At 35.7% G+C, this 57,671-nt stretch carries 61 protein-coding genes (2 of these 61 cut by a window edge); 45 read left to right on the top strand and 16 right to left on the bottom strand.

Features of this window, described 5'->3' with window-relative positions; translation table 11 throughout:
• Positions 1-104, top strand: partial view of a T9SS type B sorting domain-containing protein gene (locus BHE19_RS15770; RefSeq protein ID WP_083342564.1) — the final stretch only. Its footprint begins 3,385 nt before the window's first position; only the last 104 of its 3,489 coding nucleotides appear in the window; its start codon lies off the left edge, out of view; it ends in the stop codon at positions 102-104.
• 35 nt (positions 105-139) lie between these two features.
• Here the strand turns inward: BHE19_RS15770 and BHE19_RS15765 are convergent, their stop codons facing one another.
• The 5 genes from BHE19_RS15765 to BHE19_RS15745 all read right to left on the bottom strand — a co-directional run bounded on the left by BHE19_RS15765 (position 140) and on the right by BHE19_RS15745 (position 5,476).
• On the bottom strand, positions 140-799 hold the full coding sequence (locus BHE19_RS15765; protein ID WP_070907911.1) for a SanA/YdcF family protein: 660 nt from the start codon (positions 797-799) through the stop codon (positions 140-142).
• Positions 800-944: 145 nt separating this feature from the next.
• A complete protein-coding gene (locus BHE19_RS15760) occupies positions 945-2,972 on the bottom strand; it encodes a M3 family metallopeptidase (RefSeq protein ID WP_070907910.1) in 2,028 nt (675 codons plus the stop codon).
• Positions 2,973-3,088: 116 nt separating this feature from the next.
• Positions 3,089-3,574, bottom strand: a complete 486-nt coding sequence (gene purE, locus BHE19_RS15755) for a 5-(carboxyamino)imidazole ribonucleotide mutase (RefSeq protein WP_012022518.1) — start codon at positions 3,572-3,574, stop codon at positions 3,089-3,091.
• 66 nt (positions 3,575-3,640) lie between these two features.
• Positions 3,641-4,789 (bottom strand): 5-(carboxyamino)imidazole ribonucleotide synthase, encoded by a 1,149-nt coding sequence (locus BHE19_RS15750; RefSeq protein ID WP_070907909.1) that lies wholly within the window; start codon positions 4,787-4,789, stop codon positions 3,641-3,643.
• A 132-nt stretch (positions 4,790-4,921) separates the two neighbouring features.
• Positions 4,922-5,476: a hypothetical protein gene (locus BHE19_RS15745; protein WP_070907908.1), complete on the bottom strand. Its 555-nt coding sequence runs from the start codon at positions 5,474-5,476 to the stop codon at positions 4,922-4,924.
• 213 nt (positions 5,477-5,689) lie between these two features.
• Between BHE19_RS15745 and BHE19_RS15740 the strand changes: the two genes are divergently transcribed.
• The 6 genes from BHE19_RS15740 (at position 5,690) to BHE19_RS15710 (ending at position 13,445) form a co-directional block, all read left to right on the top strand.
• Positions 5,690-6,220, top strand: coding sequence for a phosphoribosyltransferase (locus BHE19_RS15740; protein ID WP_070907907.1), 531 nt, complete (start codon positions 5,690-5,692; stop codon positions 6,218-6,220).
• A 74-nt stretch (positions 6,221-6,294) separates the two neighbouring features.
• Positions 6,295-6,867, top strand: a complete 573-nt coding sequence (locus BHE19_RS15735) for an adenylate kinase (protein ID WP_017495043.1) — start codon at positions 6,295-6,297, stop codon at positions 6,865-6,867.
• Positions 6,868-7,078: 211 nt separating this feature from the next.
• Positions 7,079-8,353 (top strand): hemolysin family protein, encoded by a 1,275-nt coding sequence (locus BHE19_RS15730; RefSeq protein ID WP_081603501.1) that lies wholly within the window; start codon positions 7,079-7,081, stop codon positions 8,351-8,353.
• A 101-nt stretch (positions 8,354-8,454) separates the two neighbouring features.
• Positions 8,455-9,456 carry a GTPase ObgE gene (gene obgE / locus BHE19_RS15725; protein ID WP_070907906.1) on the top strand — a complete coding sequence of 334 codons (1,002 nt, stop codon included), beginning with the start codon at positions 8,455-8,457 and terminating at the stop codon, positions 9,454-9,456.
• A gap of 230 nt (positions 9,457-9,686) precedes the next feature.
• On the top strand, positions 9,687-11,831 hold the full coding sequence (locus BHE19_RS15715; RefSeq protein ID WP_070907904.1) for a S46 family peptidase: 2,145 nt from the start codon (positions 9,687-9,689) through the stop codon (positions 11,829-11,831).
• 258 nt (positions 11,832-12,089) lie between these two features.
• On the top strand, positions 12,090-13,445 hold the full coding sequence (locus BHE19_RS15710; RefSeq protein WP_070907903.1) for a UDP-N-acetylmuramate--L-alanine ligase: 1,356 nt from the start codon (positions 12,090-12,092) through the stop codon (positions 13,443-13,445).
• 74 nt (positions 13,446-13,519) lie between these two features.
• Here the strand turns inward: BHE19_RS15710 and BHE19_RS15705 are convergent, their stop codons facing one another.
• A complete protein-coding gene (locus BHE19_RS15705; RefSeq protein ID WP_070907902.1) occupies positions 13,520-14,167 on the bottom strand; it encodes a DUF1287 domain-containing protein in 648 nt (215 codons plus the stop codon).
• Between the two features lie 107 nt (positions 14,168-14,274).
• On the opposite strand from BHE19_RS15705, the gene radC reads away from it, so the two are divergent.
• Genes radC through BHE19_RS15690 form a run of 3 tightly spaced genes read left to right on the top strand, consistent with a single transcriptional unit; the run spans position 14,275 to position 16,451 of the window.
• Complete coding sequence (gene radC, locus BHE19_RS15700) at positions 14,275-15,012, top strand: RadC family protein (protein ID WP_070907901.1); 738 nt, start codon at positions 14,275-14,277, stop codon at positions 15,010-15,012.
• Positions 15,013-15,015: 3 nt separating this feature from the next.
• Positions 15,016-15,702: a YjjG family noncanonical pyrimidine nucleotidase gene (locus tag BHE19_RS15695; RefSeq protein ID WP_070907900.1), complete on the top strand. Its 687-nt coding sequence runs from the start codon at positions 15,016-15,018 to the stop codon at positions 15,700-15,702.
• Positions 15,703-15,704: 2 nt separating this feature from the next.
• Entirely contained in the window at positions 15,705-16,451 is a 747-nt protein-coding gene (locus tag BHE19_RS15690) for a hypothetical protein (protein WP_070907899.1), read from the top strand.
• Between the two features lie 15 nt (positions 16,452-16,466).
• Here BHE19_RS15690 and BHE19_RS15685 read toward each other — a convergent pair whose 3' ends face one another.
• Entirely contained in the window at positions 16,467-17,744 is a 1,278-nt protein-coding gene (locus BHE19_RS15685) for a replication-associated recombination protein A (protein WP_070907898.1), read from the bottom strand.
• A 219-nt stretch (positions 17,745-17,963) separates the two neighbouring features.
• Here BHE19_RS15685 and BHE19_RS15680 point away from each other — a divergent pair, with 219 nt between their 5' ends.
• Positions 17,964-18,728 (top strand): rhomboid family intramembrane serine protease, encoded by a 765-nt coding sequence (locus BHE19_RS15680; RefSeq protein WP_070907897.1) that lies wholly within the window; start codon positions 17,964-17,966, stop codon positions 18,726-18,728.
• Positions 18,729-18,874: 146 nt separating this feature from the next.
• Here the strand turns inward: BHE19_RS15680 and rlmB are convergent, their stop codons facing one another.
• The 9 genes from rlmB to BHE19_RS15635 form a co-directional block, all read right to left on the bottom strand.
• Entirely contained in the window at positions 18,875-19,609 is a 735-nt protein-coding gene (rlmB, locus tag BHE19_RS15675; RefSeq protein ID WP_017495032.1) for a 23S rRNA (guanosine(2251)-2'-O)-methyltransferase RlmB, read from the bottom strand.
• 82 nt (positions 19,610-19,691) lie between these two features.
• Positions 19,692-20,573 carry a hypothetical protein gene (locus tag BHE19_RS15670; RefSeq protein WP_070907896.1) on the bottom strand — a complete coding sequence of 294 codons (882 nt, stop codon included), beginning with the start codon at positions 20,571-20,573 and terminating at the stop codon, positions 19,692-19,694.
• Between the two features lie 19 nt (positions 20,574-20,592).
• Positions 20,593-22,308 carry a SusD/RagB family nutrient-binding outer membrane lipoprotein gene (locus BHE19_RS15665; protein ID WP_070907895.1) on the bottom strand — a complete coding sequence of 572 codons (1,716 nt, stop codon included), beginning with the start codon at positions 22,306-22,308 and terminating at the stop codon, positions 20,593-20,595.
• Positions 22,309-22,319: 11 nt separating this feature from the next.
• The gene (locus tag BHE19_RS15660; RefSeq protein ID WP_070907894.1) at positions 22,320-25,475 is read right to left on the bottom strand and encodes a SusC/RagA family TonB-linked outer membrane protein; all 3,156 of its coding nucleotides are present in this window, start codon (positions 25,473-25,475) and stop codon (positions 22,320-22,322) included.
• 567 nt (positions 25,476-26,042) lie between these two features.
• Positions 26,043-27,476, bottom strand: coding sequence for a SusD/RagB family nutrient-binding outer membrane lipoprotein (locus BHE19_RS15655; RefSeq protein ID WP_070907893.1), 1,434 nt, complete (start codon positions 27,474-27,476; stop codon positions 26,043-26,045).
• A gap of 14 nt (positions 27,477-27,490) precedes the next feature.
• The gene (locus tag BHE19_RS15650; protein WP_070907892.1) at positions 27,491-30,679 is read right to left on the bottom strand and encodes a SusC/RagA family TonB-linked outer membrane protein; all 3,189 of its coding nucleotides are present in this window, start codon (positions 30,677-30,679) and stop codon (positions 27,491-27,493) included.
• A 314-nt stretch (positions 30,680-30,993) separates the two neighbouring features.
• Positions 30,994-32,496: a SusD/RagB family nutrient-binding outer membrane lipoprotein gene (locus BHE19_RS15645; RefSeq protein WP_070907891.1), complete on the bottom strand. Its 1,503-nt coding sequence runs from the start codon at positions 32,494-32,496 to the stop codon at positions 30,994-30,996.
• An 11-nt stretch (positions 32,497-32,507) separates the two neighbouring features.
• Complete coding sequence (locus tag BHE19_RS15640; protein WP_070907890.1) at positions 32,508-35,720, bottom strand: SusC/RagA family TonB-linked outer membrane protein; 3,213 nt, start codon at positions 35,718-35,720, stop codon at positions 32,508-32,510.
• 275 nt (positions 35,721-35,995) lie between these two features.
• Positions 35,996-37,711: a BamA/TamA family outer membrane protein gene (locus BHE19_RS15635; protein WP_070907889.1), complete on the bottom strand. Its 1,716-nt coding sequence runs from the start codon at positions 37,709-37,711 to the stop codon at positions 35,996-35,998.
• 169 nt (positions 37,712-37,880) lie between these two features.
• Between BHE19_RS15635 and rpsL the strand changes: the two genes are divergently transcribed.
• The 34 genes from rpsL to eno form a co-directional block, all read left to right on the top strand.
• Positions 37,881-38,264, top strand: coding sequence for a 30S ribosomal protein S12 (rpsL, locus tag BHE19_RS15630; RefSeq protein WP_007136570.1), 384 nt, complete (start codon positions 37,881-37,883; stop codon positions 38,262-38,264).
• Positions 38,265-38,383: 119 nt separating this feature from the next.
• Positions 38,384-38,860 carry a 30S ribosomal protein S7 gene (gene rpsG / locus BHE19_RS15625; RefSeq protein ID WP_017495022.1) on the top strand — a complete coding sequence of 159 codons (477 nt, stop codon included), beginning with the start codon at positions 38,384-38,386 and terminating at the stop codon, positions 38,858-38,860.
• Between the two features lie 11 nt (positions 38,861-38,871).
• Complete coding sequence (gene fusA / locus BHE19_RS15620; protein WP_017495021.1) at positions 38,872-41,028, top strand: elongation factor G; 2,157 nt, start codon at positions 38,872-38,874, stop codon at positions 41,026-41,028.
• An 11-nt stretch (positions 41,029-41,039) separates the two neighbouring features.
• A complete protein-coding gene (rpsJ, locus tag BHE19_RS15615) occupies positions 41,040-41,345 on the top strand; it encodes a 30S ribosomal protein S10 (RefSeq protein ID WP_007803605.1) in 306 nt (101 codons plus the stop codon).
• Positions 41,346-41,750: 405 nt separating this feature from the next.
• Positions 41,751-42,368 carry a 50S ribosomal protein L3 gene (gene rplC / locus BHE19_RS15610; RefSeq protein WP_017495020.1) on the top strand — a complete coding sequence of 206 codons (618 nt, stop codon included), beginning with the start codon at positions 41,751-41,753 and terminating at the stop codon, positions 42,366-42,368.
• A complete protein-coding gene (gene rplD / locus BHE19_RS15605) occupies positions 42,368-42,997 on the top strand; it encodes a 50S ribosomal protein L4 (RefSeq protein ID WP_017495019.1) in 630 nt (209 codons plus the stop codon). Before rplC ends, rplD begins: the two co-directional genes overlap by 1 nt.
• A gap of 7 nt (positions 42,998-43,004) precedes the next feature.
• Positions 43,005-43,295: a 50S ribosomal protein L23 gene (rplW, locus tag BHE19_RS15600; RefSeq protein ID WP_017495018.1), complete on the top strand. Its 291-nt coding sequence runs from the start codon at positions 43,005-43,007 to the stop codon at positions 43,293-43,295.
• 9 nt (positions 43,296-43,304) lie between these two features.
• Positions 43,305-44,129: a 50S ribosomal protein L2 gene (rplB, locus tag BHE19_RS15595; protein WP_017495017.1), complete on the top strand. Its 825-nt coding sequence runs from the start codon at positions 43,305-43,307 to the stop codon at positions 44,127-44,129.
• 6 nt (positions 44,130-44,135) lie between these two features.
• Complete coding sequence (gene rpsS, locus BHE19_RS15590) at positions 44,136-44,414, top strand: 30S ribosomal protein S19 (protein WP_008464288.1); 279 nt, start codon at positions 44,136-44,138, stop codon at positions 44,412-44,414.
• Between the two features lie 8 nt (positions 44,415-44,422).
• Entirely contained in the window at positions 44,423-44,836 is a 414-nt protein-coding gene (rplV, locus tag BHE19_RS15585) for a 50S ribosomal protein L22 (protein ID WP_007803631.1), read from the top strand.
• 5 nt (positions 44,837-44,841) lie between these two features.
• Complete coding sequence (gene rpsC, locus BHE19_RS15580; RefSeq protein ID WP_007803635.1) at positions 44,842-45,603, top strand: 30S ribosomal protein S3; 762 nt, start codon at positions 44,842-44,844, stop codon at positions 45,601-45,603.
• 19 nt (positions 45,604-45,622) lie between these two features.
• Positions 45,623-46,048: a 50S ribosomal protein L16 gene (gene rplP / locus BHE19_RS15575; RefSeq protein WP_017495016.1), complete on the top strand. Its 426-nt coding sequence runs from the start codon at positions 45,623-45,625 to the stop codon at positions 46,046-46,048.
• Between the two features lie 13 nt (positions 46,049-46,061).
• Positions 46,062-46,253 (top strand): 50S ribosomal protein L29, encoded by a 192-nt coding sequence (gene rpmC / locus BHE19_RS15570; protein WP_007803639.1) that lies wholly within the window; start codon positions 46,062-46,064, stop codon positions 46,251-46,253.
• Positions 46,254-46,270: 17 nt separating this feature from the next.
• Positions 46,271-46,531, top strand: coding sequence for a 30S ribosomal protein S17 (rpsQ, locus tag BHE19_RS15565; protein WP_007803646.1), 261 nt, complete (start codon positions 46,271-46,273; stop codon positions 46,529-46,531).
• A 2-nt stretch (positions 46,532-46,533) separates the two neighbouring features.
• Complete coding sequence (rplN, locus tag BHE19_RS15560) at positions 46,534-46,902, top strand: 50S ribosomal protein L14 (RefSeq protein WP_007803649.1); 369 nt, start codon at positions 46,534-46,536, stop codon at positions 46,900-46,902.
• Positions 46,903-46,913: 11 nt separating this feature from the next.
• On the top strand, positions 46,914-47,228 hold the full coding sequence (gene rplX, locus BHE19_RS15555) for a 50S ribosomal protein L24 (RefSeq protein ID WP_007803650.1): 315 nt from the start codon (positions 46,914-46,916) through the stop codon (positions 47,226-47,228).
• A gap of 2 nt (positions 47,229-47,230) precedes the next feature.
• On the top strand, positions 47,231-47,782 hold the full coding sequence (gene rplE, locus BHE19_RS15550) for a 50S ribosomal protein L5 (RefSeq protein WP_017495015.1): 552 nt from the start codon (positions 47,231-47,233) through the stop codon (positions 47,780-47,782).
• 3 nt (positions 47,783-47,785) lie between these two features.
• Entirely contained in the window at positions 47,786-48,055 is a 270-nt protein-coding gene (gene rpsN / locus BHE19_RS15545; RefSeq protein ID WP_008464305.1) for a 30S ribosomal protein S14, read from the top strand.
• Positions 48,056-48,159: 104 nt separating this feature from the next.
• A complete protein-coding gene (rpsH, locus tag BHE19_RS15540) occupies positions 48,160-48,558 on the top strand; it encodes a 30S ribosomal protein S8 (RefSeq protein WP_017495014.1) in 399 nt (132 codons plus the stop codon).
• 18 nt (positions 48,559-48,576) lie between these two features.
• Positions 48,577-49,119 (top strand): 50S ribosomal protein L6, encoded by a 543-nt coding sequence (gene rplF / locus BHE19_RS15535; RefSeq protein WP_017495013.1) that lies wholly within the window; start codon positions 48,577-48,579, stop codon positions 49,117-49,119.
• Positions 49,120-49,130: 11 nt separating this feature from the next.
• The gene (rplR, locus tag BHE19_RS15530) at positions 49,131-49,481 is read left to right on the top strand and encodes a 50S ribosomal protein L18 (RefSeq protein ID WP_017495012.1); all 351 of its coding nucleotides are present in this window, start codon (positions 49,131-49,133) and stop codon (positions 49,479-49,481) included.
• Between the two features lie 3 nt (positions 49,482-49,484).
• Positions 49,485-50,009 carry a 30S ribosomal protein S5 gene (rpsE, locus tag BHE19_RS15525; RefSeq protein WP_085950926.1) on the top strand — a complete coding sequence of 175 codons (525 nt, stop codon included), beginning with the start codon at positions 49,485-49,487 and terminating at the stop codon, positions 50,007-50,009.
• A gap of 12 nt (positions 50,010-50,021) precedes the next feature.
• A complete protein-coding gene (gene rpmD / locus BHE19_RS15520; protein WP_017495010.1) occupies positions 50,022-50,204 on the top strand; it encodes a 50S ribosomal protein L30 in 183 nt (60 codons plus the stop codon).
• Positions 50,205-50,215: 11 nt separating this feature from the next.
• Positions 50,216-50,668, top strand: coding sequence for a 50S ribosomal protein L15 (gene rplO, locus BHE19_RS15515; RefSeq protein ID WP_017495009.1), 453 nt, complete (start codon positions 50,216-50,218; stop codon positions 50,666-50,668).
• 13 nt (positions 50,669-50,681) lie between these two features.
• Positions 50,682-52,028 carry a preprotein translocase subunit SecY gene (secY, locus tag BHE19_RS15510; protein ID WP_017495008.1) on the top strand — a complete coding sequence of 449 codons (1,347 nt, stop codon included), beginning with the start codon at positions 50,682-50,684 and terminating at the stop codon, positions 52,026-52,028.
• Positions 52,029-52,035: 7 nt separating this feature from the next.
• A complete protein-coding gene (gene infA / locus BHE19_RS15505) occupies positions 52,036-52,251 on the top strand; it encodes a translation initiation factor IF-1 (RefSeq protein ID WP_007136545.1) in 216 nt (71 codons plus the stop codon).
• A 12-nt stretch (positions 52,252-52,263) separates the two neighbouring features.
• On the top strand, positions 52,264-52,380 hold the full coding sequence (gene ykgO, locus BHE19_RS22340) for a type B 50S ribosomal protein L36 (RefSeq protein WP_002987490.1): 117 nt from the start codon (positions 52,264-52,266) through the stop codon (positions 52,378-52,380).
• A 2-nt stretch (positions 52,381-52,382) separates the two neighbouring features.
• Positions 52,383-52,757, top strand: a complete 375-nt coding sequence (gene rpsM / locus BHE19_RS15500) for a 30S ribosomal protein S13 (protein WP_012022478.1) — start codon at positions 52,383-52,385, stop codon at positions 52,755-52,757.
• 8 nt (positions 52,758-52,765) lie between these two features.
• Positions 52,766-53,149: a 30S ribosomal protein S11 gene (rpsK, locus tag BHE19_RS15495; protein WP_007803677.1), complete on the top strand. Its 384-nt coding sequence runs from the start codon at positions 52,766-52,768 to the stop codon at positions 53,147-53,149.
• Positions 53,150-53,240: 91 nt separating this feature from the next.
• Positions 53,241-53,846 (top strand): 30S ribosomal protein S4, encoded by a 606-nt coding sequence (gene rpsD / locus BHE19_RS15490; protein WP_008464326.1) that lies wholly within the window; start codon positions 53,241-53,243, stop codon positions 53,844-53,846.
• Between the two features lie 21 nt (positions 53,847-53,867).
• Positions 53,868-54,860 carry a DNA-directed RNA polymerase subunit alpha gene (locus BHE19_RS15485; RefSeq protein WP_026109818.1) on the top strand — a complete coding sequence of 331 codons (993 nt, stop codon included), beginning with the start codon at positions 53,868-53,870 and terminating at the stop codon, positions 54,858-54,860.
• A 36-nt stretch (positions 54,861-54,896) separates the two neighbouring features.
• Positions 54,897-55,385 (top strand): 50S ribosomal protein L17, encoded by a 489-nt coding sequence (gene rplQ / locus BHE19_RS15480; RefSeq protein WP_017495007.1) that lies wholly within the window; start codon positions 54,897-54,899, stop codon positions 55,383-55,385.
• 249 nt (positions 55,386-55,634) lie between these two features.
• On the top strand, positions 55,635-56,753 hold the full coding sequence (gene carA, locus BHE19_RS15475; protein ID WP_070907888.1) for a glutamine-hydrolyzing carbamoyl-phosphate synthase small subunit: 1,119 nt from the start codon (positions 55,635-55,637) through the stop codon (positions 56,751-56,753).
• Positions 56,754-56,855: 102 nt separating this feature from the next.
• Positions 56,856-57,671: the 5' portion of a phosphopyruvate hydratase gene (gene eno, locus BHE19_RS15470; RefSeq protein WP_017495005.1), read on the top strand. 477 nt of this gene lie beyond the right edge of the window; only the first 816 of its 1,293 coding nucleotides appear in the window; its start codon is at positions 56,856-56,858; its stop codon lies off the right edge, out of view.

Here is a 57,671-nt window from a genome sequence, read left to right as displayed (position 1 = left end):
GTCCTGTTTTTGCTTCAGATTATTGGTTTGTTCTAACGTATGAAGAGATAAATAACCCGGGGATTACAAAACAAATAAGAAGTCATTTTTCTCTAAAAAGATAGTCCGGAAACTTTTGGGAAGTAAAAAAAGACCTTTATTATCGTTTATCCTCTTTCGAATAATTGGAAACACCATTTATATTAATTTCATTTCCTAAAAAGCGGGGTTCCCGATTTCTTAAAACATCAAAAAAAGACTTAAAAATAGAACCGTATTCTCTAAAAGTTACATATTGATATCCCAGATATTCTCCTTTGTTGGCAGAAAATCCAATTGATTTTACCCCAAGTTTTTGTCCAATGTAAATGGCCCTGTTTAAGTGATATTCCTGAGAAATTAAAGTTGCTTTTTTAATTTTAAAAATATGTGAGGCCCTGTACATAGTGGAGTAGGTGTCAAAGCCGGCGTAATCAATAAATATTTTAGTAGTGTCAACTCCGTGATTGAAACAATATGTTTTCATAACGGTAAGTTCATCATATTCATCTCGGCCATTGTCGCCTGAAAGCAGAATTTTATCTATTTTATGTGTTTTATACAATAGGATTCCGGCATCCAGTCTGTCTTTTAAATATTTACTGGGCTGATCACCGTTGATTCCGGCTCCAAAAATAACTCCCACTTCATTTTTTGGAAGATTATTTACAGTGTGATAAATCAAATCACGAGTTGAGGATTTGACATACCAATTAACAGAAATGATTGCAATAACCCCAATGATGAAAAGGTAAATTAGTTTTTTGAGAAGTTTTTTCAATTTGAGTTTCGAAGATAAAGGTTAAAAAGAATGGTGAAGATAAGTAAAATTATTTATGATATTTGTAGTGAGGTCGAATCAAAAAAACCGAAGTATTTCTACCTCGGTTTTAAATATATCTCATACGCTAAGAAGTCTAAAAATCTTAAAGTAATCCTGCTCTTTTCAATAGAGCTTCCGGTTTTGGTTCCTGACCTCTGAAACGTTTGTATAAAGTCATAGGATGTTCAGTTCCTCCTTTTGAGAGAACATTGTCTCTGAATTTTGCAGCGACTTCGTAATTGAAGATGCCGTTTTCCTGAAAATATTCAAAAGCATCAGCATCCAGTACTTCTGCCCATTTGTAACTGTAATATCCTGAAGAATAACCGCCCTGGAAAATATGAGAAAAGGCAGTACTCATTGCATTCTCTTTTACGTCAGGGTATAATTGAGTGTTCGCAAATTGCTCTGTTTCAAAAGTTTTTAGATCCGTAATACCTGTCGGATCCTGTCCGTGCCAGGCCATATCCAAAAGTCCAAAACTCAATTGACGCAAAGTGGCAAGACCTTCTTGAAAACTGGCACTTTCTTTAATTTTTTGAACATATTCGATCGGAATAATTTCATTCGTTTCGTAGTGATTGGCAAATAAAGCCAAAGCTTCAGGCTCGTAACACCAGTTTTCCATAATTTGACTTGGTAGTTCTACAAAATCCCAAAATACAGAAGTTCCGGACAAGCTAGGGTAGGTGGTGTTGGCAAGCATCCCGTGTAAACCGTGACCAAATTCGTGAAACAAAGTAGTAACTTCATTAAACGTTAATAACGAAGGTTTGGTTTCTGTTGGTTTTGTAAAGTTGCAAACGTTCGAAATATGAGGTCTTTCGTTTGTCCCATCTTTTATATATTGTGATTTGAAAGAGGTCATCCAGGCTCCGTTTCGTTTTCCTCTTCTAGGGAAAAAATCCGCGTAGAAAATAGCAACTAAATTGTTCTCTGCATCTTTTACCTCGTATGTCATCACTTCTTCGTGATATTTATCGATATCAAAAACTTCCGTAAAAGTTAATCCGTAAAGTTTTTTGGCAACTGTAAAAGCTCCGTCTAAAACTTTTTCCAATTGAAAATAAGGTTTTAGTTTTTCATCGTCTAAGTTGAAAAGCTGCTGTTTTAATTTTTCAGAATAGTAAGCACCATCCCATTTTTCCAATTGTTCAATTCCGTCCAAATCTTTGGCAAAAGCGGTTAATTCAGCAAACTCTTTTTGGGCTGCAGGTTTTGCTTTGGCCAGCAAATCATTAAGGAAAGAAAAAACTTTTTCCGGACTCTCGGCCATTCTTTCCTCTAAAACAAAATGAGAATGAGTTTTGTACCCTAATAAATTGGCTCTTTTAAAACGTAATTTGGCAATTGCAAGTACGTTCTCCTGATTGTCAAATTCGTTATTTTGAAAAGCTTTTGCGCCAAAGGCAATTGCCATTTTTTTGCGTAATTCACGATTATCGGCGTACGTTACAAACGGAATATAACTTGGATAATCCAAAGTGAAAATCCAGCCCTCTTTTTCCTGACTTTTAGCTAATAATCTCGCAGCTTCGATAGTGCCTTCCGGTAAACCTGCTAAATCTTTTTCGTCAGTTAAATGCAGCTCAAAAGCATTGGTTTCGGCCAAAACATTTTCGCCAAACTGCAGGCTTAATTTCGACAATTCTTTATCGATTTCACGTAAGTCTTCTTTTTTATCCTCAGGTAAATTGGCTCCGTTTCTAGAGAAGCTTTTGTATTTTTTATCCAAAAGCGTAGTTTGCTCCGGATTTAAATTCAGCTTTTCCTTTTGTTCGTAAACGGCTTTGATCTTGGCAAATAATGCTGCATTTAAGGTAATGTCATTTCCGAACTCCGAAAGTAAAGGAGAAACTTCCTGTGCAATTTTTTGCATCTCATCAGTGGTTTCTGCTGAATTCAGATTGAAGAAAATACTGGAAAGACGATCCAGAACATCCCCTGTAAAATCCATTGCTACAACCGTATTTTCAAAAGTGGGTTCGTCCGGATTGTTTACGATGGCATCAATTTCGGCTTTAGCCAAAGCAATTGCTTCATTGAAAGCAGGAACATAATCTTCGATTTTAATTTGCGAAAAAGGTGCTGTATTGTGTTTGGTATTGAAATGTTGTGTTAAGATGCTCATAGTATTTTTGTGTTACGCAAAGTTTCGCTAAGAAAACATAGAGCTTCGCAAAGTTTTTTAAATTATTCTTTGCGAAGCTTTGTGTTTGTTTTTGTGAATCTCTGTGGAATTAATTTTTACTTCTTTAATCCTTCAGCCGCTTTATTAACTGCCGCTTTTAATTCTTCTTTATACGAAATAATAGTATCAAGTACTTTTTTATCGTGACTTCCAATGATTTGTGCGGCTAAGATTCCGGCATTTTTAGCACCGTTTAGCGCTACTGTTGCAACAGGAACTCCGCCTGGCATTTGAAGGATCGATAGTACCGAATCCCAACCATCAATAGAATTGCTTGATTTTACCGGAACTCCAATTACCGGAAGTGGCGACATTGAGGCAACCATTCCTGGCAAGTGTGCAGCTCCTCCGGCTCCGGCAATAATTACCGAAATTCCGCGAGTGTGTGCATTTTTACTGAAATCGAATAGTTTTTCCGGCGTTCGGTGTGCCGAAACGATGTCTACTTCAACTTCAACATTGAATTGTTTTAATATGTCGATAGCATCCTGCATGACCGGCATGTCAGAGATACTTCCCATGATGATGGCTACTTTACTCATGTTTTTTTTTGTTTCAGGTTTTTCTGTTTCAGGTTTCACACTGTTGTCTATGAATGAAAACTGTTACTATTCACTAATCACTCTAATCGTATTCTTAACGTCTTCGGCAATTCTTCTCGCCTCAGACATGTCTTCATTTACGATGGTAACATGCCCCATTTTTCTAAAAGGGCGTGTTTGTTTTTTACCGTAAATATGTGGGGTAACACCGTTCCATCCCATAATGGTTTCGATATTTTCATAAACAACATCTCCCGAAAATCCTTCGGCACCTACTAAATTAACCATAATACCGGCAACTTTACTGTCGGTATTTCCCAAAGGAAGATCCAAAATCGCACGCAAATGATTTTCGAATTGCGAAGTATAGCTGGCTTCAATCGAGTAATGTCCTGAATTGTGCGGACGCGGAGCTACTTCATTTACTAAAATATCATCGTCATTAGTCTGAAACATTTCAACGGCCAAAAGACCAACATGATTAAATTTTTCTGAAACATTTAAGGCAATCGCTCTCGCTTTTTCGGCTACTTTCTCATCAATTCTGGCAGGACAGATTACATATTCTACCTGGTTGGCTTCCGGATGAAATTCCATTTCAACAACCGGATACGTTTTTATTTCTCCTGATGGATTTCTACAGACAATAACAGCCAATTCGTTTTTAAACGGAATCATAGTTTCTGCAATGCATTCTACATTTGGTAAACTGTCCAGATCTGAAACCTGACGAATTACTTTTACGCCGTTTCCGTCGTAACCAAACTCAGTGCATTTCCAGACAAATGGTAGTTTTATATCTTGAATTTTAGCTTTTAGACCTTCTAAATTTTCAAAGCGCTCAAATGGTGCTGTCGGGATATGGTGATCTGCGTAAAATTGTTTTTGAATTCCTTTGTTTTGAATTCCTTTTAAGGTTTTAGGCGAAGGATAGATTTTCAAGCCTTCATTCTCTAATTGTGTCAGGGCTTCAAGGTTAACCAGTTCGATTTCAAAAGTCAGAATATCTACTTGTTTTCCAAAATTATAAACCGTTTCATAATCCATTAAATCCCCCTGAAAGAATTTATTGCAGGCAAATTTACTTGGAGCTTCGTCGCTTGGGTCTAGAACATAAGTTTGGATGTCAAATTTTCGGGTGTCAAACAAAAGCATTTTACCTAATTGTCCGCCACCTAATATTCCTAATTTAAAATCAGAAGAAAAATAATTCATTGTAGTTGTGTTTTTGCAAAGATACTTTTTAATCTTTTTTTAGCCAAAAAATCGTTTTGCACTATTTTTTTCGCCACGAATTCACGAATTTTTACTTTTTCTGACTTGGAAATATAATTCGAGGCAAGAATACTACTTCTCTATTTTCTTTAAAACCTCTTTGGCAACGGCTTTGTAAGCAGCAGAATGATCGCCATAATCCTTATTCAGAATAACTTGCAGTTCAGGGTGTATCCAGTCATAATGGTTGCCTAATAGGTATAAAGTTCTGATTGAATAGGCCTTGGTCGCTACTTTTACATCATTGATAAGCCAGTCAAATGAAGCTTCAATACAATCCTGCAGATTAGTTTCGGAAAGAGAAATGCCGTTTTCGATTTTGCTATAGTGAGCTTTTACGAGTAACTGAACAACTTTTGCGATAGGACGGATGGCACTTTCGTCTTTTAAAACTTTCAAATTCGAACAGAAAAAATCAAGATACGGTTGCAGCCAGATCAATTCTTCGTATGAAACAAATTCCATAATCCAGCAGGCTTTGTGATTGTTTTTGTCTGATGGAGAAAAACAAATTGAAACAAGTTCTTTAAATAAGGATGGGTTTTCTAAAACTTCGTTTGCAACATTAAGACGGTTTTCCCGATAAGCTTTTACGTAGTCTAATTTCGTTTGTAATTCAGAAGACATTTTGATGAGTTTAGGACAGGTCTAAAATAGGTAATTTAACGTTATGGTTTTAAAATCTGCTGATTTAATAAAATCAGACCTGTTTTTAAGAAAAGATTTCTAAATAGTAAGTGATATTTAACATTCTTAAAAAAATAGGTATGCAGTTTGTTTTGATACCCGCAGTTTATTTCTAATTCTGTATCTTTGCGCATTATTTTAAATGTAAAAATAATGATACAACTTCACGATAAACAATTTGTTCCGTTTATTTCGGCTAAAGAAATTGATTTCGCTTTAAGTAAAATAGTAGCACAGGTAGAAGATGATTTTGGAGACGATACCCCAATTTTTATTGGTGTATTAAATGGGGCTTTCATGGTAGTTGCCGATTTTTTGAAGAGATACAAAGGCCTTTGTGAGGTTTCATTTATCAAAATGGCTTCTTATGAAGGAATTGAAAGTACCAATACGGTAAAAGAGTTAATAGGAATCAATCAGGATTTATCAGGAAGAACGGTTATTCTTATTGAAGATATTATTGATACGGGAAATACAATTGAAGAGTTGAAAAAACTGTTTAAAGCGCAAAATGTAAAGCATTTTAAAATTGCTACATTGTTTTTTAAGCCGGAAGCTTATAAAAAAGACATCAAAATAGATTATATCGGAATCAGAATTCCGAATAAATTTATTGTAGGTTATGGACTGGATTATGATGGTTTGGGAAGAAATTTGCCCGAAGTTTATAAATTGGCAGAATAAATTTAAACACGCACACAACTATATATTCATTTAAAACTTCTTGTAAAATAGAAGTCACAACACTTACTCATATTATGATTAACATTGTTTTATTTGGAAAGCCAGGGGCAGGTAAAGGAACTCAGGCAGAATTTTTAAAAGAAAAGTACAAATTAACACACCTTTCGACAGGAGATATTTTTCGTTTTAACTTAAAAAATGATACAGATTTAGGAAAACAAGCGAGAGTTTTTATGGACAACGGAGAGTTAGTTCCGTGCGAAGTAACTACCGCAATGTTAATTGATGAGGTAAAAAAACATCCTGATACAGCAGGATTTTTGTTCGATGGTTATCCTAGAACTTTAGATCAGGCAGAAGCTTTAGATCAATTTTTACCAACGATTGGATCAAGTGTAACGGCGACTGTTGCATTAGAAGCAGATGATGAAATTCTAGTGGCTCGTTTGTTAGAAAGAGGAAAAACAAGCGGAAGAGCTGACGATCAGGACGAAGAGAAAATCAGAGTAAGATACCAGGAGTACAATGAAAAAACAGCTCCGCTAATTGGATATTATAAAGAACAAAATAAGTTTCATGCCGTAAACGGTATCGGAACTATCGAAGAAATTACAGAGCGATTAACGTCAGTTATAGATAATTTGTAGAAGCTTTTTTCGGCTGTCGTTTCATCCCGACTGCGATCGGGACTTTTAAGAACTATTTTTCTTGTCATAAAACGTGCATCTTTAGGTTGCTGTTTTCTGGGAAGAAAAATTAGTTTTTTAAGACAGGATTCTTTTGAATGATAGGGAGACGAAGTTTTAAGATGACAGAATTATCTTGATGAAGACAATTTTATAACGAATAAACCAAAAATTGGAAATACTAATAATATTTTTTCTAATACTATTGAATGGTGTTTTTTCCATGTCAGAAATTGCATTGATTTCGGCCCGGAAAAACAGACTTGAAACTGCCGCAAAAAAAGGAAATAATAGTGCTAAAATAGCACTTGATCTGGCCAATTCTCCAAACAAGTTTTTATCCACCGTGCAAATCGGAATCACTTTAATCGGTATTTTGACCGGTATTTACAGTGGTGATAAGATAACAATGGATGTTGAAGTTTTTGTTAGCGGATTTACATTTTTAAAACCCTATGCACATTCTGTTGCAGTAGGGATTGTTGTCGTGGTTTTGACATTTTTCTCTTTGGTTTTAGGAGAATTATTGCCAAAGCGAATTGGTTTAAATTATCCGGAGTCGATTGCCAAAATGGTAGCGCTGCCTATGAAAACCATCTCGATAATTACAGCGCCCTTTATCTGGCTGCTTACTTCTTCGACAGATTTTTTACTGAATGTATTTCAGATTAAACCAACTGCTGACGGTAAGGTAACAGAAGAAGAAATTAAAGCAATTATCAAAGAAGGAACTGAGGGTGGAGAAGTACAGGAAATCGAACAAGATATTGTAGAACGTGTTTTTCACATTGGGGATCGAAAAGTAAATTCGTTGATGACACACCGTAAGTCAGTTGATATGCTGCCTTTCAATGCCGATAAAACGAAGATTAAAGAATTGGTTTTACAGGATTTACATACTGTTTATCCGGTGTACAGAGACAATTATGATGATATTGTGGGGGTTGTAACCCTAAAGAATATCTTTGCAAACATCGAAAGTGAACATTTTGATTTGGCGGGAATCATGATTGATGCGCCTTATCTGATGGAGCAGACAACGGCATACAAGGCATTGGAGAATTTCAAAAAAACAGGAATTCATTATGCTTTAGTTTCTGATGAGTATGGTGTTTTTCAGGGAATTATTACCCTAAATGACATTTTGGAAGCTTTAGTAGGAGATGCATCTGATTTTTATAAAGATGAATTCCAGTTAATTGAAAGAGAAGACGGTTCGTGGCTCGTTGACGGACATTATTCGTTACACGATTTTTTAACTTATTTTGAGTTAGACGAATTGACAAACGATTATGAAGTAAACACGGTAAGCGGAATGATTATGACAGAGCTTTCACATATTCCAAAAGAAGGCGAAAAATTAATCTGGCAAAAATTTGTGCTGGAAGTAATCGATATGGATGGCGTAAAGATTGATAAAGTGTTGGTAAAAGCACTTAAAGAGTAGAAAGAATTTGTTTTAAGTTTCAAGTTTCAAGTTTCAGGTTGCGCAACGCATAACCTGAAACTTGAAACCTGAAACCTGAAACTACACATAAACAAGTAAAAATGACAGAAGGAAATTTTGTAGATTATGTTAAGATTTATGTTTCTTCCGGTAAAGGAGGGAAAGGATCTACGCATTTACATAGAGAGAAATTTATTGAAAAAGGAGGCCCTGACGGAGGTGATGGTGGTCGTGGAGGACATGTGTATTTGGTGGGGAATAAAGGACTTTGGACATTATTTCATCTAAAATTTGCACGACATATTAAAGCGGGTCACGGTGGAGATGGAGGAGGAGACCGTAGTACAGGTGCTGACGGAGAAGATAAATTTATCGAAGTGCCTTTAGGAACTGTTGTAAAAGACAAAGAAACAGGAGAAACCTTATTCGAAATTACTGAAGATGGTGAAAAAAGAATTCTTTCAAAAGGAGGAAAAGGAGGTTTAGGAAACTGGCACTTTAGAAGTTCAACCAATCAAACACCTCGTTATGCTCAGCCGGGTTTACCGGGAGTAGAAATGGATGTAATTTTAGAGCTTAAAGTATTAGCCGATGTTGGTTTAGTAGGTTTTCCAAATGCCGGAAAATCAACCCTGTTGTCTGTTTTAACTTCTGCAAAACCAAAAATTGCCGATTATCCTTTTACAACCTTAAAGCCAAACTTAGGAATTGTGGCTTACAGAGATTATCAATCTTTTGTAATTGCTGATATTCCCGGAATTATTGAAGGAGCTGCAGAAGGGAAAGGTTTAGGTCATTACTTCTTGCGTCATATCGAACGTAATTCAACATTATTGTTTCTAGTTCCGGTTGATACACCGGATATTAAAGCAGAGTACGATATTTTGGTCAATGAATTAACCAAGTACAATCCTGAAATGTTAGACAAAGAGCGTCTTTTAGTAATCTCTAAATGTGATATGCTGGATGACGAATTGAAAGCTGAATTGAAGATCGAATTAGACGTCGCTTTCAAAGACGTTCCATATATGTTTATCTCATCAGTTGCCCAGCAAGGGATAACGGATTTAAAAGATAAGCTTTGGAAAATGCTTAACGACTAAAAAAAATACAATTTGTAAAAAGGTGTTCTGGAAACAGAGCACCTTTTTTGTTTTCTGCAATATCCATATAACAAGAAAATAACAGATTTTCACAGACCAAATTAAACACATCATTGGTGTTAAATTCGTAATGAAATGCTAAAAAATCACTGAGATATCTAATTTCGGCAGGAATTGCGGTAATATAATTATGAAAATGAATTATATTCGCATCACTTAAACAAAATAACATGAAAAAAATAGTTTTATTCTTGACCATGTGTCTGATGGCTTTTCCTGTAAGAGCTGATGAGGGGATGTGGTTTTTGATGTTTATCGAAAGATTGAACCATAGAGATATGGAAAAAATGGGCTTGCAATTGACAGCCGAAGAAATTTACAGTATCAACCATCATAGTTTAAAAGATGCTATTGTACAATTTAATGGAGGATGTACAGCAGAAATTGTTTCTAAAGAAGGATTGGTTTTAACCAATCACCATTGTGGTTATGACGCAATTGCAGAACTATCTTCGGCAGAGCAAAACTACTTAAAAGACGGTTTTTGGGCAAAACAAAGAAGTGCCGAAATGAAACCTAAATCATTGTATGTACGTTTCTTTGTGCGTATGGATGATGTTTCTAAAAGAATTTTGTCAAAAGTAAATGATAAGATGACCGAGGCTGAAAGAAGTAAAGCAATTCAGCAAGAAATTGCATTGATTGAGAAAGAAAACAATGAAGGTGGAAAATATACCGTTTCTGTTCGTCCTTTCTTTCAGGGAAATGAATATTACTATTTCGTTTACCAGGATTACACAGACGTACGTTTAGTGGGAACACCTCCTGAAAGTGTTGGTAAATTTGGTGGAGATACGGACAACTGGGAGTGGCCTCGTCAAACAGGAGATTTCTCTATGTTCAGAGTGTACGCAGATAAAGACGGAAATCCGGCAGCTTATTCTAAAGACAATGTGCCTTTGAAACCTAAACACTACTTACCGGTAAGTATAAAAGGGGTTAAAGAGAATGATTTTGCAATGATTTTAGGATATCCGGGAAGAACAAACCGTTGGATGCCGGCTGGAGGAATTGAGCAAAACGTTAAGTTTGCTTATCCTGCTTGGGTTGAAGGTGCTAAAACCGGAATGGATCAAATGAAAAAGTACATGGACAAAGATGCAACAGTTCGTTTGCAATACGCGTCTAAATATGCTTCTACAGCAAATTACTGGAAAAACCGTCAGGGGATGATCGATGCTTTAACAAAAGCTGGAACAGCAGAGGTTAAAGCGGCACAAGAAGATAAATTTTACGAGTGGGCTACTAAACCGGCTAATAAAGAGAAGTATGAGAATGTAATTCCAACGATCAATGATTATTACAGATCTACAAATGTAAAATCAACGCACGACAATTACCTGACACAGCTTTTACGTACGTCAGCTTACGCAACCGGACCTGCTAACCTAGGAAACGCATTGATCGCTTATTACAACGAAACTGATGCTAAGAAAGCTGAGATGCTGCCTAAGATCAACGCAATGATCGAAAACATCTACGGTGAATTTTATGCACCTCTTGAAAAAGATGTATTAACAGCACAATTGAATTTGTACGCTTCTAAAGCTGCTGAATATGGTTTAGCGACGCAAATTGCTAAAATGAAATCAGAGAACAATGGTGACTTTACTGCCGATGTAGCAAAAGCAACTGAAATCAGTTATTTTACTTCTAAAGACAAAGTATTAGCATTTATGGCTAATCCTAAACCATTAGCAATTGTACACGATCCGTTGTATATTATTTCTAACGATTTGTTGACAAAATACCGTGCTAAAACAGATGATCAGTTGAAGGCTGATGACGGTTTCGCAAATGCTTACCGTAAATTGGTAGAAGGTTTAAGAGAATCTAAATTGAACGCTATTCAATATCCAGACGCTAACTCAACATTGAGACTAACTTACGGAAAAGTAAGAGCTTTACCTGCTGATCCGCGTAACGATGCTAAAATTAATAACTATACTACCATGGAAAGTATGGTTAAAAAGTATAAAGCAGGAGATCAGGAATTTGACTTACCAAAACGTTTGTTAGAGTTAAACAAAGCAAAAGACTTTGGACAGTATGCTGATAAAGCTGGTTATATGCCGGTAAACTTCTTGACAGATAACGATATTACTGGTGGAAACTCAGGTTCTCCGGTATTAAACGGAAAAGGAGAATTAATTGGAGTTGCTTTTGACGGAAACATCGAAGCGATGGCAGGAGATGTTATTTTCGATTCTAAATTGCAAAGAACAATTAACGTAGATATTCGTTACGTACTTTGGATTATCGACAAATACGCCGGAGCTAAAAACATTATTGACGAAATGACGATTATTAAATAATTCGATTTTTGGTATTGAAAAAACACCCGACAGGTTTTTAAAACCTGTCGGGTGTTTTTGTTTCTAAACGATGATTTCAATAAAAGGTTGGGAACGATTAAAAAATATTATTCGTACAAATTACTAATTTAGTATTAAAAGCAAAAAGGGCATTTTATAATTCCTTATTTTTGAAAAATAATTAACCGATTTAAGCGTTGAATTGTACTTTCGTTTCTCGAAGAAACAGTTCAACAAATAAACGATTCAACGTATTCAATGAAAACACATTTCATCGCCATAGGCGGAAGCGCCATGCACAATTTAGCACTTGCATTGCACAATAAAGGATATCAGGTTACAGGAAGTGATGATGCTATTTTTGAACCTTCAAAATCAAGATTGGAAAAGAAAGGGATCTTACCAGCTGAACTGGGCTGGTTTCCTGAAAAAATCACTGCCGATATTGATGCCATAATCCTCGGAATGCATGCGAAAGCGGATAATCCGGAGTTGCTAAAAGCGCAGGAGTTAGGTTTGAAAATTTATTCGTATCCGGAATTTTTGTATGAGCAGTCTAAGAATAAAACCCGAGTGGTAATTGGAGGTTCTCATGGAAAAACAACAATAACTTCGATGATTTTGCATGTCATGCATTATCATAATATCGAAGTAGATTATATGGTTGGAGCACAGTTAGAGGGTTTTGATACGATGGTACATCTTACCGAAGAAAATGATTTCATGGTTTTGGAAGGGGATGAGTATTTATCTTCTCCGATAGACAGACGCCCTAAATTTCATTTGTACCAACCCAATATTGCTTTGATTTCCGGAATTGCCTGGGATCATATCAACGTATTTCCAACCTATGAGAATTATGTAGAGCAATTCGAAATCTTTATTGGGAAAATTACAAATGGAGGGATTTTGGTATACAACGAGAATGACCCGGAGGTAAAACGTGTTGCGGAAGCGGCTACGAATCCAATTCGAAAATTAGCCTATTCTACTCCAAAGTACAGTGTTAATGATGGTGTAACTTTATTAGAAACTCCGGAAGGCGATATGCCAATTGAAGTTTTTGGAGCGCACAATTTGAATAATCTGGCAGGAGCCAAATGGATTTGTCAAAATATGGGCGTTGACGAAGCGGACTTTTACGAAGCAATTGCCAGTTTCAAAGGAGCTTCAAAGCGATTGGAGAAAATTGCTGAAGGAAAAGGAAAAGTAGCATACAAAGATTTTGCACACTCCCCAAGTAAAGTTGCTGCGACTACAAAAGCAGTAAAAGAGCAATATCCAAACAGAACTTTAGTGGCTTGTTTGGAATTACATACCTACAGCAGTTTGAATGCAGAGTTTCTAAAAGAGTATGAAGGGGCTCTTGAATATGCTGATATTGCAGTAGTGTTCTATTCCCCTGATGCCGTAAAAATAAAACAACTAGAAGAAGTAACGTACGGGCAAATTGCAAGTTCTTTTAACCGTGAAGACTTAATTATTTATACCAATCCTGATGAATTTAAAGAATACCTTTTTAATTTAAATCTTGAAAACTCAGCTTTATTATTAATGAGTTCCGGAAATTACGGAGGATTGAATTTTGATGATGTGAAAGGGTTGATCGAGTAGTTCGTCAATTAGAAAATTTAATAAAGTGCCAATTGTTATACAGTTGGCATTTTTTTTTGATGGGGGTTTGAAACTTATTTTTGATATTTAAAATGCCCAACAATTTTATATTCAAACAAACAATCTTCCAGAAGCTGACCGCGGCCCACGTTATGTACGATTAAATTTCGTTTTCCATCTCTGGATTTTTTGTTGGTTACAATTCCGATGTGAGGCAATTTATTATTAATTATCCATGTTACAATTTCTCCGGTTTTATAATCTTTGGCATTTTGAGAAAGAGGTAATTTTGTGCCTTTTCGCTCAAAGAATACTTCAAGATTGGGAACTCTTCGATGATCGATATTGGTGTCAGTTTTGATCATTCCCCATTTTTTTAAGTTTGGATAATCAGAGAAATTTTCAAGCATATCTTCGTGAACTTCCTTTTGTAAATCAATACCTAATTTTCTATAAGATCGAATAATGACGTCCGTGCAAACTCCTTTGTTTTTTGGGATATCTCCATTAGGATAATCAATTTTAAAGTAAGATGGATCGTAATCTATAGAAGGATCAATGATCGAGATTGCTGCATCGGATAATTTTTCTGGAAAAGTTTTTGTAATACCCGATGACAAGCTTTCTGCAACAGCTGTTTTGCCCTCTTTTTGATTGCAGGAGAGGAGGAGAAGCAAGAGGGAAAAAGTACCAATTATTTTCATGCCCTTAAGGTAAGCCATTTTGATGGGGCATTTATAGTAATGAAATAATTAATTTGAGATTAGTATTGTTTTATTTGAAAGATTTTTCTTAATTTTATAGATTAACCCTCTAAGGGTATTGTAAAATGAGAGCAAGCTTAAAAGTTGTAAAAACAACAAATGAAACCGCGGATTTTGTAGCAACTTATTTTCCCATACCGGATTGGTCAGAAGAAGATCGTCCCCGCGAAAAATTGATGTTAAAGGGCAAAGAAGCTTTAAGTAATGCTGAGTTGATTGCGATATTAATAGGGTCAGGCAGTCGTAATGAATCTGCAGTAGATTTAAGTAAACGGATTTTGGCTAGTGCCGGAAGCTTGAATTCTTTAGGAAAAAAATCTACTGCTCAATTAATGGAATTTAAAGGAATAGGGGAGGCAAAAGCTATTACAATTATTGCAGCATTAGAACTTGGAAGAAGAAGAAGGGCAGAGGATGTGTCACAATTGAAGATAATAACTTCCAGTAAAATTGTCTTCGAAATCATGCAGCCTATTATTGGTGAACTTTCTCACGAAGAGTTCTGGGTGCTTTTTCTGAATAATTCCAATAAAGTAATTTCTAAATCCCAAGTGAGTAAAGGTGGAATTACCGGAGCCGTTGTGGATGTACGTATTGTTTTTAAATTGGCACTCGAAATTGGTGCTACAGGATTGATTTTGTGTCACAATCATCCGTCAGGAAATTTGCTGCCCAGTGATGCCGATAAAAAGTTGACGAAAAAGATCAAATTAGCAGGGGATAGTTTAGATGTTAAAGTTTTGGATCATTTGATTATAACTGAAGCAAAATATTATAGTTTTGTAGATCAAGGAATTTTATAAATTATGAATACCACTATTACCGATGTCTTTTTTGATTTAGATCATACACTTTGGGATTTTGACAAAAACTCTGAAATGGCTTTTGATCGAATTTTTAAAAGTAAATATCCCGAAATTAAAACAGAAGATTTTATCGAGAAATATGCTCCAATCAATCAGGAGTGCTGGAAATTATACCAGAATGATAAAATAACACATCTGGAACTCCGTTACAATAGATTGAAGTTTTCATTTGATGCTTTAAATTGCACTATGTCAGATGAGAGTATCAATGAGATTGCCAATGATTATATTGAATTTTTAACCGACAACAATCATCTTTTCGAAGGAGCAATTGAAGTGCTGGAGTATTTAAAACCAAAATACAAGTTGCATATCATTACTAACGGTTTTGCGAATGTTCAGGATAAAAAAATTAATAATGCGGCACTTTCGGGTTATTTTGAAACCATCACAAATTCTGAGTTGGCTGGTGTGAAGAAACCAAATAGTATTATCTTTGATTATGCACTTAGTGCTGCCAAAGCTTCAAAAGAAAACAGTGTCATGATAGGAGATTGCCTGGATGCCGATGTCAACGGTGCCTTAAATGCAGGACTTGATGCTATTTTCTTTAATGAAAAAAGAATCGAAGCTCCCCAAAATATTAAACAAGTAAACCATTTATTAGAACTAAAAAAATATTTATAATTATGAGAATAAAATTTTTGTTAATTGCATTCCTTACATCAGTTATAGGATTTTCACAATCGGTTAATGATTACAAAGCGGTTATTGTTCCGTTAAAATATGATTTCCTTAAAACAGAAAATCAATATAGAACGTCAACAATGACTAAAGCTAATTTAAACAAAGCCGGTTTTCAGGCTTTTTATGCCAACGAGATACTTCCGGAAGGTTTTGGGGATCGTTGCGATCTTTTGTATGCCGATGTTAAAAGAGAGAATGGTTTTTTAATTACCAAACTTTTTGTAGAGTTTAAAGATTGTTACGGTAAAGTGATTTTTACATCTGCAATAGGAAAAAGTAAAGAGAAGGAATATGAAACGGCTTACAGAGAATGTCTTGATCTTGCGTTTGTTTCAATAAACGGTTTACGCTATAAATATAATGGAAAAAGTGCTAATACTGTAAAATCTTCAATTCCGGCTACTCCGTTGACAACCGCAGTTGTAGCTGCTAAAGTTGCAGAGGTGACTCCGGTGGTTGATCTTAAAGATCCAAATTTATTGTATGCACAACCTACGGAGAATGGTTACCAGTTAATCGATAAGACTCCAAAGGTGGTAATGAAATTGTTGAAAACATCTCGTCCCGATTCATTTATTGCTATAAAAGACGGAGTTCAGGGATCTTTAAATGCAAAAGATAATCAGTGGTTTTTTGAATATTATAAAAATGATCAGTTAGTTTCTGAAAAAGTTTCAGTTAAATTCTAAAAATAGAATACGGTTTTAATAACCGTATTTATCTTTCCAACGGTTCTTTAAAAATTCGCGGTTGCTGTTCTCTCTTGAATTGCGGCCCGGATTATAAAGAACCGTTTCTTTTATGGCATCCGGTAGAAATTCCTGTTCAGCAAAATTATTAGCATAATCGTGCGAGTATTTATAATCATCACCATAACCCAGTTCTTTCATAAGTTTGGTTGGAGCATTTCGTAAATGAATCGGAACAGGTAAATCTCCCGTTTGTTTTACTAATTGTTGAGCATTGCCAATCGCCATATACGAGGCATTGCTTTTAGGAGAAGTAGCCAGATAAATAGCGCATTGACTTAGTATGATTCTACTTTCCGGATATCCAATGGTAGTTACGGCCTGAAAGGTATTATTGGCCATAATAAATGCGGTCGGATTCGCGTTTCCAATATCTTCACTGGAAAGTATGAGCATTCTGCGGGCAATAAATTTTACATCTTCACCACCTTCAATCATTCTGGCTAGCCAATAAACAGCTCCATTAGGATCACTTCCACGAATAGACTTTATAAAAGCAGAAACGATATCGTAATGCTGTTCTCCACTTTTGTCATACAAAACTGTGTTTTGTTGTACCAATTCAAAAACACGATCGTTGGTGATAATAATTTCATCACCCGCAGAAGCGTTGATAACAAGTTCAAATATATTGAGTAGTTTTCGCCCATCACCTCCCGAAAGTCGCAGTAAAGCTTCTGTTTCTTTTAAAGTGATATTTTTTGAAGCCAGATACGTATCCGTTTTTAGCGCCCGGTGCAATAAAGCTTCTAAATCGGCTTTTGTGAAAGCATTTAGGACATAGACCTGGCAACGTGACAATAATGCAGGAATTACTTCAAAACTTGGATTCTCGGTCGTTGCACCAACCAATGTAATCCAGCCTTTTTCGACAGCGGCTAAAAGTGAATCTTGTTGTGACTTGCTGAAACGATGAATCTCATCAATAAACAGAATGGGATTTTTAGCAGTAAATAATCCACCGCTTTGTTTGGCTTTTTCGATCACATCACGAATATCTTTTACACCTGAATTGATTGCGCTCAGGATATAAAACGGACGCTTGGATTCCTGCGCGATGATTTGCGCCAAGGTGGTTTTTCCTGTTCCAGGAGGTCCCCAAAAGATCAACGACGGAATTATTCCTTTCGAAATTTGTTGCGTTAAAGATCCGTTTGGGCCAACCAAATGACTCTGACTGATATAATCTTCTAAGTGTTGTGGGCGAATACGCTCGGCTAAAGGTGCTTCCATTTTGTAAAATTACAGTTTTCGGGTTTAATTTTATAGTTTTTAGAAGCTATTCCTGCTATTCGCTGTATCTTTTGCGTCCGCCGCAGCGGACACAAAAGGATGCCGCTTCCATCAGGGCTAGAACAGGGTTTAAGAATATTTAAATAAGCTGACAAATTATCAGTAAATTGTAATTGGATAGTTTTTTGATGTCATCATTATAAATTTACCTTAAAAATTATGAACGACAACCACTTTAAATTTACGACTGCAGTTATTGGTCTTCCGGTATTTTTTGTTCTTTTTTTGTGGATCGTGTACTGGGTTCAGATACGCTTTGATTTCGACTTTTATCAATACGGAGTCTACCCAAGAGATTTGTCAGGCTTGCAGGGTGTTTTGTTCAGTCCTTTCATTCATGAAAATTTAAGCCATTTATACAATAACTCTATCCCTCTTTTGGTATTATTGGCGGCTTTACAATTTTTTTATCCTAAACAATCTTTTGTGGTGATTGGTTATGGAATTTTATTCTCAGGGCTAATTACCTGGGTTATTGGCCGCGAAAATTTTCATATTGGTGCCAGTGGATTGATTTACGTCTTAGTCAGTTTTATTTTTTTTAAAGGAATCCAAACCGGCTATTATCGTTTAGTGGCACTCTCATTATCTGTCATCTTATTGTACGGTGGAATGATTTGGTATGTCTTTCCGGAGGTTGATAAAACTATTTCCTGGGAAGGACATTTGGCAGGTTTCATCACCGGATTTGTTATGTCTTTACTTTATAAAACCCCTGAGTATGTAAAACCTATTGTTTATGAATGGCAGAAACCGGATTTTAATCCCGATGAAGATGCTTTTATGAAGCATTTTGATGAGAATGGAAATTTCGTAAATACGGAGATTGTTGAGGAAGAACCGGAGGAATTAATGACTTATTTTAATTCAGATGTTTCGGTTAATTATATTGTGACTAAGCCTGAGACAAAGGAGGATAGGTAATGTTAGGCTCAGATGTTTATTTTACCCATAGCTTAAAGGTGCAAGTAAGAGCACTGCAATTAAGCTACAGGTTTTAAGAAAGAATCGTAAGAGTTGTTTTGAAGACAATAGTATGTTAATTATCTCGTAATTCTTAATTCTTTGTGTTAGCTTCTTTGGCGAACAGCCTCATATAAAAATGCACCACAAGCAACAGAAACATTTAAAGATCCAATGGATCCGAACATAGGTAATTTTGCTTTTTCATCAACAATTTTTAAAACAGAAGGATTTATACCTCTGTCTTCAGATCCCATGATGATGGCTACCGGTTCATTTAAAGTTACGTCGTATATATTTTGGTCTGTTTTTTCGGTAGCAGCTACTGTTTTGATGCCTGACCCCTGAAGGTAAAAAATAGCATCTTTGATATGTTCAACTTTGCAAATAGGAACATTAAAAACTGCTCCGGCTGAAGTTTTAACTGTATCTCCGTTCACTGGGGCAGAACCAGCTTTCTGAACAATGATTCCGTTTACACCGGTACATTCAGCAGTTCTGATAATAGCACCAAAATTTCTGGCATCTGAAATCTGATCCAGTATTAAAAATAAAGGCTTTGATCCAGATTCGATTGTTGATTCAACCAAATGTTCCAGTTCAATAAAACCAATAGGGGAGATGGTCGCTACCGCTCCCTGATGATTGTTTGGAGTTAAGCGATTGAGTTTTTCTACAGGAACATACGAGAAATTAATGTTAGCGCGTTTCATCACCTTCATTAAATCTTTCATTAATTCTCCGGAAATTTCTTTTTGAATAAATACTTTATCAACTTCTTTTCCTGCCTGAATGGCTTCTATAATGGCTCTAATTCCAAATATTTGATGTTCTTTTTCCATGGGACAAATATAGGTATATTGTTGGTATAAAAAAAAACCACTCTGAGTGAACAGAGTGGTTTCAATATAAAATTTATTTTGATTAAGGAGCTTTAACTAAATTGAATGTATAGTCAGAAGATCCACTAAAACTAATTTTTAAATTAATGTCTCCGGTACATGAACTAACATTACCAGTTCCCGTTACAGTATAAACCTGTCCAGGTCCGTAATTCCATTGCTCATTGCTGGTAACGGTAACCGCATTTGTAGCCGGGTTGATAGTACCAATAATATAAGAAGTACTTCCGTTTATCAAATATGGGTTCGCTGTATTCAAAATTCTGAATACATATTTACCATTTGCTGCATTATAAACTACCGGTACAATATCTCCAATACTGTAATCCTGCCATGTATCAGCGGTAACTTTATAGTTTCCATTGAACAAAGAAGCATCGTTTAAAGGACAAAGTGCAGTGTAAGTTTGTTGCACTTTCCATAATGTTGAATTGGCTACGTCAGCTCCGTATAATGGTTGACCGTTATCAGTAAACATTTTCAGAACGCTACCGTCTTTCAATTTTAAATCAGCAGTGATCACTAATTTATCAGTAAGACCAAAACTTGCAAATGTTGGGAATGCCTTAATAAGGTCAGCTTTAGTATACTTTAGTGTTGCAGGAAAAGTGGTAACATTAGCTTGCAGAGTTGCTTTTGAAACGACACCGCTTTTTGTAAAATAACCCACTACATCCATAGAGGTAACATCACCAGTAGCAACTGTTAGAGTTAATCCTAGATTTACATCTCCTCCGCCTTGCAGTGCTATAATATTTATACCCTGATCTGCAGTAGCGATTTTAATTAAGTTTGGAGTAGCCCCTTCAACAGCGCCAATCTTTGATGTTCCGCCATCGTCATCACATGAGAACGCTATTAGTAAAAACAGCATTGATGTGAATATTAGTTTTATATTTTTCATTTTATTCGTTTTTTAATGATTAAAGATCCCAAAAGATTTTGTAAGTACCTGGATTTTTCTGAGCTGGTGCATTAGCATTAGAGTTTAGCTCTACTTGTGGCCAGTACCATGATAACTGAAATGGATTGTTCAGTACAGTTTGAGAATCATTCAGAGGGAAAGCATCATTGTTATTCAGCTGGTATTCTTTTGTGGTGCTAAGCGGGTTTGCTAATACAGGGAAGCCAGTTCTTCTGTAATCAACATATTGATCTGCTGGATCACCGAAAGTACCTACCCACTTTTGTGTCATAATAATTTCTAATTTCTTTGTTGCATCTGCAGCATTAAATTCAGTTATTATTTTTGTTATGAAGTTAGTTACTGCAGTAGAACCTGTCAGAACAGGAATTGTTGCTAACTGAGGCGATTGGCTTTTGGCCACTACCTGATCTACTTTAGCAAAACTTGCGGTAATTGCCTGCTGAAGTTTAGTTGAGGCACTTCCAGCCAGTTTTCCAGTTTGTATTAACTCCGCCTGAATATATAGGAATTCATCATAAGTTAAAATTCTGTGAGGTGCAATACCGGTTCCTGATTTTGCAGCTAATGTTGATACAGAACCACCTTGTCCATCATCATATCTACCTCCTGAAGGGAAGATACCAGGATAGGTAAAAGTATTTTCAGCACTCTTATCTCTGTCCGGACCAGTACTTCCAAATCGAATACTAACAAAACCAGTTGATTTATCCCAATAATCTGCACCTGGGTTTCCTGTTGTGGTGTTTCCTTGATCAGGAGGGAATTGGTTTGGCTTTAATTGGTTGTAAAAGTAATATTTCATCCTTGGATCCGGATTACCGTTATGGATGTTAGGATTTACTCCTTTTAAAATTTCATACATCCATGGGCTTTGGTAAGATCCAAACTGAGTACTCTCGTAAGATTCAATAAACAATCTGTTTCTTTCATTAGTAGGTGAAATTGAATTGAAACGTGCAAATTGAAAATCATCAGCATTAGAAGTGAAGAAGTCACCTTCGGCTACAAGAGCATTAAACCCTGCCTGATCAAAATCTGAAGTTAATCTTACCTGATTGTACAGTTTTAGTTTAAAGGTGTTAGCAAATTTTATCCATTTAGTATTACTACCTCCATAAAAAACATCATCAAGACCTGGTTTTTTTAAACCGGCATTTGTTTTTAAGTTAGCTTTTGCAGCGTCTATTAATTTGAAAATACTAGCATAAATTTCTTTTTGATTGTCAAATTTTGGTCCAAGGTTACCAGAAGTTAATTTGGTTGCTTCTGTATAAGGAACATCTCCCCACATGTCTACGGCATATGCCATAATATATGCCTTTTCCATCTGAGCAATACCAAGATATACTAAATTTCCTGATTCAGTAGCTTGCTTTATTAAGGTCTCAATGTCATTTAAACCTAAATAAATAGTATTCCAGTCATTATTCATTGGAATGTTGTCAACTTTTACACCATATTGATCTTCTTCTTCTCTTGAAGTCATTTGATGGGTGTAGACCGCTAAAATGTCTCCTGTACTGTTATTGAAATCACCTAGTTCAGAAATGGTTGTTTGCGTATTTGTTAATAGGTAATTTAACGGGGCAACTGTAGGGTCATCTGTATCTTTATCAACATCTAAATAATTACTGCAGCTACTGAAAAAAGTAGTGAGGGATAATAAAACCAGAGCAGTTTTATTATTTTTTATAGAGTTATATAATTTCATGTCGTTTTGTATTAAAATGTTAAATTAATTTTGAAGCCCCATCTTTTTGCAGTCGGAGCAGCTGAAGTCTCTATACCTTGTAATGTTGAATTACCGTAGCTTGTTGTTTCAGGATCAAAATTGGTATACTTAGGAACGTTTGGTGCAAAATACCATAAGTTGTTTGCAATAAAACTTAAACTGATTTTTCCAAATGGAGTTTTTTCCAAAATTTTACTTGGCACATCATAAGTTAAGTTTATCTCTCTTAATCTAAATACAGTTCCGTCATAAATTGTTGCTTCATCAACAGAATTTATTCCAAAAGTACTTCCTCCGGCAGGAGAAAAGTAAAGCTCATTCATACTTAATTGTGTGCTGTTTGGAATTTGATTTCCATTAGCATCTAAGATCGGAGTTCCATCATTGTTTCCGTAATAACCTGGAATTATAAATGTTTTCTCTCTGTCTTCAGTATCTCTGGTTACACCTCTTCCTAATAATGACTCAATAGTAGAAGAAGATATGTCACCTCCTTGTTTCCAATCAATTTGTGCTCTTAAGCTCCACGCTTTGTAAGTAAAGGTATTCGCGAAACTCACTCTAAATTTAGCATTTGGATCTCCGATAACTCCAAGTGAAGGATCCTGAATAACTGCTCCTCCGGATCTGTTGATTAAATAATTTCCATTGGCATCACGAGCAAATCTTGTTCCGTAGAAAACTCCAAAAGGCTGCCCTGGAATTGCATAGGCAATTTGATTTGCATTAAGTTGAATTCTGTCTAAACCTTCTTTCAATGTTAATACTTCATTTTCGTTTTTAGTGAAGTTAGTTAGCAATGACCATGTGAAGTTTTTAGATTTAACCGGTACTAATGTTAATCCAAGTTCAATACCTCTATTTCTAATAGAACCTGCATTAGTGTTTAACTCTGTAAATCCAGTTGAAGACGCTACAGTTACAGGTGTAATTAGGTCTTTTGTTGTTTTAGAGTACAAACTCAAATCTACTACGATTCGCTTTCTGAAAAATTCTAAGTCAGTACCGATCTCAAATTCTTCTGAGAATTCTGGCTTAACATCTTGATCTCCCAAGAAAGTATTGTTTCCAATTCTAGGAAGGCCATTGTAGGCTTGTCCTTGATTGTAAGATATTTTTAAGAATTCTGCAGGTACATCTCTACCAACTTTAGCGAAACTGGCTCTTAGTTTTGCAAAAGTTAAAATGTCGCTTTGGATGTTGAAAGCATCAGTTATAACTGCTGAGGCACTTACAGATGGGTAGAAATAAGAGTTTCTTTCTTTTGGTAAAGAAGAACTCCAGTCATTTCTGGCTGTAGCATTTAAAAACAGGTAATCTCTATAAGACAAAGTTACATCGGCAAATACTCCGACATTTCTTTTCATAGCTCGCTCATCTGTTAGATTTGCTATACTTTTAACATTTTTAAAAGTAAAGATGTTTGGAACAATGAATTCTCTTCCTTCGTTTACAAGTCTTGAATACTCATTTTGCAATACGTTATTACCAACTATTGTTGCTAATTTAAAGTTCTCATTCAATTCATAATTGAAGTTTAATAAGAATGTAGATTCAATATCTTGGTTTACGTAGTTATCAGCAAGTAAATTCCCTAACCCATTATTTGCTCTGGAAGCCAAATCACGAACTTGACTTCTTGCTAATGAATATTTGTTAATACCAGCTCTGTAAGATGCAGAAATATTGTCGTTTAAAGTGTAGTTTAAGTTAATACCTGCAACAATTCTATCTGTATTAGTGATAATCTGATCGTGTTGCCAAGACCAAAGAGGGTGGTCAAATTGTGTTCCGTTTGGAGTAACAGATCCACCAGTTACAGGGTCTACGTATGGAAGATTTAAATCCCAGTTTCTAGCTAAGAACAAAGTTCTCGCAAATGAAGAAGAAGATCCTGCAAATTGATTTTCTCCAAAGAAACCTCCTACTTGTTTTGTTTTTGAGTAAGCTAAGTTGGCTCCAACAGTGAATTTTTTACTTAGTTTGAAGTTTCCACCTGCAGACATTGATGTTCTGTCGTAAGAGTTGTAAGGAATGTAACCATCCTGACGTAAATCTGAAATAGTAGCATTAAAAGTTCCGTCTTGTCCGGCATAGTTAAAACCAATTGTTTTGTCTAGCACCGTTCCTGTTCTGAATAAGTCTTTTACGTTGTTTGGTTTTGCAACATAAGGAACTGTAGGTCCAAATTGGTCAGGGAAAGCAGCTAGCAATGTTGGCCAAGTTGGAATTGTAGCTAATGAATCAAAGCGTGGTCCCCATGAACCATTTGCGTTTGAGTACTGGAAATTTGCTCCTGAACCGTAAGTGTTTTGGTAGTCTGGTAAGTTAGCAATGGTTTCAAAATAAGTACCCATTCCAACATTTACATTTAATTTTTGTGTTTTATTTGGTTTAGATGCACCGGATTTAGTTGTTACAACGATTACCCCGTTCATAGCTCTTGAACCGTAAAGTGCAGCAGCAGCTGTACTTTTAAGTACGTTGATACTTGCGATGTCATTAGGATCTAATGAAGATAAAGCAGATTCATATCCTCCTCCTCCAGTGATTTGACTAGTTGAAGTTACCGATACATTACTGTATGCAATACCGTCAACGATAATTAAAGGATCTGTATTACCTGTTAATGAGTTTACCCCTCTAATGGTAATTTGGTTGGCAGCTCCTGCAACACCAGTTGATGTATTAATGTTAACCCCCGCAACTTTTCCTGCAAGAGCTCTTGATAAATCTGGTTCTGAATTTTGAGTAATTTGTTCTGCTTTTACTTCGCTAACAGAGTATCCTAGTTTTTTAGGGTTACGCTTAATACCGAATGCAGTTACAACAACACTTTCCAGCTGTTGTGCGGCACCATCTAATAATTTTACATTAATTGCAGAAGAGGTGGCTGCTACTTCCTGGCTTTTCATACCGATGTAGCTAAATACCAAAACCTGGTTTGAAGAAGCTTTGATAGAGTATTTACCATCAAAGTCTGTTTGTGTCCCTGTTTTTGTTCCTTTAATCAATACACTAACACCTGGTAAAGGCATTCCTGTATTGTCAGAAACTGTTCCAGAAACAGCTCTTTCTTGCGCAAAAGTAAGTTGCGCTACTAGTACTAATAAAAGTACTAGGAGTCCATTGAACTTTAGTTTCATTTTTATGTGTTTTGAATTAGTCTGGTAAAAATCTTAATTATTTGTTAATCTACCTAATATAAAAAGCTTTTTTTTTGGTCATTTTGCAGTTTTGTTGTGAGATGTGTTTTTTTAATGTTAAAAAGCAAGGGTTAATATTATCTTATTTCTTTTTTGTTTAACATGTGTTAATGCTTGATTTTGCTGGTTTTTTTGCGATTTTGATCAATTTTAAAAGACACTTTTTTGAGTGTACTTTTGCCCTCGGCATCTTTTAAAAAAAAAGAGATGATCCTGATATGGATGACCTCTTTTTTATTAGTTTCAGATTTAGGGTGCAAGGGTGTATTTTATTGCAATAGTCTGAAGAAGCAAAAGAATTGAATCTTTGATTTTTTTTATATTGGGAAGTAAGTTTTGAAAATTAATTTGTAGAAAGGTCTTTTGTCAAATAAGCTTCCATGCTTAGATGGGCTGGCTGTTTGAGGTTTGTTTTCTTACTGTTTCAGCAAGTTATTAATGAAAAAAGGGCGCTCATCATTCGATAAGCGCCCTTTTTAGGAGTTGTTTTGTAAGTGAAGAATACTATTATCTAGTACCTCCAGCCCACCAAACTTTTTCTTTGTATACGTAAGAACCGTCTCCGTATAGTTCTTTAACGTTTGTGTTTGAGGCAACGTCAGATTGACCGTAAGCAAATCTTTGTGGGAACAATTCAGGTTTTGGATTTACCATAGGAATTAGGTCTCCGTTACCCATTGCTTGTAAACGTCTGATATCGTTGTAAGATTCAATACCTTCATTTTCAAAGAAAGAAATGTGTTTTTCTACCATGATTTTTTTCAACAATGCATTACCTGTTAAAGCTCCAATAGAAGCAGTGTAGGTATCTGCTTGTGCTGGTGTAAACGCTACAGCTGTTTTTTTAGCGTAAGCTGCTTTAATAGCTGCATTCATTGTTGTTTGTGCTTCAGGTAAACCTAATCTCGCTTGTGCTTCAGCTTTCAAGAACAATAATTCGTGGTAGCTTAATAAGTAGATTGCGTTTGCTTCACTCATAAGAGCTGAGATAGAATATCTACCTTGAGCTTCAACATCTTCTTTTGAATTGTCAAAAGGAAGTACTACACCAGCTTTTTTTGTAAAGAAAGAAGCAGTACGAGCGTCTGCTGGTCCGTTAGCAACCATAGTGTCGTAGAAACTCTTAGCCACACAAATAGCGCCTCTGTTTAATTCGAATCTTGCGAAAGGATTTGGAACACCACCGTTTACAAGTTTTAATTCGTCGCTAGCATCTGCGAAAGAAGCATTTACATAGTTAATTACACCTTGGTAATCCGCTTTTCTAAGAGATAATCTCATAGTGTATCTTGCTAATAATCCGTTTGCAGCCTTGATCCATTTAGCAGAATTCCCACCATAAATAGGATCCTGAACACCTAAAGTTGCGTAAGTTGAAGTTTTGTTCAAGTTAGCAATACCTTCAGTAAGGTTTTTAAAGATGTCCTGATAGATAGCCTCCTGTTTGTCAACTTTTGGTTGAAAAATTACTCCTGGTTTTACAGCTTCAGAGTAAGGAACGTCTCCAAAAAGATCGGTAAGGATCGCTAAGTTATAAGCCTTTAAGATTTGTGCTACACCTAATGTTTGGAAGTTTCCTTTTTCTTTACCAGTTGTACAGTTGTCAATAATAACTCCTAAATTCAATAATTGTCTGTAGCTATTGTTCCAGCCGTTATTGTAAGTTGAAGATAATTGTGGATCAGCTCTTCTAATCTGAGCATTGTACATTTGATTGTGATTTCCTGCACTTAACTCAGAGTAGATACCTCCATAAAATGAAGCGTCAGCACCAGTTACTGTGAAGGCAGAATTCACCATAACATCCGTAATGATTAAGCGGCTAGCCATCTCTGTCGGATTGTTCACATTCTTATTTATTTCGTCCATCTTGTCCTCAGAACAAGCTTGGAATAAGAACGTAGCCATTAAAGCTGTTAGTGTTATTTTTATATTTTTCATTTGATTTTTTTTAATTAAAATGTAAAGTTCAATCCAAAACCAATGCTCTTAGTTTGTGGCATTGACCATTGTTCGAATCCACCAGCAAAGTTATTGTTTCCTTGTGTTGCTTCTGGATCAAGGTTTGGCATTTTAGACCATAACAAGATGTTTCTTGCGAAAACAGAAGCTTTAATGTCTACTGCGTTGTCTAATAATTTAGGGAATTGGTATCCTAAAGTAACCTCTCTTAATTTTACAAAACTAGCATCAAATACTGCAGACTCTGCAATACCATTTAAAGCTGCTTGTAATTGTTGAGCTCCGTTTGGATCTGTAGCACCACCTCTAACGATGTCGTTTGGAGTTCCGTCAGCTTTAACACCTGGGTAAACAAACTGAGAAGTTCTGTCTGCTGTTCTTGCATCTACACCGTAAAAGTTCATTAAGTTGTTAGATCCACTGTACATTTTTCCACCATTTTTCCAATCTACAACTGCTCCTAAAGATACTCTTTTGTATGTGAATTGTGTAGAACCTCCTAAAGTAAATTTAGGTGCAACTTCTCCTAATACTTTTAATTTACCGTCAGCTTGTGGAAGACCTTGAGCATTTACAACGATGTTGTTGTTAGCATCTCTTAAGTATCCTGTACCGTAGATAACTGGGAAACGATCTCCAACGCTAGCTCTAAGCTGTGGAGTTGTAAATCCTCCAAGGAAGATGTTGTCTACACCGTTTGCTAATGCCTCTACGTAAGAATCAATTTGAGAGTAGTTCACATTAAATGTCCAGTTGAAATCAGCAGTACGAACCGGATTAACGAATAAACTTAATTCGTGTACGTCATTACGCATTTTTCCTCCGTTTGTTACAAGAGAATTTGCTCCTGTAGAACCTGATAATGGAACATTGAAGATTTGATTTGTTGAATTTTGTTTAGAGAAAGTATAATCAACTCCAACTCTGTTGTTGAAGAATTTTAAGTCAACTCCAAGTTCATACGATTTTGTATTTTGTGGTTTTAAGTTTGGATCGTATTGTACGTTGCTAGGAATAAAAGAGCTAATTCCTCCTAATGGGTATTGTACAGGGTTTCCAGACCAGAATCCACCTGAGTAACTTGGTGTTGTGAAAGAGTTACCAACGTAGTTTCCTGCTTGTCCTACTTCAGCAATAGATCCTCTAAGCTTAGCATAAGAAACAACTGAACCACCTTTTAATCCTTCTAATTCAGTTACCACAAAACCTAACGAAGCTGATGGGTAAACAAAATCTCTGTTACCTCTTGGCATATTAGACGCAACATCTTTACGGATAGTACCACTTAAGAAAACCATATTTTTATATGAGAACTCAGCATTACCGAAGAGACCAACAGTACGAATTTGTCTGCGGAATTCTGAAGCTGTTACGATTCTTGCGTTAGTGATAGTTGGGAAACCTCCAAAGTTGAAAGCTGTTCCAAGATCATCATATTCTTTAGTGTTTTGGTGATTGTACTCGTTTCCAACCAAAACATTTAAGTTAAAATCATTAGTGATGTTCAAGTTGTAGTTTACTGTAAGTAAAGAGTTGATAACATCATTAGTTGTGCCATAAAGGTGTGCGCTACTAGTTTGTCCTGAAAGATCAAGTTTGCTTCCAAATTCAAAAATATCTCTGTAGTTTGTAGTCCAAGAGTCTACACCTGCTTGATATTTAACAGTAAGTTTTTGACTTCCGTTTTCACTGATAATTGGAGAGTATTGTATGTAAGCGTTACCGTAAACACGGTTTGTTTTTTCGCTGAACTCATTGTTTTTAGCTGCCCAGTAAGGGTTGTTGAAAACACCTGGTCTGTAATAAATCTGATCGTATGGGTTTGAAGGATTAGCATAACCAATTCCTTTTAAGTCGTAACTTCTTGGACCTCCAAATACACCAACAATAGCACCGTCATTTGCAGCTGAACTTTTGTTGATTTTAGTTTGAACGTAGTTAAAAGAGAAACCAGTTTTCCACTCGTTGTTTAACTTTGTATCTACAAGTGCTTTTACAGTATATCTGCTCATTCCTGTTTCAGGGATGATACCGTCTTGCTTAGAGTTTCCTACTCCAAAAGAGTAATTTGTTTTTTCAGTTGACTGAGCAATATTTAAAGTATTGTTGATTGTGAATCCTGTTTTGAAGAAATCACCAATATTGTCATAAGCACGAGGAGCAACCCATGGGTCTAATCCAGCTTTTGCTCTTTGTGGTACATAGTAAAGACCTGGTCTTAGAGTTCCACCGTTTAATGCGTTAGCAACGTTTCCTCCGTAAGTTGCATCATTTGGTAATTCAGAGATTTTTGGACCCCAGTTCATTGAAGAGTTTGGATCAAATTTTCCATTTATACCTTGTGCATACTCATTTTGAGTACTTGGTTTTTTTGAAATAGTTTCAAAACTTGTAGAAGTGTTGAATGTAATAGTAGGCTTCCCGCTTTGTGCTAAGTTTTTACCACTTTTTGTAGTAATTAAAATTACACCATTAGAAGCTCTTAATCCGTATAAAGCAGATGCTGCTTGTCCTTTAAGAACGTTGATAGATTCAATTTCGTTTGGATCGATATCCACTGCTCTGTTAGCAACATCGGCTCCTGTTACACCGTTTCCAGTACCGAAATCAGGTTGAGATGCTACAGGCATACCATCAATAACATACAAAGGTGTGTTGTTTCCTGTGAAAGAACGGGCACCACGAATTATGATTTGAGAAGAAGCTCCAGGCGCACCACTAGAAGGAGTAATAGATACACCCGCTAATTTACCTTGTAAAGCTCCGGCAAGACTGTTGTTGTTTGCTCTTGTGATGTCTGCAGCTTTTACCTCCTGAGTTGCATATCCAAGTGCACGTGAACTTTTCTTAACACCTAAAGCTGTAACTACTACGCTTTCCAATTCTACTGAATCGTCTTTTAATTTTGTGTTAACAGTGGTAGAACTAGCTGATACTTCTTGAGCTTTCATCCCAATGTAGCTAAAAACTAATACTTGATTTGGTGCTGCTTTGATAGAGTATTTTCCATCAAAATCTGTTTGCGTTGCTGTCTTAGTTCCTTTTACTAATACACTAACACCTGGTAAAGGTATTCCTGTATTGTCAGAAACTGTTCCAGAAACAGCTCTTTCTTGCGCGAAAGTAAGTTGCGCAACTAGTACTAAGAAAAGTACTAGGAATCCATTGAACTTTAGTTTCATTTTTAAATATTTTGAATTAGTCCGACAAAAATCTTAATAATTAGTTAATATACCTAATCAAAAAAGTTTTTTTTTCAGTGAAACGGCATTTTTGCTGACGGGAGTTATTTTTTTATCGTTAAAATGCATTCAAAAATGATGAATTGTTATTTTTTTACTTAAAAAGCAATGGATAGTTTAGTTTGCGCCTGCTGAATTAAATGTTAAATTTTATAGGAAGGACGATGAATTTCAGTTTTTTCTGCGTTTTCAACAAAAAAACCACCCCGGAAGGAGGTGGTTTTGTGTTAAATTATGTTATTTTTTGGCGATTCCTATTTATCCCAAAAAATCTTTGTGCTTAGTTTATCTCCTCCAATCGAAGTTGATGCAGCGTTATAATTTGTTGCATTTAATGTTTGTTCTCTAATAGGGTATGCCATTCTGGATGGAACCTTACCTTCGGCAGCTGCGTCTGCACTTGCTGGTGCTGTCAAAACTGGGAAGTCTAGTCTTCTTGTTGATGTCCAGCCTTCAAATCCTCTGTTGAACAATGCATACCATGCTTGTTCTCCTACTTTTTGCTGCCAGGTTCCTGTAGCTGTTGCATAAGCTACAGCAGGTTGGGCAAGGTAGGTATTTGCATCTGCCAATGAAACTCCCCAGTCTTCCATAGAAGCCAGAATTGCTGCATTGTAATGTGAAGCAATTGTTCCTCCAACAGCAACTCCTCTTCCGGAAGCTTCTGCTAATAAGAATTCTACTTCGGCATAATCTAATAAAGTACCGCTAAAGTCCGGAGCTTTAATTTTGTCACTTGCATGAGTGTATCTTGATTGAGAGTTTTTTATTCCAACAATTCCACCTCTATAACCTGTTACAGTAATTAAGTCACCTGCAGCATTTGTGTCTTTATAAGTTGGTCTGAAGTAAGGTGTTTTTCTTGGGTCATTTAGTGCGACCAGTTTGTCTACAAATGGTTTTGCTACAACAAAGTCATTTCTTCCTGAGAATACCATATCTACATAAAGTGGGTTGGTGTTTGGAAGATCTAACATATAAGGAAGTTTTGCGTTATCAGCATTTGATGTGAATCCGCCTGCTGCGCCGGAGATGATTGCTGCGTCTGCAATTGCTGATTCAAGACCAGATGATTTTAAGTTGATTCCTAATTTAAGTTTGATGCTATTGGCAAACTTAATCCAGGCAGTTAGGTTGTCTTTGTAGATAACTTCAGCAGAGCCAAAGGCTGGTTTTGAAGTGTCTAATCCGGCAATGTCTTTATTTAAACGTACGATTAAGTCTTTGTAGATATCCACGGCTTTATCATACTTAGGTAGATAATCTCCCGATCCTTTTAGGGCTTCTGAGTAAGGAACATCGCCAAAAGTGTCTACTAAAATTTGGTACGTATAAACAGTTAATATGTCAATAAGGATTAATTGGTTCTTTTTGACTATAGTTTTTTGTGCAAATTCAGGATCTGTAGGTGAGATTACATCTTTTTCCAGAAAGCCCTTCGCTTGAGATAAATCAGCAAGTGGTCCCGCATAAAGTCTGTCCCAGTGATTGTCTGAAATTTTACGGGTTACCCAGTTGTAATTAGATTCATCCAAATAAGTGGTCTCAGTCCATTGTTGGTTTACTAGTCTGAATATGTTTCTGTTTACATTGGTGTTGACAAGTTGCTCTGTTAAGTTTTTTTCAGCATTTGTAAATAAAGTGCTAGGGGGTACTACAGAAGGGTTTTTTACATCTACATTTAAGTCTGTTAGGCTGCTGTCGTCACATGAAACTGTGAGAAGCATGATTCCTAATGCATATAGTATTTTTTTCATTTTGTTCTGTATTAAAATTTGAATGTTAAGTTAAAACCAATATCTCTGGTAGTTGGAAGAGATCCAACTGAATAGCCTCTTGAGCTGTTTCCTGATGATAGTCCACTTTCTGGGTCTGCGTATGGTAGGTTTTTATGAATTATCCATAAGTTCGAACCAACTAAACTTGCTGATGCTGCGTTTATGAATGTATTTTCGAACATGCTTTTAGGGAAGTTGTAAGTGATAGATACTTCTCTAAGTTTAACAAACGAGGCGTCGTAAATAAAAGCTTTGTTTGGTGCAGCTTGGTAGCCCATGCTGTTTGCGATTGATCCACCTTTTGTTTTTACAGTGTTTGGAGTTCCGTTAGGAGCAACTCCAGGATTTAAAAGACCATTCTCTCTAATGTCTCCTACAGCTGTTTCTCTGTATAGCCCTGATGCAAGCCCGTAGTACATATCTAGTGAGAAGATGTCTCCGCCTTTTTGAGTGTCAATTAAGAATCCAAAAGTCAAATTTTTATAAGTAAATTTGTTTCTAACCCCACCAATCCAATCCGGAGTAATGTTTCCGATTGTGTTGTTTGAAGATGTAGTGATCATGTATTTACCTGTGGCTTGATCTATTGTTGGCTGTCCGTTTGTGTAAACGAAATCAGTTCCTTTTAGGGCGCCATAAGCTTCACCAGGAGCTGCGTTAACTGTAACACCGCCTTGGAATGCACCTAATTGAAGATTGTCTAGTCCATTTGGTAATGTGATAACTTTACTTCTATTGTTTGACCAGTTTACAATTATTTCCCAGCTAAAGTCTTTTGTTTTAATTGGAGTTCCGTTTAATTGAATTTCAAAACCTTTGTTTTCGATGTTTCCACCGTTAACAAGTGCATTCGTAAAGCCGGATCCTGAAGATACTGCTGCTGCAACAATCTGGTCAACTGAGTTTGTTTTGTAGTAGGTAATGTCAAATCCTAGACGTCTGTTTAATAAACTTGTCTCTAGACCAACCTCGAAAGATTTTGTTCTTTCCGGTTTAAGGTCTGGGTTTTTGTTAATGCTACGGAATGGAAGTAATAAGGAGTTTGTGTAAAGAGGTTGTCCTTGAAAGTTAGGAACTCTTGTGTAAGTGTTGTTTAGTTGAAGTGCATCTGCATCATTTCCTACTTCAGCATAGTTCACTCTGAATTTTCCAAAATTTAACCAGTCTGCCTTTACTACGTTTGAGAAAAGGAATGATCCGGAAACCGCTGGATAAACATAAGAGTTGTTATTGTCAGGTAATGTCGAAGAAACATCTCTTCTAATAGAGGCATCTACAAAATAAGTGTCTAAATAACCAATAGATCCCTGGGCATAGATTCCGTTAACACCTGATGATACTTTGGCTTCTTTTGGAAATGGTAAATCTAAGCGTGAGTTAGATAAAGCATAAATTCCTGGAGTAACTAAACCTCCGATAGTTGAAGAAAGGACATTGTCTCGTTTGTTTCTTCTGATGTTGGTTCCAATTACTCCATTTAAACTAATGTCTTCACCAAACTTTTTGTTGAAGTTTAACATGAAATCATAGTTGATTTCCTGAAAGTTGATGTCGTTTCTTTGATATCCTGATGATTCATTAACAGGAGAAAGACCAAATCCTGAAGCAATTGACCCGACAGCTCTTCTTTCTTCCTGAAGTTGCTTATAGGTGTCAAGTGAGACTCTTCCTAATGCACTTAACCATGGAGCTATTTCATAATTAAGGGAAGCGTAGCTGAATAAACGGGTTCTGTCATCAGAAGAATAATTTTGATAACGTGTGAAATAAGGATTGTCCCAATATGCTGGTTTTAGACCTGAAGGATCTGTCGGATCAGTCCAGTTCCAGGTTATGTTTTGACCGCCTGATGCAAAGTAAACATCTTTTTGCGCTTGAACGTCAGTGTTGGTTTGCCACCATTGTCTGAAGTTACCCATAATGTTATCGTTATAACCAGTTGAGTTTCTACCTACAGTGCTTTGTAGGGTAACGGCCGCATAAGCATTAGCGGTAAGTTTATCGGTAACTTTTTGACTAAATCTTGCACTTATCTGATTTTTTTTCAATTCACTGTTTGGAAGAATACCAGTTTGATTAGTGTTTACATAAGTCAATGATAAGCTTGATCTGTCAGTTGATTTTTCTAATGCAATGCTATTAACAAAAGTATGAGCATTATTAAAGAAAGTTACAGGGCCATTTTTTGCAGCTGTCCATGGAGTGGCTTTTCCGTAGTTTGGCGAGAAAGGAGTAAAAGCATCCCATTGGTAAACTGGTTGGTTATCAAAAGCGTCTCCGTCAGAGGCATCATTTGATGTGTCTACAGTATCTGGTGTACCAGTTCCTAAAAATGAGGAGCCAATACCGTATCCTGACCCATATCTGTTTTGATATTTAGGAAAAGTTGATTTGTCAACACTTCCGTTTGTGAATCCGCTTGAGAACGAAAAACCGATTTTGTTGTCTGATTTTCCTTTTTTAGTGGTAACCATTACAACTCCATTTGCAGCTCTGGATCCATATAATGCTGTTGCAGCAGCTCCTTTTAGGATGTTGATGCTTTCAATATCTTCCTGGTTGATATCCGAGGCATTGTTACCGTAATCGTAACCGCCGCCTCCGACTTGTTGCGAAGAAACGTTTGAGTTGGAGTTGTCAATAGGCACACCGTCAATAACCCAAAGAGCCTGGTTATTTCCGGTAAGTGATTTATTACCTCTAATTACAACGTTTGTAGAACCTCCGAAGTTGTTGTTTCTTTGAACTTCTACACCCGCAGCTTTACCGGATAATAAATTGGCAACGTTGGTGTTTCCTGCTCCGCCGTTAACATCTTTTCCTGAAATTTGTTGAGAAGCATATCCTAAAGATTTTTTTTCTCTTTTAATACCCATCGCTGTGGTTACTACAACTCCTTCCAGTTGCTGGGCATCTCCGGATAATTTTGTGTTTACTTGTGATGAGCTGGCGGCAATTTCCTGAGTCTTCATGCCGATGTAACTAAATACTAAAATTTGACTTGTCGTTGCTTTGATGGAATATTTACCATCAAAATCGGTCTGTGTGCCTGTTTTGGTTCCTTTGATTTGTACGCTTACCCCTGGTAGTGGCATACCTGCATCATCGGTAACAGTTCCCGAAACGGCTCTTTCTTGCGCAAAGGTTAGTTGCGCGAATAGTACTAAAAGTAGTACTAAAAATCCATTGAACTTTGGTTTCATTTTTGTAATTATTTTGAATTAGTCTTACAATATTCATAATAATTTGTTAATAATCCTAGTGTTGTGTTGTTGAATTTTCTCACAATGCTAAAATTTAACATTGTAACATATTGTAATCATTGTGTTAAATAATTAGGTTTATTGGGTGTTTTCCCCGTCAATACTGAGATTAATCTGATATATTGGGTGCTATTATTTAGAATTTTTCGGTATTTTTTATTCCTTAATAATTTGTTAATAATAGGAATGTCGTTTTGGTGAATTTTCTCACAACGTTAAAATTTAACATTGTAGTGTATGTTAACGATTGTGTTAAATAATTTTATTTCCTGAAGATTTTCCCCGCCATTACTGAGATTAATGCGGAGCAGGCCACTTGTTGTCTGGATGGTTGTGCCGATTCCGACTCCTGATAATTTTTGTAATTTATTAAGATTTTGAGTGTTGCTTAAATCTTGATAAATGGCAAAATCGATAATGGAATTGATATACAGGTTGTTAGAGACTTTGTATCTGTATTCGGTGAGTAGCATAGAGGCGAAATTGCCCTGGAGACTGTTTTCTGCAAAACCTCTTATAGAGTTTGTTCCTCCAAATCGAAACAATTCGTTGGTAATGTAATTTTGACTTTTTAGATAAAGGATTTGTGGATTTATGTAGATGAAGTTTTTCTTGTTTAGCTCAAAATTATAAGAAAGGTTAAGGTTGGTGTAGAATTGTTTACTGGATTCGACGGTTTTAGGGGTGTTGTTGGTATCTCTTTTCCCGTAGCCTAATAGAAGGTTGAGGGAGGCTTTTTTCGGGAATAAACTTTGGAGATAATCTGTTTTTTTGTACTCAAGAGTAGAAGTGATGTATGAATTTTTGTAGTCGCTAATTGTGGTGTTGTTTGTGTTTTGAATGTCACTCGATTCTGTCGATTGATAGCCTAAATATAACCGTGTATTGTAGTTTAGGAAATAACCTAAATCAATTGCAGTTTTGGTGTTTTGAAAAGTGCTGTCCTGTTTGAAAATATTTAATTGTGCTTTAATGCCTAATGAAGACTGAAATATATAAGGGATCTCGATTTTGGTATTGAAGGTCTTTTGTTGATTTCCGTCACTTTTCCAATACAGTGAAAATTGCTCGCCTGCATGAAGAGTGTTTAAGAGTGATAGGTCCAGATATCCATTCAGAGTTGTTTTTTTATTTTCGTCATTAGAAAAACCAATGTAGCCGTCAAAAGTGTTTGCTTGTCTTTTTTCTACATAGGTGTATATTTTTGTAGAATCAGTTGTGAATAATACCTCCGGATATTTAGTTTGGGAGGTGAATTCAAATGCATTGATATCGTTATATAATTGTTTTATGATTTCCTGATTGAAAGTCTTGTTTAGGTATTTCTTTTTAAGCTGTTTTAAATGTCCTTTTGGGAAATAATCCCTTTTTGTCGGGTCAGTTTGGGTTAGAATAATGGAATTTACGATGCGTTTTTTTTCGGATTTATAGTTTAACTCCGCGTAAATTATGGAATTCTTTTTTTGGAGGTTTTCAAGTTTTAGTTTGTTTAAGGCAAAACCAGCTTTTTCGGCATCTAATGTTTTTTGGTTTAGATAATTTTCCAGTTCTTCATATGCTAGAATTAAAGTGTCGTTTTTGATTTTTGCTTCATCAAAAAAACTGTGATTCGTTCCTATATATATATGGACTTCTTTTGTTTTGTTTTTTAAGTCGATTTTTGAGATAAAAGTGCTATCGTTTGTTTTTTTTGTTTCAAGTATAGCGTGGTCGAGATATCCTTGTTTCGTTAATTTTTCAGATACATTTTTAACTTCTTCGAAAAGGGATTTTATGTTAGTGTGATTTTCTGAATAATTCAGGGAATCAATAATTTGTGTTTCGATTTGATTCGCTCCTTTAATTTGTAAATGAAGATTTTGAGCACAAGAAGAGATGCCGATTAGGAAAAACAGGAGTGGTAAAAGCGATTTCAAAAGCAATTGTTTCATTAAATTAAAAGTATTACAAATATCTATTGTTTGTTTGTAAAATCACATGCTTAAATAATGTTATTGAAAATTAATGAATTAACGTTTGTATAGTGAAAAATATTTTATACATTTGCAACCCCGTAAAAAGCGGGAATTTAATATACATAATAAATTTTTAGTATTAATTATGCCAACAATTCAACAATTAGTAAGAACAGGAAGAACTCAGATCACTAAGAAGAGTAAATCGGTTGCTTTAGATTCTTGTCCTCAAAGAAGAGGGGTTTGTACGCGTGTTTACACTACTACACCAAAAAAACCAAACTCTGCAATGCGTAAAGTTGCGCGTGTACGTTTGACAAATGGTAATGAAGTGAATGCTTACATCCCTGGAGAAGGACACAATTTACAAGAGCACTCGATAGTATTAGTGCGAGGTGGAAGGGTAAAAGATTTACCAGGTGTTAGATATCATATCGTTCGTGGAGCGCTTGACACGTCAGGAGTTGCAGGAAGAACGCAAAGAAGATCTAAGTACGGTGCTAAACGCCCAAAAGAAGCAAAAAAGTAATTTAAAACGTTAAGAGTTGGAGGTTAGGAGTTAAGGGTTGGGGTTTTAAGCATGTGCTTGAAATCTGTAACACATAACATTTAACGGATAACCTATAACTTTTTATTTAAAAAAAAGACATGAGAAAAAGAGCGGCAAAGAAAAGACCACTTTTACCAGATCCAAGGTTTAATGACCAATTGGTAACACGTTTCGTGAACAACTTAATGTGGGATGGTAAGAAATCTACAGCTTTCAAAGTATTTTATGATGCAATTGATATCATCGAATCTAAAAAGCAAAATGATGAGAAAACTTCATTAGAAATTTGGAAAGATGCTTTAACAAACGTTATGCCTCACGTAGAAGTACGTAGCCGTAGAGTAGGTGGAGCTACATTTCAAATTCCAATGCAGATTCGTCCAGACAGAAAAATTTCTATGGCAATGAAGTGGTTAATACTTTATTCAAGAAGAAGAAACGAAAAATCTATGGCACAACGTTTAGCGTCAGAATGTTTAGCGGCTGCTAAAGAAGAAGGTGCTGCGGTTAAGAAAAGAATGGATACTCACAAAATGGCAGAAGCTAACAAAGCATTCTCTCACTTTAGATTTTAATTCGTAAAGAAATGGCTAGAGATTTAAAATATACAAGAAATATCGGAATTGCTGCTCACATTGATGCTGGTAAAACAACAACTACTGAGCGTATTCTTTTTTATACTGGAAAGTCACATAAAATTGGTGAGGTGCATGATGGTGCTGCAACAATGGACTGGATGGCGCAAGAGCAGGAAAGAGGTATTACAATTACTTCTGCTGCTACAACTTGTACTTGGAATTTTCCAACAGAGCAAGGTAAAGTTCTTCCGGAATCATTGCCTTACCACTTTAATATTATTGATACTCCTGGGCACGTTGACTTTACTGTAGAGGTAAATCGTTCTTTGCGTGTATTGGATGGTTTAGTATTTTTGTTTAGTGCAGTTGATGGTGTTGAGCCTCAGTCTGAAACTAACTGGAGACTTGCTGATCAATATAGAGTTCCTCGTATGGGATTCGTAAATAAAATGGACCGTCAAGGTGCTAACTTTTTAGGAGTATGCGGACAGGTTAAAGATATGTTGAAATCGAATGCGGTTGCAATTACTTTGCCTATTGGTGATGAGGCTGATTTTAAAGGTATCGTTGACTTAGTTAAAAATCAGGCTATTGTATGGCATGATGAGACTCAAGGAGCTACTTTTGATATCGTTGATATTCCAGCTGATATGGTTGACGAGGTTAGACAATATCGTTCTATCCTTATCGAAGAAATTGCTACTTACGATGAAAATCTTTTAGATAAGTACATGGAGGATGAGAACTCTATTACTGAAGATGAGATTAACAATGCTTTAAGAGCTGCTACAATTGATATGGCGATCATTCCTATGCTTGCTGGTTCTTCTTTCAAAAACAAAGGAGTTCAATTCATGTTAGATGCAGTTTGTAAATATTTACCATCTCCTTTGGATAAAGAAGGTATTGAAGGAATTCATCCTGATGATGCTGATTTATTAGAAGAAGATCAAACTAAAATCTTGCGTAAGCCAGATGTAAAAGAGCCGTTTGCTGCTTTGGCATTTAAAATTGCTACTGACCCATTCGTAGGTCGTTTAGCTTTCTTCCGTGCTTATTCTGGTCGTTTAGATGCTGGTTCTTATGTTTTAAATACTCGTTCTGGTAACAAAGAAAGAATTTCTCGTATTTACCAAATGCACGCTAACAAGCAAAATCCAATCGAATTTATTGAGGCTGGAGATATTGGAGCTGCTGTAGGATTTAAAGATATTAAAACTGGAGATACATTATGTGATGAAAAGAATCCAATTATTTTGGAGTCTATGAAATTCCCTGATCCGGTAATTGGTATCGCTATTGAGCCTAAAACTAAAGCTGACGTAGATAAAATGGGTATGGCTTTGGCTAAATTAGCTGAAGAAGATCCAACGTTTACAGTTAGAACTGATGAGGCTTCAGGTCAAACGATTATCTCAGGTATGGGTGAGCTTCACTTAGATATCTTAGTAGATCGTATGAAACGTGAATTCAAAGTTGAAGTAAACCAAGGTGAGCCTCAGGTTGAATACAAAGAAGCTTTTACAAGATCAGCTACGCATAGAGAGACTTATAAGAAACAATCTGGAGGTCGTGGTAAATTCGGTGATATCGTATTTACAATTGAGCCTGCTGATGAAGTTGATGGTAAAGTTCCTGTAGGATTACAGTTTATTAATGCTGTAAAAGGTGGTAACGTTCCTAAAGAATATATTCCAGCTGTTGAAAAAGGATTTAGAGAGGCTATGAAAACTGGTCCGTTAGCAGGATATGCTGTGGATAGTTTGAAAGTAACTTTAACTGATGGATCTTTCCACCCTGTGGATTCTGATGCATTATCTTTTGAGTTAGCTGCAAGAATGGGTTATAAAGAATCAGGACGTGCTGCCGGAGCTGTTATTCTTGAGCCAATCATGAAAATCGAGGTTATTACTCCTGAAGAAAACATGGGTGATATCGTAGGTGACTTGAACCGTCGTAGAGGTCAGGTTAATGATATGGGTGATAGAAATGGGGCTAAAACTATTAAAGCTGATGTGCCTTTATCTGAAATGTTTGGATATGTTACAACATTAAGAACATTGTCTTCAGGTAGAGCTACTTCAACAATGGAGTTTTCTCACTATGCAGAAACGCCTTCTAATATTTCAGAAGCGGTAATTAAAAAAGCAAAAGGTAACGCTTAATTCTTAAGAAAATGAGTCAAAAAATCAGAATAAAACTAAAGTCTTACGATCACATGTTGGTAGATAAATCTGCTGAAAAGATCGTGAAAACAGTAAAAACTACTGGTGCAGTTGTAACAGGTCCAATTCCATTGCCAACTCACAAAAAACTTTTCACTGTGTTACGTTCTCCGCACGTTAACAAAAAAGCGAGAGAGCAATTTGAAGTAATGTCATACAAGAGATTGATTGATATTTATTCATCTTCATCTAAAACTATTGATGCTTTAATGAAACTTGAATTGCCAAGTGGAGTAGAAGTAGAGATAAAAGTATAATTTTTTTATATTTTTTATATAAAAAGCGAGTCAGAAATGTCTCGCTTTTTTTTTGTTTTATAATATTGCTTTTTGACGGTGTGATTTTGAGTTTTTTTATTTTTATTTTTTCTGTAAATTTTTATAAAGTCCTTTGTTTTAAGGGGATTCGGGTGTTTTTTGTTGTGAATTTATTGATTAATTGTTAAGCGTGAATGTGCTGAAAATGTAAAAAATGATTTCGTTATTGGAAAAAAATAAGGTTGTTTTTGAAGTTGTTTTGATGCTTGGTTTTTGATAATGAGCGATTTAATTTTTCTAACTGTTTGGTATATTCAATTTTAATATCTACTTTTGCACTCCCTGTTTGGGAATTTCTGTTATTTTCAAATTGAAGGGAATTTTAGTAATTAATAATTAATATTTATGTCTGGGTTAATTGGTAAAAAAATCGGCATGACTAGTATTTTCGACGAAAACGGGAAAAACATTCCTTGTACAGTAATCGAAGCTGGTCCTTGTGTTGTTACCCAAGTCAGAACCAAAGGTGTTGACGGGTACGAAGCGTTGCAACTTGGTTTCGATGACAAAAACGAGAAACATTCCACAAAAGCGGCTTTAGGTCACTTTAAAAAAGCTGGAACTGTAGCTAAGAAAAAAGTCGTTGAATTTCAAGATTTTGCAACTGAGCAAAAATTAGGAGATCTTATTGATGTTTCTATTTTTTCTGAAGGAGAATTTGTAGATGTACAAGGTGTATCTAAAGGTAAAGGTTTTCAAGGGGTTGTTAAACGTCACGGATTTGGTGGTGTTGGACAAGCAACTCACGGTCAACACAACCGTTTAAGAGCGCCAGGTTCTGTAGGAGCATCTTCTTATCCATCTAGAGTATTTAAAGGAATGCGTATGGCTGGAAGAATGGGAGGAGACAATGTAAAAGTTCAAAACCTTAGAGTTTTAAAAGTAGTGGCTGAAAAGAACCTACTTGTTATTAAAGGATGTGTTCCTGGACATAAAAACTCTTATGTAATCATTCAGAAGTAATGGAAGTAAAAGTATTAGATTTCAACGGAAAAGATACTGGAAGAAAAGTTCAACTTTCTGATTCAGTATTCGCAATTGAACCAAACAATCACGCTGTATACCTTGATGTTAAGCAATATCTTGCTAATCAAAGACAAGGAACTCACAAAGCTAAAGAAAGAGCTGAAGTGACAGGAAGTACACGTAAGATTAAAAAACAAAAAGGAACTGGTACAGCTCGTGCGGGAAGTATCAAAAATCCATTGTTTAAAGGTGGTGGAACAATTTTCGGACCAAGACCAAGAAGTTATTCATTTAAATTGAATAAAGGCTTGAAAAGATTGGCAAGAAAATCAGCTTTCTCAATCAAAGCAAAAGAGTCGAATATTATCGTTCTTGAAGACTTTAATTTTGAAGCGCCAAACACTAAAAATTTCATTAACGTTTTGAAAGCTTTAGGGTTAGAAAATAAAAAATCTCTATTTGTGTTGGGAGAGACGAATAAAAATGTATATTTGTCGTCACGCAATTTAAAGGCTTCTAATGTCGTAACTAGCTCAGAATTAAGCACTTACGCTATTTTAAACACTAACAATTTAGTGCTTTTAGAAGGTTCTTTGGAGTTAATCGAAGAAAATTTAAGCAAATAATAGGAGTATGAGCATCATAATTAGACCTATAGTAACGGAAAAAGTAACCAAAGAAAGTGAAGTTTTAAACCGCTTCGGATTCGTTGTTGACAAAAAAGCAAACAAAGTTCAAATTAAGAAAGCTGTTGAAGCTGCTTATGGAGTAACTATCGTTTCAGTTAACACGATGAACGTAAGACCGGACAGAACTACAAAATACACTAAAAGTGGTTTAATCAGTGGAAAGACAAATGCTATTAAAAAAGCAATTGTACAAGTACAAGAAGGAGAAACAATTGATTTTTACAACAATATCTAAGATAGAAAAATGTCAGTAAGAAAATTAAAACCTATTACCCCAGGTCAGCGATTTAGAGTTGTGAATGGTTATGACGCCATTACAACTGATAAGCCGGAACGCTCTTTGATAGCGCCGATAAAAAACTCTGGAGGTAGAAATAGTCAAGGAAAGATGACCATGCGTTATACGGGTGGTGGTCACAAGCAGAGATATCGTATTATTGATTTCAAAAGAACTAAAGTTGGAATTCCAGCTACTGTGAAATCAATCGAATACGATCCAAATCGTACTGCATTTATCGCTTTATTAGCTTATGCTGATGGAGAGAAAACTTATATTATCGCTCAAAACGGATTGAAAGTTGGTCAGAAATTAGTTTCTGGTCCAGAATCTCAACCAGAGATTGGTAATACATTGCCTTTAAGCAGAATTCCTCTTGGAACTGTTATATCTTGTATTGAGTTACGTCCAGGACAAGGAGCAGTTATTGCTCGTTCAGCTGGAACTTTTGCTCAGTTAATGGCAAGAGACGGAAAATACGCTACAATTAAAATGCCATCTGGAGAGACAAGATTGATCTTGTTAACATGTTCGGCTACAATTGGAGCTGTTTCTAATTCTGATCACCAATTAGTTGTATCTGGAAAAGCAGGTAGAACAAGATGGTTAGGAAGAAGACCTAGAACTAGACCAGTAGCGATGAACCCAGTTGATCACCCTATGGGAGGTGGTGAAGGACGTTCTTCTGGAGGGCACCCACGTTCAAGAAACGGATTGCCAGCTAAAGGTTACAGAACTCGTTCTAAGAAAAACCCGAGTAACAAGTATATCGTAGAACGTAGAAAGAAATAATAAGATATGGCACGTTCATTAAAAAAAGGACCTTTCGTTCATTATAAGTTAGACAAGAAAGTTCAGGAAAACGTAGAAAGTGGTAAAAATGCAGTTGTAAAGACTTGGTCTAGAGCTTCCATGATTACTCCGGATTTCGTTGGACAAACTATCGCAGTTCATAACGGTCGTCAATTTGTACCGGTTTACGTAACAGAAAACATGGTAGGTCACAAATTAGGAGAGTTTTCACCAACTAGATCTTTTAGAGGTCATGCTGGAGCAAAAAATAAAGGTAAAAAATAAAAGAAGCAATGGGAGTTCGTAAAAGAGAAACAGCAGATGCGAGAAAAGAGGCTAATAAGTCTATTGCTTTCGCAAAATTGAATAACTGCCCTACTTCACCTAGAAAAATGCGCTTAGTAGCGGACTTGGTAAGAGGTCAGAAGGTAGAAAGAGCACTTAACATCTTAAGATTCAGTTCTAAAGAAGCTTCAAGAAAATTAGAGAAACTATTATTATCTGCAATCAACAACTGGGAGCAAAAAAATAGTGAAGGTAATTTAGAAGAAGCTGGATTATTTGTTAAAGAGATCAGAGTAGATGGTGGAATGATGTTGAAAAGACTTCGTCCAGCTCCACAAGGTCGTGCACACAGAATAAGAAAACGTTCTAACCACGTTACAATCGTGCTTGGAGCTATCAATAACACACAAAGCAATTCTTAAGCAGCATGGGACAAAAGACAAATCCAATTGGAAATAGACTTGGTATCATCAGAGGGTGGGACTCAAACTGGTATGGTGGAAATGACTACGGTGATAAACTTGCCGAAGATCACAAAATCAGAAAGTATATCCACGCTCGTTTATCAAAAGCTAGTGTATCTAAAGTAATCATCGAGAGAACTTTGAAACTTGTAACCGTTACTATCACTACTGCTAGACCTGGTATCATTATCGGAAAAGGTGGACAAGAGGTAGACAAGTTGAAAGAAGAACTTAAGAAAGTTACTGACAAAGAGGTTCAAATCAACATCTTTGAAATTAAAAGACCTGAGTTAGATGCTTATCTTGTGGCGACAAGCATCGCTCGTCAAATCGAAAGCCGTATTTCTTACAGACGTGCAATCAAAATGGCTATTGCTGCTTCTATGCGTATGAACGCTGAAGGTATCAAAGTTTTGATTTCTGGTCGTTTGAATGGTGCTGAGATGGCGCGTTCAGAAGGTTTCAAAGAAGGTAGAATTCCTCTATCAACTTTCAGAGCTGATATTGATTATGCTTTGGCTGAAGCTCATACTACTTATGGTAGAATGGGTATCAAAGTATGGATCATGAAAGGTGAAGTTTATGGAAAGAGAGATCTTTCTCCACTTGCAGGAATGGATAAAAAACAATCTGGAACTGGTGGTGGTAAAGGTGGCGATTCTCCAAGAGGAGACAGAAAGCCTTTTAATAAAGGTGGAAAACCAGACGCTCGTAAAAGAAAGTAAATTTTTAAACTAAAGAAAAATGTTACAGCCTAAAAGAACAAAATACCGTAAGGTACAAAAAGGTAAGATGAAAGGTAACTCTCAAAGAGGGCATGAACTTTCTAATGGAATGTTTGGTATTAAATCTGTACATGAAGATGGAATGTTCTTGACTTCTCGTCAAATTGAAGCTGCACGTATCGCTGCAACTCGTTACATGAAGAGAGAAGGACAATTATGGATTAAAATATTTCCAGACAAGCCTATTACTAAGAAACCTCTTGAAGTACGTATGGGTAAAGGTAAAGGAGCAGTTGAGTATTGGGCTGCTGTTGTTAAACCAGGAAGAATTATGTTTGAAGTTGGAGGAGTTCCATTGTCAGTTGCAAAAGAGGCTTTACGTCTTGCAGCTCAAAAACTTCCAGTAAAAACTAAATTCGTCGTTGCTAGAGATTTCGAAGCATAATTAAATTTATATTATGAAACAATCAGAAATAAAAGATCTTTCTGCAGCGGAGTTGCAAGAAAAACTTAGTCAAACTAAGAAAATATATGCTGACCTAAAAATGGCTCACGCTATTTCTCCAATTGAGAACCCACTTCAAATTAGAAGTGTAAGAAGAACAGTTGCAAGATTGGCTACAGAGTTAACTAAAAGAGAGTTACAATAATTGTATTCTGCTGAAAGATGGAAGAAAAAAGAAATTTAAGAAAAGAAAGAATAGGTGTTGTTACTTCAAATAAAATGGATAAGTCTATTGTTATTGCTGAAGTAAGAAAAGTAAAGCACCCATTATACGGTAAGTTCGTGTTGAAAACTAAGAAATATGTTGCACACGACGAAACAAACGACTGTAACATTGGAGATACTGTAAGAATTAGCGAAACGCGTCCTTTAAGTAAAACAAAATGTTGGAGATTAGTTGAAATCTTAGAAAGAGCTAAATAATTATGGTACAACAGGAATCAAGACTAAAAGTAGCAGATAACACGGGAGCAAAAGAAGTTTTAACTATCCGTGTTTTAGGAGGTACCAAAAGAAGGTATGCCTCTGTTGGTGACAAGATTGTAGTATCTATTAAAGATGCAACTCCAAACGGAAACGTGAAAAAAGGAGCTGTTTCAACTGCAGTTGTTGTACGTACCAAAAAAGAAGTGAGAAGAGCTGATGGTTCTTATATCCGTTTCGATGATAATGCATGTGTTCTTTTGAACGCTGCAGGGGAAATGAGAGGAACACGTGTTTTTGGTCCGGTAGCAAGAGAACTTCGTGAAAAACAATTCATGAAAATTGTATCATTAGCACCAGAAGTGCTTTAATTCGTTTTAAGATGATAAAGCTAAAAATAAAATCAGGAGATATCGTAAGAGTTATTGCCGGAGACCATAAAGGTGCTGAAGGTAAAGTGTTACGTGTTTACCGTGAGAAAAATAAAGCGATAGTTGAAGGTGTAAACATGGTTTCAAAACATACAAAACCAAGTGCTAAAAACCCTCAAGGTGGTATCGTTAAGAAAGAAGCTTCTATACAAATATCTAACATTTCACTAATTGATCCTAAAACTAAGGAAACAACTAGAGTTGGTATTAGAGTAGAAGGAGATAAGAAAGTAAGATTTTCAAAAAAATCTAATCAAGTACTATAGTAATGGCATATACACCTAGACTAAAAGAAGAATATAAGAGTAGAGTAATCTCTGCTCTTAAAGAAGAATTCGGATATACAAACGTAATGCAAGTTCCTAAACTTGAAAAAATCGTTTTGAGCCGTGGAGTTGGTGCAGCTGTATCTGATAAAAAACTTATTGACTATGCAGTTGATGAGTTAACAAAGATCACTGGACAAAAAGCAGTATCTACAATTTCAAAGAAAGACGTTGCGTCATTCAAATTGAGAAAAGGGATGCCTATTGGAGCAAAAGTTACTTTACGTGGAGAGAGAATGTATGAGTTTTTAGATAGACTTATTACTTCTGCTTTACCACGCGTTAGAGATTTTAGTGGTATCAAAGCTACTGGTTTCGACGGAAGAGGTAATTACAATCTTGGAGTTTTAGAGCAAATCATTTTCCCTGAAATTGATATTGACAAAGTAAACAAAATTTCAGGAATGGATATTACTTTTGTTACTACTGCAAAAACAGACAAAGAAGCAAAGTCGTTATTGGCTGAATTAGGTTTACCTTTTAAAAAGAATTAAGACATGGCTAAAGAATCAATGAAAGCCCGTGAGGTGAAAAGAGAGAAAACGGTAGCTAAGTACGCTGAAAAAAGAAAAGCTTTATTAGAAGCTGGAGATTATGAAGGCTTACAAAGATTACCTAAAAATGCTTCACCAGTTCGTTTACACAACCGTTGTAAATTAACAGGTAGACCAAGAGGTTATATTCGTCAATTTGGTATTTCACGTGTAACTTTCCGTGAGATGGCAAATAATGGATTAATCCCTGGAGTAAAAAAGGCTTCTTGGTAATCTCGCAATAAGTTATTACTTTTGCAAACCGAAAAATAATTTTAATTGATTAAAGGTTCGGGAGACGGGTGTCTCCCGAAAACCATAATCGCAATCAAATACATATGTATACAGATCCTATTGCAGATTATTTGACTAGAGTTCGTAACGCTGTGGCTGCAAACCACAAAGTTGTTGAAATTCCAGCTTCTAATCTAAAAAAAGAAATAACTAAGATCTTATTTGATCAAGGTTATATCTTGAGTTACAAATTTGAAGACAACTCTGTTCAGGGTTCAATCAAGATCGCTTTGAAGTATGATAAAGATACTAAAGAGCCTGTAATTAAAGATATCCAAAGAATTAGTAAACCTGGTTTACGTAAATACGCAGGTGCTGCCAAATTACCAAGAATCCTTAACGGATTAGGAATTGCTATTGTTTCAACTTCAAAAGGTCTTATGACTGGAAAACAAGCGAAACAATTAAATGTAGGTGGTGAAGTAATTTGTTACGTATACTAATTTTAAAGACTAAATAAGATGTCAAGAATAGGTAAAAGCCCAATTGTAATCCCTGCTGACGTAACTGTAGAAGTTAAGGACGGTATCATTACAGTAAAAGGAAAAAAAGGTCAACTATCTCAGGAGTTTTCGGACGTAACTGTAAAAGTTGAAGGCGATCAAGTACAAGTTGAAAGATCGTCTGATCATAAAGACCAAAGAGCAAAACACGGATTGTACAGATCTTTAATCAGTAATATGATTGTTGGTGTATCTGAAGGTTTTACAAAAGAACTTGAATTAGTTGGAGTTGGTTATAGAGCTTCAAACCAAGGTCAAAAGTTAGATTTAGCTCTTGGATATTCTCACAATATTGTTTTAGAAATTGCTCCAGAAGTAAGTTTAGAAACAATATCTGAAAAAGGAAAGAACCCTATCGTAAAATTAACATCATTTGATAAACAACTTTTAGGTCAGGTTGCTGCGAAAATCAGAGGTTTCCGTAAGCCTGAGCCATACAAAGGAAAAGGTGTTAAATTTGTGGGTGAAGTATTAAGAAGAAAAGCAGGTAAATCAGCTTAAAAAATAAGATTATGTCATTAACAAAATCTGATAGAAGACAGAGAATTAGATTCAGAATTAGAAAATCGATTAGTGGTACTGCTGCTAACCCAAGACTATCTGTATTTAGAAGTAACAAAGAAATTTACGCTCAACTTATTGATGATGTAAATGGAGTTACTTTATTAGCTGCATCTTCAAGAGAAAAAGAAATAGGAAAAGGTACTAACGTTGAAGTAGCTGCTGCTGTTGGAAAGCTAGTTGCAGAGAAAGCGTTAAAAGCCGGGATTGATACCATCACTTTTGACAGAGGTGGATATTTATACCACGGTCGTATTAAATCATTAGCAGAAGGCGCAAGAGCGGCTGGACTTAAATTCTAATATATTATGTCTAAATACAAAAATGTAGAATTGGTAAAACCAAGTGGTCTTGAACTTAAAGATCGTCTGGTAAGTGTTAATCGTGTTACTAAGGTTACAAAAGGTGGTAGAGCTTTCGGTTTTTCTGCTATTGTAGTTGTAGGTGATGAAAACGGAGTAGTTGGTCATGGATTAGGAAAATCTAAAGATGTTTCTGAAGCAATTGCGAAAGCAGTAGAAGATGCTAAGAAAAATTTAGTAAAAATTCCTTTGAACGGACAATCTGTTCCTCACGAACAAAAAGGTAAATTTGGTGGTGCACGTGTATTCTTAATTCCTGCTTCTCATGGTACAGGAGTTATTGCTGGTGGAGCTGTTCGTTCAGTTCTTGAATCAGTAGGTATTCACGATGTATTATCTAAATCTCAAGGATCATCAAATCCTCATAACGTGGTAAAAGCAACTTTTGATGCTTTATTACAAATGAGAAGCGCTCATACTGTTGCAAAACAAAGAGGTGTTTCTTTAGAAAAAGTTTTTAAAGGTTAATTCAAGGAAATTATGGCTAAATTATTAGTAAAACAAGTAAGAAGCAAAATCAACTGCCCTCTTTCTCAAAAAAGAGGTTTGGAAGCTTTAGGTCTACGTAAAATGGGACAAGTTGTAGAGCATGATTCAAATCCTGCAATCCTTGGGATGATAAACAAAGTTAAACACTTAGTTTCTGTAGAAGAAGCTAAATAACAAATACTGTTATGAATTTAAGTAACTTACAACCAGCTGAAGGGTCAACACACAATCAAAATAAAAGATTAGGTAGAGGAGAAGGTTCTGGAAAAGGTGGTACTTCTGCAAGAGGTCACAAAGGAGCAAAATCTCGTTCTGGTTATTCTAAAAAGATTGGTTTTGAAGGAGGACAAATGCCACTTCAAAGACGTGTGCCTAAGTTTGGTTTCACAAACATCAATCGTAAAGAATACGAAGGTGTTAATTTAGATACGCTTCAATTATTAGTAGACAATGGTGTGATTACTGATTCTGTTTCTATGACAGATTTCGTAGCAAATCGTCTAGCTACCAAAAATGAAATCGTTAAGATTTTAGGTAGAGGAGAGTTGAAAGCAAAATTAAAAGTAACTGCCCACAAATTTACCGCTACTGCAAAAGCTGCTATCGAAGCTGCTGGTGGAGAAGCTGTAACTATATAACTTATCTATTAAGATGAAGAAATTTATTGAATCAATAAGTAATGTTTGGAAAATCGAAGAACTGAAAAATAGAATCTTAATTACATTAGGATTGCTTTTAGTATATCGTTTTGGTGCACACGTTACGCTTCCTGGAATTGACGCAACTCAGTTAACAGGTTTAGCGGGACAAACTAAAAATGGTTTAGGATCTATCCTGGACATGTTTACAGGAGGTGCTTTCTCTAAAGCTTCAGTTTTTGCTTTAGGTATTATGCCTTATATTTCTGCATCTATTGTTGTTCAGTTAATGGGAATTGCGATTCCTTATTTGCAAAAACTTCAAAACGATGGAGAGAGTGGTAGAAAAAAGATTAATCAAATCACTCGTTGGTTGACTATAGCTATTACACTGGTTCAAGGTCCAACTTATATCTATAATTTGTACAGAACATTGCCTGGTAGTGCATTCTTACTAGGCTTTAATTCACCTGAATTTTTGTTCTCGTCAGTTATTATCTTAGTTACAGGTACAATTTTTGCTATGTGGCTTGGAGAAAAAATTACAGATAAAGGTATTGGAAATGGAATTTCATTATTGATTATGGTTGGTATTTTAGCACGCTTACCGCAAGCTTTTATACAAGAATTCACAACCAGAGTTACCAATAACAATGGAGGTCCAATGTTGTTAGTTATTGAGATTATCGTGTGGTTATTAGTGATCATTTCTTGTGTATTGCTTACAATGGCAGTACGCAGAATCCCGGTTCAGTACGCTCGTCGTACGACAACTGGAGATTACGAGCAGGATTTAGCTGGTGGTAACAGACAATGGATTCCTCTTAAGCTTAATGCTTCAGGAGTTATGCCAATCATCTTTGCTCAGGCAATTATGTTTATTCCTGCAGCTGTAGCTGGATTGTCTAAATCAGACACATCACAATCTATTGTTGGTGCGTTTAGTAATATGTTCGGATTTTGGTACAATTTTGTATTTGCAACTTTAATTATTGTATTTACATTCTTTTATACTGCAATCACTGTTCCTACTAACAAAATGGCCGATGATTTAAAAAGAAGTGGTGGTTTTATTCCTGGAGTTCGTCCGGGAGCTGAAACTTCAGACTTCCTTGATAAAGTGATGTCTTTAATAACTTTCCCAGGATCTTTATTCCTTGCTTTGATTGCTGTGTTCCCAGCTATTGTTGTAAGTATTATGGATGTACAACAATCTTGGGCAATGTTTTTTGGAGGTACCTCATTAATAATTATGGTTGGAGTTGCAATAGATACTATTCAACAAATCAATTCATACTTGTTAAACAAACATTATGATGGTTTAATGAAGACTGGTAAAAATAGAAAAGCGGTAGCTTAATATATTTATGGCAAAACAATCAGCAATAGAACAAGACGGATCAATCATCGAAGCATTATCAAATGCGATGTTCCGTGTAGAGTTAGAAAATGGACATATTGTAATTGCTCATATTTCCGGTAAAATGCGTATGCATTACATCAAGTTATTACCTGGTGATAAAGTGAAATTGGAAATGAGTCCTTACGATTTGTCAAAAGCAAGAATTACTTATCGATATTAAAGGATATTCACTATGAAAGTTAGAGCATCAGTAAAAAAGAGAAGTGCCGAGTGCATTATCGTGCGTAGAAAAGGGAGATTGTACGTAATAAACAAAAAGAATCCTAGATTTAAACAAAGACAAGGATAATTATGGCAAGAATAGCAGGGGTAGATATCCCAAAAAATAAGAGAGGTGTTATCGCACTTACCTACATCTTTGGATTAGGAAAAAGTAGAGCTATTGAGATTTTAGAAAAAGCTCAAGTAAGCCAAGATAAAAAAGTTCAAGATTGGAATGATGACGAGATCGGAGCAATTCGTGATGCAGTTTCATTTTACAAAATTGAAGGAGAATTACGTTCTGAAGTTTCTTTAAACATCAAACGTTTAATGGATATTGGTTGTTACAGAGGTATCCGTCATAGATCTGGTCTTCCGTTAAGAGGGCAAAGAACTAAAAATAACTCTAGAACAAGAAAAGGTAAAAGAAAAACTGTTGCTAACAAGAAAAAAGCAACTAAATAATAAGTAATATGGCTAAAGCAACTGCAAAAAAACGTAAAGTTATCGTTGAATCAACGGGTGAAGCTCATATTTCTGCCACTTTCAACAACATTATCATTTCTTTGACTAATAAGAAAGGTGAAGTTATTTCTTGGTCTTCAGCTGGTAAAATGGGTTTCAGAGGTTCTAAAAAGAACACTCCGTATGCAGCTCAAATGGCAGCAGAAGATTGTAGTAAAGTAGCTCTTGAGGCAGGACTTAAAAAAGTGAAAGTTTATGTAAAAGGACCAGGAAACGGACGTGAGTCTGCTATCCGTTCTATTCATAACGGTGGAATTGAAGTTACTGAGATTATCGATGTTACTCCAATGCCTCACAACGGATGTCGTCCTCCAAAAAGACGTAGAGTTTAATTTTATTTATTCATAGTATAAACAAGGTAGAGCATAGATTATCGAAGGATTAGACCTGAATTCATAATCTCTACCTTAAATTTTTTTTAAAATGGCAAGATATACTGGTCCTAAAACCAAAATCGCTCGTAAATTTGGCGAAGCAATCTTCGGAGATGATAAATCATTCGAAAAAAGAAATTACCCACCTGGACAACACGGGATGGCTAAAAAAAGAGGAAAAAAATCTGAGTACGCTGTTCAGTTAATGGAAAAGCAAAAAGCTAAATATTCTTACGGAATTTTAGAAAAACAATTCAGAAATTTATTCGAAAAAGCATCAGCAACTAAAGGAGTAACTGGTGAAGTTTTATTACAATTATGTGAAGCAAGATTAGATAATGTTGTTTTTAGAATGGGAATTGCTCCATCTAGAAGAGGTGCGCGTCAAATCGTATCTCACAGACACATTACTGTTAATGGTGAAGTTGTAAATATTCCTTCTTACCACCTTAAGCCTGGTGATAAAGTAGCAGTTCGTGAAAAATCTAAATCTTTAGAAGCTATCGAACGTTCTTTGTCAAATTCAAGTCATGTTTATGAATGGATTACTTGGAACAATGATCTTAAAGAAGGAACTTTCGTTTCTGTGCCTGCAAGACTACAAATTCCAGAAAACATTAAAGAACAATTAATCGTAGAGTTGTACAACAAATAATAATTGACTTAGTCGAAATTTATGGCAATATTTAATTTTCAAAAGCCCGATAAAGTTATCATGATCGATTCAACCGATTTTGAAGGTAAATTTGAATTTAGACCTTTAGAACCTGGTTACGGATTGACAGTTGGTAATGCACTTAGAAGAGTTTTGCTTTCAGCATTAGAAGGTTATGCAATTACATCTGTTCGTATCGAAGGTGTAGATCATGAGTTTTCTACTATTTCAGGTGTTGTTGAAGATGTTACCGAAATTATCCTTAATCTAAAGCAAGTGCGTTTCAAACGTCAAATTGAAGATATCGATAATGAAGCAGTTACAATTTCTGTTTCCGGTAAAGATCAATTGACAGCAGGTGATTTTCAAAAATTTATTTCAGGTTTCCAGGTTTTGAATCCAGACCTTGTTATCTGTAATTTAGATTCTAAAATCAAATTGAACTTCGATTTAACAATCGAAAAAGGTAGAGGATATGTTCCTGCTGAGGAGAACAAAAAACAGAATGCTGCAATTGGAACTATTTTTACAGATTCTATTTTTACTCCGGTAAAAAATGTAAAATATGCAATTGAAAACTTCCGTGTTGAGCAAAAAACAGATTATGAAAAGTTAGTTTTTGAAATTAAAACTGATGGTTCGATTAATCCTAAAGATGCTCTTACTGAAGCTGCTAAAGTTTTAATTCACCACTTCATGTTGTTCTCTGACGAAAGAATTACACTCGAGGCTGACGAAATTGCACAAACAGAATCGTATGATGAAGAGTCATTGCATATGAGACAATTGCTTAAAACTAAGCTTGTTGATATGGATTTATCTGTGAGAGCATTAAATTGCTTGAAAGCGGCTGAAGTTGATACACTTGGTGATTTAGTATCGTTCAATAAAAATGACCTAATGAAATTCCGTAATTTTGGTAAAAAATCTTTAACTGAACTTGATGAACTTGTTGCAGTGAAGAATTTAACTTTCGGAATGGATTTAGCTAAATACAAATTAGATAAAGAATAATTCAATCCGCTACGGCGGGTTAAATTTAAAATAGCAATGAGACACGGAAAAAAATTCAATCACTTAAGCAGACAGACTGGACATAGAAAAGCTATGTTGGCTAATATGGCTTGTTCTCTTATCGAGCACAAACGTATTAACACTACTGTTGCTAAAGCTAAAGCGCTTAAACAATTCGTTGAGCCTTTAATTACAAAATCGAAAGAAGATACGACTCACAACCGTCGTATTGTTTTTGCTTACTTACGTAGCAAATATGCGGTAACAGACTTGTTCAGAGACGTAGCTGCTAAAGTTGGTGACCGTCCAGGAGGATACACTCGTATCATTAAAGTTGGAAATCGTTTAGGAGATAATGCTGATATGGCAATGATCGAACTTGTAGATTTCAACGAACTTTACAATGGAGGTAAAAAAGAAGTTAAAAAAGCAAAAAGCCGTCGTGGTGGTAAAGCTAAAAAAGCTGAAGGTACTCCTGAAGCTCCAGCAGCTGAATCAGAAACGACTACTGAAGCTTCTGAATAATTATGAAAGTAATGATTCTATAGAAATCAAGGATAAACTAATTTTTAGTTTATCCTTTTTTTTTGATTTTTTTGGAGTGAAATTAAAATTTAACTGATCTGACTTTATTGGTTTTATTTTTAGAGAGGAAAGTTTTAAAAAATCTTGGAGGCACTCTTTTAAAGAAGTAAATTTGCAAAATATCTAATTACAATTGAAAAACCTATCGGGGATTTCATGAAACAATTAAAAAACAATACAAATTAAAGAATGAAATACACAACACGACAAAGCGCCATTTTATTACTTAGTGATGGGACTATTTTTCACGGAAAATCTATCGGAATTAGCGGTAAGACTTTTGGTGAGGTTTGTTTTAATACGGGAATGACCGGATACCAGGAGATTTTTACAGACCCTTCTTATTTTGGTCAAATAATGGTTGCGACTAATACTCATATAGGAAATTACGGTGTTAATGATTCTGAAGTTGAATCAGAAAGCATCAAAATTGCCGGTTTGGTTTGTAAAAATTTTAGCTTTAATTATTCCAGAGAAGATGCTTCCGGAAGTCTGGAAGATTATTTTACGAAACAAAACTTAATCTGTATTTCTGATGTTGATACCAGAGCTCTTGTAAGTTATATTCGTGACAATGGGGCTATGAATGCTGTTATTTGTACAGATGGTACTTCGATTGAAGATTTGAAAAAAGAATTGGCGAATGTGCCTAACATGGAAGGTTTGGAGTTGGCATCAAAAGTTTCAACTACTGAGCCTTATTTTTTTGGTGATGAAAATGCTACCTACAGAATATCTGCTTTAGATCTTGGGATAAAAAAGAATATCTTAAGAAATTTAGCTAAAAGAGATTGTTATATTAAAGTTTATCCATATAACTCAACGTATAAAGATTTGGCAGAATTTAATCCGGATGGATACTTTTTGTCTAATGGTCCCGGAGATCCGGATCCGCTTTTTGGAGCTATCGAAGTGGCAAAAGAAATTTTAGCAAATGATAAGCCGTTATTTGGGATTTGTTTAGGACATCAGGTAATTGCTTTGGCAAATGGTGTTCAAACGTATAAGATGTTTAATGGTCATCGTGGAATTAACCACCCTGTGAAAAATTTGATTACAGGTAAAGGTGAAATAACTTCTCAAAATCATGGATTTGCTGTAAACAAAGAGCAGTTGGATAATCATCCTGAATTGGAGATTACACATTTGCATTTAAATGATGAAACGGTTGCAGGTATGCGTATGAAGAATAAGAATTGTTTTTCAGTACAATACCACCCTGAAGCAAGTCCGGGACCACATGATTCATCTTATTTGTTCGATCAGTTTGTTGAGAATATAAAAGAAGCTGCTGCTAAAACGATGTAGTTAATAAATAAAGACGTTTATTGGTTAGAATACGTTTTTACTATTAAATATTTTTATAATTTCGAAAAAAAAATATAATTTATTAATAAAAAAATAAAAATAATGAGTATTATAATTAAAGTTCACGCTAGACAAATTCTTGATTCCAGAGGTAATCCTACTATTGAAGTTGATGTAGTAACTGAAAATGGTGTTTTAGGTAGAGCAGCTGTTCCATCTGGAGCATCAACAGGAGAGCATGAAGCTGTTGAATTACGTGACGGAGGTAAAGCTTATCTTGGAAAAGGAGTTTTAAATGCAGTGAACAATGTAAATACTGTTATTGCTGAAGAATTAGTTGGTACTTCTGTTTTCGAACAAAATACAATCGACCAGTTAATGATTGACTTGGATGGTACTCCAAACAAATCTAAATTAGGAGCTAATGCTATTTTAGGAGTTTCGTTGGCTGCTGCAAAAGCTGCTGCTAATGAATTAGGGTTACCATTATACAGATATGTTGGTGGAGTTTCTGCTAACACGTTGCCAGTACCAATGATGAACATCATCAACGGAGGTTCTCACTCTGATGCACCTATCGCATTTCAGGAGTTTATGATTTTCCCTGTAAAAGCGACTTCTTTTACACATGCTATGCAAATGGGAACTGAAATCTTCCATAGCTTAAAAAAAGTATTACACGATAGAGGTTTAAGTACAGCTGTAGGTGATGAAGGAGGTTTTGCGCCAAACTTGGCCGGAGGTACTGAAGATGCTTTGGATACTATCAAATTGGCAGTTGAAAAGGCTGGATATTCTTTCGGTGACGAAATTATGATTGCACTTGACTGTGCTGCTTCTGAGTTTTATGTAAACGGAAAATACGATTACACCAAATTTGAAGGAGAAACCGGAAAAATCAGAACTTCAGAAGAGCAA

The organism is Flavobacterium tructae, from assembly GCF_001853485.1.
GTDB classification, from domain to species: Bacteria; Bacteroidota; Bacteroidia; order Flavobacteriales; family Flavobacteriaceae; genus Flavobacterium; species Flavobacterium tructae.
This window is presented reverse-complemented; position numbering and strand designations above follow the sequence as displayed.

Excerpts from the sequence above, each read along its gene's own strand:
- BHE19_RS15760 (WP_070907910.1), bottom strand. The coding sequence starts at position 2,972 with ATGAGCATCTTAACACAACATTTCAATACCAAACACAATACAGCACCT.
- purE (WP_012022518.1), bottom strand. The coding sequence starts at position 3,574 with ATGAGTAAAGTAGCCATCATCATGGGAAGTATCTCTGACATGCCGGTC.
- BHE19_RS15750 (WP_070907909.1), bottom strand. The coding sequence starts at position 4,789 with ATGAATTATTTTTCTTCTGATTTTAAATTAGGAATATTAGGTGGCGGA.
- BHE19_RS15745 (WP_070907908.1), bottom strand. The coding sequence starts at position 5,476 with ATGTCTTCTGAATTACAAACGAAATTAGACTACGTAAAAGCTTATCGG.
- BHE19_RS15740 (WP_070907907.1), top strand. The coding sequence starts at position 5,690 with ATGATACAACTTCACGATAAACAATTTGTTCCGTTTATTTCGGCTAAA.
- BHE19_RS15735 (WP_017495043.1), top strand. The coding sequence starts at position 6,295 with ATGATTAACATTGTTTTATTTGGAAAGCCAGGGGCAGGTAAAGGAACT.
- obgE (WP_070907906.1), top strand. The coding sequence starts at position 8,455 with ATGACAGAAGGAAATTTTGTAGATTATGTTAAGATTTATGTTTCTTCC.
- BHE19_RS15715 (WP_070907904.1), top strand. The coding sequence starts at position 9,687 with ATGAAAAAAATAGTTTTATTCTTGACCATGTGTCTGATGGCTTTTCCT.
- BHE19_RS15710 (WP_070907903.1), top strand. The coding sequence starts at position 12,090 with ATGAAAACACATTTCATCGCCATAGGCGGAAGCGCCATGCACAATTTA.
- BHE19_RS15705 (WP_070907902.1), bottom strand. The coding sequence starts at position 14,167 with ATGGCTTACCTTAAGGGCATGAAAATAATTGGTACTTTTTCCCTCTTG.
- radC (WP_070907901.1), top strand. The coding sequence starts at position 14,275 with ATGAGAGCAAGCTTAAAAGTTGTAAAAACAACAAATGAAACCGCGGAT.
- BHE19_RS15695 (WP_070907900.1), top strand. The coding sequence starts at position 15,016 with ATGAATACCACTATTACCGATGTCTTTTTTGATTTAGATCATACACTT.
- BHE19_RS15690 (WP_070907899.1), top strand. The coding sequence starts at position 15,705 with ATGAGAATAAAATTTTTGTTAATTGCATTCCTTACATCAGTTATAGGA.
- BHE19_RS15685 (WP_070907898.1), bottom strand. The coding sequence starts at position 17,744 with ATGGAAGCACCTTTAGCCGAGCGTATTCGCCCACAACACTTAGAAGAT.
- BHE19_RS15680 (WP_070907897.1), top strand. The coding sequence starts at position 17,964 with ATGAACGACAACCACTTTAAATTTACGACTGCAGTTATTGGTCTTCCG.
- rlmB (WP_017495032.1), bottom strand. The coding sequence starts at position 19,609 with ATGGAAAAAGAACATCAAATATTTGGAATTAGAGCCATTATAGAAGCC.
- BHE19_RS15670 (WP_070907896.1), bottom strand. The coding sequence starts at position 20,573 with ATGAAAAATATAAAACTAATATTCACATCAATGCTGTTTTTACTAATA.
- BHE19_RS15665 (WP_070907895.1), bottom strand. The coding sequence starts at position 22,308 with ATGAAATTATATAACTCTATAAAAAATAATAAAACTGCTCTGGTTTTA.
- BHE19_RS15660 (WP_070907894.1), bottom strand. The coding sequence starts at position 25,475 with ATGAAACTAAAGTTCAATGGACTCCTAGTACTTTTATTAGTACTAGTA.
- BHE19_RS15655 (WP_070907893.1), bottom strand. The coding sequence starts at position 27,476 with ATGAAAAATATAAAAATAACACTAACAGCTTTAATGGCTACGTTCTTA.
- BHE19_RS15650 (WP_070907892.1), bottom strand. The coding sequence starts at position 30,679 with ATGAAACTAAAGTTCAATGGATTCCTAGTACTTTTCTTAGTACTAGTT.
- BHE19_RS15645 (WP_070907891.1), bottom strand. The coding sequence starts at position 32,496 with ATGAAAAAAATACTATATGCATTAGGAATCATGCTTCTCACAGTTTCA.
- BHE19_RS15640 (WP_070907890.1), bottom strand. The coding sequence starts at position 35,720 with ATGAAACCAAAGTTCAATGGATTTTTAGTACTACTTTTAGTACTATTC.
- BHE19_RS15635 (WP_070907889.1), bottom strand. The coding sequence starts at position 37,711 with ATGAAACAATTGCTTTTGAAATCGCTTTTACCACTCCTGTTTTTCCTA.
- rpsL (WP_007136570.1), top strand. The coding sequence starts at position 37,881 with ATGCCAACAATTCAACAATTAGTAAGAACAGGAAGAACTCAGATCACT.
- rpsG (WP_017495022.1), top strand. The coding sequence starts at position 38,384 with ATGAGAAAAAGAGCGGCAAAGAAAAGACCACTTTTACCAGATCCAAGG.
- fusA (WP_017495021.1), top strand. The coding sequence starts at position 38,872 with ATGGCTAGAGATTTAAAATATACAAGAAATATCGGAATTGCTGCTCAC.
- rpsJ (WP_007803605.1), top strand. The coding sequence starts at position 41,040 with ATGAGTCAAAAAATCAGAATAAAACTAAAGTCTTACGATCACATGTTG.
- rplC (WP_017495020.1), top strand. The coding sequence starts at position 41,751 with ATGTCTGGGTTAATTGGTAAAAAAATCGGCATGACTAGTATTTTCGAC.
- rplD (WP_017495019.1), top strand. The coding sequence starts at position 42,368 with ATGGAAGTAAAAGTATTAGATTTCAACGGAAAAGATACTGGAAGAAAA.
- rplW (WP_017495018.1), top strand. The coding sequence starts at position 43,005 with ATGAGCATCATAATTAGACCTATAGTAACGGAAAAAGTAACCAAAGAA.
- rplB (WP_017495017.1), top strand. The coding sequence starts at position 43,305 with ATGTCAGTAAGAAAATTAAAACCTATTACCCCAGGTCAGCGATTTAGA.
- rpsS (WP_008464288.1), top strand. The coding sequence starts at position 44,136 with ATGGCACGTTCATTAAAAAAAGGACCTTTCGTTCATTATAAGTTAGAC.
- rplV (WP_007803631.1), top strand. The coding sequence starts at position 44,423 with ATGGGAGTTCGTAAAAGAGAAACAGCAGATGCGAGAAAAGAGGCTAAT.
- rpsC (WP_007803635.1), top strand. The coding sequence starts at position 44,842 with ATGGGACAAAAGACAAATCCAATTGGAAATAGACTTGGTATCATCAGA.
- rplP (WP_017495016.1), top strand. The coding sequence starts at position 45,623 with ATGTTACAGCCTAAAAGAACAAAATACCGTAAGGTACAAAAAGGTAAG.
- rpmC (WP_007803639.1), top strand. The coding sequence starts at position 46,062 with ATGAAACAATCAGAAATAAAAGATCTTTCTGCAGCGGAGTTGCAAGAA.
- rpsQ (WP_007803646.1), top strand. The coding sequence starts at position 46,271 with ATGGAAGAAAAAAGAAATTTAAGAAAAGAAAGAATAGGTGTTGTTACT.
- rplN (WP_007803649.1), top strand. The coding sequence starts at position 46,534 with ATGGTACAACAGGAATCAAGACTAAAAGTAGCAGATAACACGGGAGCA.
- rplX (WP_007803650.1), top strand. The coding sequence starts at position 46,914 with ATGATAAAGCTAAAAATAAAATCAGGAGATATCGTAAGAGTTATTGCC.
- rplE (WP_017495015.1), top strand. The coding sequence starts at position 47,231 with ATGGCATATACACCTAGACTAAAAGAAGAATATAAGAGTAGAGTAATC.
- rpsN (WP_008464305.1), top strand. The coding sequence starts at position 47,786 with ATGGCTAAAGAATCAATGAAAGCCCGTGAGGTGAAAAGAGAGAAAACG.
- rpsH (WP_017495014.1), top strand. The coding sequence starts at position 48,160 with ATGTATACAGATCCTATTGCAGATTATTTGACTAGAGTTCGTAACGCT.
- rplF (WP_017495013.1), top strand. The coding sequence starts at position 48,577 with ATGTCAAGAATAGGTAAAAGCCCAATTGTAATCCCTGCTGACGTAACT.
- rplR (WP_017495012.1), top strand. The coding sequence starts at position 49,131 with ATGTCATTAACAAAATCTGATAGAAGACAGAGAATTAGATTCAGAATT.
- rpmD (WP_017495010.1), top strand. The coding sequence starts at position 50,022 with ATGGCTAAATTATTAGTAAAACAAGTAAGAAGCAAAATCAACTGCCCT.
- rplO (WP_017495009.1), top strand. The coding sequence starts at position 50,216 with ATGAATTTAAGTAACTTACAACCAGCTGAAGGGTCAACACACAATCAA.
- secY (WP_017495008.1), top strand. The coding sequence starts at position 50,682 with ATGAAGAAATTTATTGAATCAATAAGTAATGTTTGGAAAATCGAAGAA.
- infA (WP_007136545.1), top strand. The coding sequence starts at position 52,036 with ATGGCAAAACAATCAGCAATAGAACAAGACGGATCAATCATCGAAGCA.
- ykgO (WP_002987490.1), top strand. The coding sequence starts at position 52,264 with ATGAAAGTTAGAGCATCAGTAAAAAAGAGAAGTGCCGAGTGCATTATC.
- rpsM (WP_012022478.1), top strand. The coding sequence starts at position 52,383 with ATGGCAAGAATAGCAGGGGTAGATATCCCAAAAAATAAGAGAGGTGTT.
- rpsK (WP_007803677.1), top strand. The coding sequence starts at position 52,766 with ATGGCTAAAGCAACTGCAAAAAAACGTAAAGTTATCGTTGAATCAACG.
- rpsD (WP_008464326.1), top strand. The coding sequence starts at position 53,241 with ATGGCAAGATATACTGGTCCTAAAACCAAAATCGCTCGTAAATTTGGC.
- BHE19_RS15485 (WP_026109818.1), top strand. The coding sequence starts at position 53,868 with ATGGCAATATTTAATTTTCAAAAGCCCGATAAAGTTATCATGATCGAT.
- rplQ (WP_017495007.1), top strand. The coding sequence starts at position 54,897 with ATGAGACACGGAAAAAAATTCAATCACTTAAGCAGACAGACTGGACAT.
- carA (WP_070907888.1), top strand. The coding sequence starts at position 55,635 with ATGAAATACACAACACGACAAAGCGCCATTTTATTACTTAGTGATGGG.